This is a genomic window from Mycolicibacterium nivoides (assembly GCF_003855255.1).
In the GTDB taxonomy this organism is placed as follows: Bacteria; Actinomycetota; Actinomycetes; order Mycobacteriales; family Mycobacteriaceae; genus Mycobacterium; species Mycobacterium nivoides.
Window position 1 is genome coordinate 6,476,575 of record NZ_CP034072.1, and the last position, 55,822, is coordinate 6,532,396.

Annotated in this window: 60 protein-coding genes (2 of these 60 running past the window's edge); 22 read left to right on the top strand and 38 right to left on the bottom strand. The window is 66.5% G+C overall.

From position 1 onward, the window contains the following. A protein-coding gene (locus EH231_RS31605; RefSeq protein WP_241177843.1) for a hypothetical protein crosses the window boundary here: on the top strand, positions 1-353 show its 3' portion. 394 nt of this gene lie to the left of the window's left edge; only the last 353 of its 747 coding nucleotides appear in the window; its start codon lies off the left edge, out of view; it ends in the stop codon at positions 351-353. Here EH231_RS31605 and EH231_RS31610 read toward each other — a convergent pair. From EH231_RS31610 to fadD5, 14 genes are all read right to left on the bottom strand, one after another. Continuing rightward, the gene (locus EH231_RS31610) at positions 304-1,002 is read right to left on the bottom strand and encodes a YoaK family protein (RefSeq protein ID WP_090429117.1); all 699 of its coding nucleotides are present in this window, start codon (positions 1,000-1,002) and stop codon (positions 304-306) included. The two genes, EH231_RS31605 and EH231_RS31610, sit on opposite strands and share 50 nt — an antisense overlap. Positions 1,003-1,018: 16 nt before the next feature. After that, on the bottom strand, positions 1,019-1,990 hold the full coding sequence (locus EH231_RS31615) for a mammalian cell entry protein (protein WP_124714016.1): 972 nt from the start codon (positions 1,988-1,990) through the stop codon (positions 1,019-1,021). Beyond that, positions 1,957-2,508: an Rv1363c family protein gene (locus EH231_RS31620; protein WP_044519032.1), complete on the bottom strand. Its 552-nt coding sequence runs from the start codon at positions 2,506-2,508 to the stop codon at positions 1,957-1,959. The genes EH231_RS31615 and EH231_RS31620 overlap by 34 nt, the downstream gene beginning before the upstream one ends. Continuing rightward, complete coding sequence (locus EH231_RS31625; RefSeq protein ID WP_124714017.1) at positions 2,505-3,479, bottom strand: RDD family protein; 975 nt, start codon at positions 3,477-3,479, stop codon at positions 2,505-2,507. The genes EH231_RS31620 and EH231_RS31625 overlap by 4 nt, the downstream gene beginning before the upstream one ends. Next, the gene (locus tag EH231_RS31630) at positions 3,476-4,138 is read right to left on the bottom strand and encodes an Rv1363c family protein (RefSeq protein ID WP_124714018.1); all 663 of its coding nucleotides are present in this window, start codon (positions 4,136-4,138) and stop codon (positions 3,476-3,478) included. The genes EH231_RS31625 and EH231_RS31630 overlap by 4 nt, the downstream gene beginning before the upstream one ends. Then, positions 4,108-5,661 (bottom strand): MCE family protein, encoded by a 1,554-nt coding sequence (locus EH231_RS31635; RefSeq protein ID WP_164481285.1) that lies wholly within the window; start codon positions 5,659-5,661, stop codon positions 4,108-4,110. Before EH231_RS31635 ends, EH231_RS31630 begins: the two co-directional genes overlap by 31 nt. 6 nt (positions 5,662-5,667) lie before the next feature. Further along, positions 5,668-6,822, bottom strand: coding sequence for a virulence factor Mce family protein (locus EH231_RS31640; RefSeq protein ID WP_090429133.1), 1,155 nt, complete (start codon positions 6,820-6,822; stop codon positions 5,668-5,670). A gap of 53 nt (positions 6,823-6,875) precedes the next feature. Continuing rightward, positions 6,876-8,519, bottom strand: coding sequence for a virulence factor Mce family protein (locus EH231_RS31645; RefSeq protein WP_090429137.1), 1,644 nt, complete (start codon positions 8,517-8,519; stop codon positions 6,876-6,878). Positions 8,520-8,528: 9 nt separating this feature from the next. Next, the gene (locus tag EH231_RS31650; RefSeq protein WP_090430663.1) at positions 8,529-10,106 is read right to left on the bottom strand and encodes a virulence factor Mce family protein; all 1,578 of its coding nucleotides are present in this window, start codon (positions 10,104-10,106) and stop codon (positions 8,529-8,531) included. Further along, positions 10,103-11,134, bottom strand: a complete 1,032-nt coding sequence (locus EH231_RS31655) for a virulence factor Mce family protein (protein WP_090429141.1) — start codon at positions 11,132-11,134, stop codon at positions 10,103-10,105. The genes EH231_RS31650 and EH231_RS31655 overlap by 4 nt, the downstream gene beginning before the upstream one ends. After that, complete coding sequence (locus EH231_RS31660) at positions 11,131-12,360, bottom strand: MCE family protein (RefSeq protein ID WP_090429144.1); 1,230 nt, start codon at positions 12,358-12,360, stop codon at positions 11,131-11,133. Before EH231_RS31660 ends, EH231_RS31655 begins: the two co-directional genes overlap by 4 nt. 4 nt (positions 12,361-12,364) lie before the next feature. Beyond that, a complete protein-coding gene (locus EH231_RS31665) occupies positions 12,365-13,234 on the bottom strand; it encodes an MlaE family ABC transporter permease (protein ID WP_090429147.1) in 870 nt (289 codons plus the stop codon). Between the two features lies 1 nt (position 13,235). After that, positions 13,236-13,991 (bottom strand): MlaE family ABC transporter permease, encoded by a 756-nt coding sequence (locus EH231_RS31670; protein WP_164481286.1) that lies wholly within the window; start codon positions 13,989-13,991, stop codon positions 13,236-13,238. A 286-nt stretch (positions 13,992-14,277) separates the two neighbouring features. Further along, positions 14,278-15,867, bottom strand: coding sequence for a fatty-acid--CoA ligase FadD5 (fadD5, locus tag EH231_RS31675; protein WP_124714020.1), 1,590 nt, complete (start codon positions 15,865-15,867; stop codon positions 14,278-14,280). A 126-nt stretch (positions 15,868-15,993) separates the two neighbouring features. On the opposite strand from fadD5, the gene EH231_RS31680 reads away from it, so the two are divergent. Then, positions 15,994-16,686 carry a GntR family transcriptional regulator gene (locus EH231_RS31680; RefSeq protein WP_090429151.1) on the top strand — a complete coding sequence of 231 codons (693 nt, stop codon included), beginning with the start codon at positions 15,994-15,996 and terminating at the stop codon, positions 16,684-16,686. Between the two features lie 98 nt (positions 16,687-16,784). Here EH231_RS31680 and EH231_RS31685 read toward each other — a convergent pair whose 3' ends face one another. Both EH231_RS31685 and EH231_RS31690 read right to left on the bottom strand, forming a co-directional pair. Further along, positions 16,785-17,222 (bottom strand): SRPBCC family protein, encoded by a 438-nt coding sequence (locus tag EH231_RS31685; RefSeq protein WP_164481101.1) that lies wholly within the window; start codon positions 17,220-17,222, stop codon positions 16,785-16,787. Then, positions 17,191-17,655 (bottom strand): acyl-CoA thioesterase, encoded by a 465-nt coding sequence (locus EH231_RS31690; RefSeq protein ID WP_090429158.1) that lies wholly within the window; start codon positions 17,653-17,655, stop codon positions 17,191-17,193. The genes EH231_RS31685 and EH231_RS31690 overlap by 32 nt, the downstream gene beginning before the upstream one ends. 36 nt (positions 17,656-17,691) lie before the next feature. On the opposite strand from EH231_RS31690, the gene EH231_RS31695 reads away from it, so the two are divergent. Continuing rightward, positions 17,692-18,783, top strand: a complete 1,092-nt coding sequence (locus EH231_RS31695; RefSeq protein ID WP_090429161.1) for an alcohol dehydrogenase catalytic domain-containing protein — start codon at positions 17,692-17,694, stop codon at positions 18,781-18,783. Here EH231_RS31695 and EH231_RS31700 read toward each other — a convergent pair. After that, positions 18,780-20,489 carry an acyl-CoA dehydrogenase gene (locus tag EH231_RS31700; protein WP_090429164.1) on the bottom strand — a complete coding sequence of 570 codons (1,710 nt, stop codon included), beginning with the start codon at positions 20,487-20,489 and terminating at the stop codon, positions 18,780-18,782. The two genes, EH231_RS31695 and EH231_RS31700, sit on opposite strands and share 4 nt — an antisense overlap. A 9-nt stretch (positions 20,490-20,498) precedes the next feature. Beyond that, complete coding sequence (locus tag EH231_RS31705; RefSeq protein WP_124714021.1) at positions 20,499-21,383, bottom strand: sigma-70 family RNA polymerase sigma factor; 885 nt, start codon at positions 21,381-21,383, stop codon at positions 20,499-20,501. A 99-nt stretch (positions 21,384-21,482) separates the two neighbouring features. Between EH231_RS31705 and EH231_RS31710 the strand changes: the two genes are divergently transcribed. Next, on the top strand, positions 21,483-21,863 hold the full coding sequence (locus EH231_RS31710) for a DoxX family protein (RefSeq protein WP_124714022.1): 381 nt from the start codon (positions 21,483-21,485) through the stop codon (positions 21,861-21,863). On the opposite strand, the gene EH231_RS31715 is transcribed toward EH231_RS31710, so the two are convergent. Together EH231_RS31715 and EH231_RS31720 are read right to left on the bottom strand one after the other, a co-directional pair. Continuing rightward, positions 21,856-22,629, bottom strand: a complete 774-nt coding sequence (locus EH231_RS31715) for an SDR family oxidoreductase (protein ID WP_124714023.1) — start codon at positions 22,627-22,629, stop codon at positions 21,856-21,858. The genes EH231_RS31710 and EH231_RS31715 overlap by 8 nt on opposite strands. A gap of 3 nt (positions 22,630-22,632) precedes the next feature. Then, complete coding sequence (locus EH231_RS31720) at positions 22,633-23,310, bottom strand: TetR/AcrR family transcriptional regulator (protein WP_044514480.1); 678 nt, start codon at positions 23,308-23,310, stop codon at positions 22,633-22,635. Positions 23,311-23,436: 126 nt separating this feature from the next. Here EH231_RS31720 and EH231_RS31725 point away from each other — a divergent pair, with 126 nt between their 5' ends. Continuing rightward, complete coding sequence (locus tag EH231_RS31725; protein WP_003883225.1) at positions 23,437-23,547, top strand: hypothetical protein; 111 nt, start codon at positions 23,437-23,439, stop codon at positions 23,545-23,547. Here the strand turns inward: EH231_RS31725 and EH231_RS31730 are convergent, their stop codons facing one another. Next, on the bottom strand, positions 23,548-24,075 hold the full coding sequence (locus EH231_RS31730) for a CGNR zinc finger domain-containing protein (RefSeq protein ID WP_124714024.1): 528 nt from the start codon (positions 24,073-24,075) through the stop codon (positions 23,548-23,550). Positions 24,076-24,160: 85 nt separating this feature from the next. On the opposite strand from EH231_RS31730, the gene EH231_RS31735 reads away from it, so the two are divergent. Then, the gene (locus EH231_RS31735; protein ID WP_124714025.1) at positions 24,161-25,021 is read left to right on the top strand and encodes an alpha/beta fold hydrolase; all 861 of its coding nucleotides are present in this window, start codon (positions 24,161-24,163) and stop codon (positions 25,019-25,021) included. A 173-nt stretch (positions 25,022-25,194) separates the two neighbouring features. Here the strand turns inward: EH231_RS31735 and EH231_RS31740 are convergent, their stop codons facing one another. Genes EH231_RS31740 through EH231_RS31750 form a run of 3 tightly spaced genes read right to left on the bottom strand, consistent with a single transcriptional unit; the run spans position 25,195 to position 27,864 of the window. Continuing rightward, on the bottom strand, positions 25,195-25,983 hold the full coding sequence (locus EH231_RS31740) for an ABC transporter ATP-binding protein (RefSeq protein ID WP_090429180.1): 789 nt from the start codon (positions 25,981-25,983) through the stop codon (positions 25,195-25,197). Beyond that, positions 25,967-27,004, bottom strand: a complete 1,038-nt coding sequence (locus EH231_RS31745) for a taurine ABC transporter substrate-binding protein (protein ID WP_090429182.1) — start codon at positions 27,002-27,004, stop codon at positions 25,967-25,969. Before EH231_RS31745 ends, EH231_RS31740 begins: the two co-directional genes overlap by 17 nt. Continuing rightward, positions 27,001-27,864 carry an ABC transporter permease gene (locus EH231_RS31750; protein ID WP_124714026.1) on the bottom strand — a complete coding sequence of 288 codons (864 nt, stop codon included), beginning with the start codon at positions 27,862-27,864 and terminating at the stop codon, positions 27,001-27,003. The genes EH231_RS31745 and EH231_RS31750 overlap by 4 nt, the downstream gene beginning before the upstream one ends. Before the next feature lie 189 nt (positions 27,865-28,053). Here EH231_RS31750 and EH231_RS31755 point away from each other — a divergent pair, with 189 nt between their 5' ends. The 3 genes from EH231_RS31755 to EH231_RS31765 are packed head-to-tail and all read left to right on the top strand — an operon-like array spanning position 28,054 to position 31,401. Further along, positions 28,054-28,761 (top strand): TetR/AcrR family transcriptional regulator, encoded by a 708-nt coding sequence (locus EH231_RS31755; protein WP_234927348.1) that lies wholly within the window; start codon positions 28,054-28,056, stop codon positions 28,759-28,761. After that, positions 28,758-29,615, top strand: coding sequence for a 3-hydroxyacyl-CoA dehydrogenase (locus EH231_RS31760; RefSeq protein ID WP_090429186.1), 858 nt, complete (start codon positions 28,758-28,760; stop codon positions 29,613-29,615). The genes EH231_RS31755 and EH231_RS31760 overlap by 4 nt, the downstream gene beginning before the upstream one ends. Positions 29,616-29,631: 16 nt before the next feature. Then, entirely contained in the window at positions 29,632-31,401 is a 1,770-nt protein-coding gene (locus EH231_RS31765) for an oleate hydratase (protein WP_124714027.1), read from the top strand. 13 nt (positions 31,402-31,414) lie between these two features. Here EH231_RS31765 and EH231_RS31770 read toward each other — a convergent pair whose 3' ends face one another. After that, positions 31,415-32,029: a DUF3159 domain-containing protein gene (locus EH231_RS31770; RefSeq protein WP_164481102.1), complete on the bottom strand. Its 615-nt coding sequence runs from the start codon at positions 32,027-32,029 to the stop codon at positions 31,415-31,417. Between the two features lie 56 nt (positions 32,030-32,085). Continuing rightward, complete coding sequence (locus EH231_RS31775) at positions 32,086-33,399, bottom strand: cytochrome P450 (protein WP_124714028.1); 1,314 nt, start codon at positions 33,397-33,399, stop codon at positions 32,086-32,088. A 123-nt stretch (positions 33,400-33,522) separates the two neighbouring features. Between EH231_RS31775 and EH231_RS31780 the strand changes: the two genes are divergently transcribed. The 6 genes from EH231_RS31780 to EH231_RS31805 all read left to right on the top strand — a co-directional run bounded on the left by EH231_RS31780 (position 33,523) and on the right by EH231_RS31805 (position 40,248). Further along, positions 33,523-34,185, top strand: coding sequence for a TetR/AcrR family transcriptional regulator (locus EH231_RS31780; protein WP_090429192.1), 663 nt, complete (start codon positions 33,523-33,525; stop codon positions 34,183-34,185). Next, positions 34,182-35,198, top strand: coding sequence for a magnesium transporter CorA family protein (locus tag EH231_RS31785; RefSeq protein WP_090429195.1), 1,017 nt, complete (start codon positions 34,182-34,184; stop codon positions 35,196-35,198). Before EH231_RS31780 ends, EH231_RS31785 begins: the two co-directional genes overlap by 4 nt. 201 nt (positions 35,199-35,399) lie before the next feature. Then, positions 35,400-36,926, top strand: a complete 1,527-nt coding sequence (locus EH231_RS31790) for a Re/Si-specific NAD(P)(+) transhydrogenase subunit alpha (protein WP_124714029.1) — start codon at positions 35,400-35,402, stop codon at positions 36,924-36,926. A gap of 35 nt (positions 36,927-36,961) precedes the next feature. Then, positions 36,962-38,401, top strand: a complete 1,440-nt coding sequence (gene pntB, locus EH231_RS31795) for a Re/Si-specific NAD(P)(+) transhydrogenase subunit beta (protein WP_090429201.1) — start codon at positions 36,962-36,964, stop codon at positions 38,399-38,401. Positions 38,402-38,502: 101 nt separating this feature from the next. Further along, positions 38,503-38,886: a RidA family protein gene (locus EH231_RS31800; RefSeq protein WP_090429204.1), complete on the top strand. Its 384-nt coding sequence runs from the start codon at positions 38,503-38,505 to the stop codon at positions 38,884-38,886. Between the two features lie 222 nt (positions 38,887-39,108). Further along, the gene (locus EH231_RS31805) at positions 39,109-40,248 is read left to right on the top strand and encodes an acyl-CoA dehydrogenase family protein (protein WP_090429207.1); all 1,140 of its coding nucleotides are present in this window, start codon (positions 39,109-39,111) and stop codon (positions 40,246-40,248) included. Here EH231_RS31805 and EH231_RS31810 read toward each other — a convergent pair. Further along, positions 40,223-41,137, bottom strand: coding sequence for an alpha/beta fold hydrolase (locus EH231_RS31810; protein ID WP_090429210.1), 915 nt, complete (start codon positions 41,135-41,137; stop codon positions 40,223-40,225). The genes EH231_RS31805 and EH231_RS31810 overlap by 26 nt on opposite strands. A 92-nt stretch (positions 41,138-41,229) precedes the next feature. Here EH231_RS31810 and EH231_RS31815 point away from each other — a divergent pair, with 92 nt between their 5' ends. Then, positions 41,230-42,855 (top strand): LCP family protein, encoded by a 1,626-nt coding sequence (locus tag EH231_RS31815; protein ID WP_090429213.1) that lies wholly within the window; start codon positions 41,230-41,232, stop codon positions 42,853-42,855. 6 nt (positions 42,856-42,861) lie between these two features. Here the strand turns inward: EH231_RS31815 and EH231_RS31820 are convergent, their stop codons facing one another. Both EH231_RS31820 and EH231_RS31825 read right to left on the bottom strand, forming a co-directional pair. Beyond that, a complete protein-coding gene (locus tag EH231_RS31820) occupies positions 42,862-44,028 on the bottom strand; it encodes a sensor histidine kinase (protein WP_124714030.1) in 1,167 nt (388 codons plus the stop codon). A gap of 4 nt (positions 44,029-44,032) precedes the next feature. Beyond that, entirely contained in the window at positions 44,033-44,671 is a 639-nt protein-coding gene (locus EH231_RS31825) for a response regulator (protein WP_234927347.1), read from the bottom strand. 55 nt (positions 44,672-44,726) lie between these two features. On the opposite strand from EH231_RS31825, the gene EH231_RS31830 reads away from it, so the two are divergent. Both EH231_RS31830 and EH231_RS31835 read left to right on the top strand, forming a co-directional pair. Continuing rightward, positions 44,727-45,608 carry a LysR family transcriptional regulator gene (locus EH231_RS31830; protein WP_090429222.1) on the top strand — a complete coding sequence of 294 codons (882 nt, stop codon included), beginning with the start codon at positions 44,727-44,729 and terminating at the stop codon, positions 45,606-45,608. A 46-nt stretch (positions 45,609-45,654) separates the two neighbouring features. Continuing rightward, on the top strand, positions 45,655-46,920 hold the full coding sequence (locus EH231_RS31835) for an MFS transporter (protein WP_241177844.1): 1,266 nt from the start codon (positions 45,655-45,657) through the stop codon (positions 46,918-46,920). On the opposite strand, the gene EH231_RS31840 is transcribed toward EH231_RS31835, so the two are convergent. Continuing rightward, positions 46,866-47,351: a nuclear transport factor 2 family protein gene (locus EH231_RS31840; protein WP_090429224.1), complete on the bottom strand. Its 486-nt coding sequence runs from the start codon at positions 47,349-47,351 to the stop codon at positions 46,866-46,868. The two genes, EH231_RS31835 and EH231_RS31840, sit on opposite strands and share 55 nt — an antisense overlap. A 43-nt stretch (positions 47,352-47,394) precedes the next feature. Here EH231_RS31840 and EH231_RS31845 point away from each other — a divergent pair, with 43 nt between their 5' ends. Together EH231_RS31845 and EH231_RS31850 are read left to right on the top strand one after the other, a co-directional pair. Next, complete coding sequence (locus tag EH231_RS31845; protein ID WP_205867663.1) at positions 47,395-48,624, top strand: acyl-CoA dehydrogenase family protein; 1,230 nt, start codon at positions 47,395-47,397, stop codon at positions 48,622-48,624. Continuing rightward, a complete protein-coding gene (locus EH231_RS31850; RefSeq protein ID WP_124714031.1) occupies positions 48,624-49,424 on the top strand; it encodes a tyrosine-protein phosphatase in 801 nt (266 codons plus the stop codon). The genes EH231_RS31845 and EH231_RS31850 overlap by 1 nt, the downstream gene beginning before the upstream one ends. 96 nt (positions 49,425-49,520) lie before the next feature. Here EH231_RS31850 and EH231_RS31855 read toward each other — a convergent pair whose 3' ends face one another. The 6 genes from EH231_RS31855 to EH231_RS31880 are packed head-to-tail and all read right to left on the bottom strand — an operon-like array spanning position 49,521 to position 53,821. Beyond that, positions 49,521-50,048, bottom strand: a complete 528-nt coding sequence (locus EH231_RS31855; RefSeq protein WP_124714032.1) for a YceI family protein — start codon at positions 50,046-50,048, stop codon at positions 49,521-49,523. Next, on the bottom strand, positions 50,045-50,551 hold the full coding sequence (locus tag EH231_RS31860; protein WP_090430675.1) for a DUF456 domain-containing protein: 507 nt from the start codon (positions 50,549-50,551) through the stop codon (positions 50,045-50,047). Before EH231_RS31860 ends, EH231_RS31855 begins: the two co-directional genes overlap by 4 nt. Next, positions 50,548-51,270 (bottom strand): methyltransferase domain-containing protein, encoded by a 723-nt coding sequence (locus EH231_RS31865; protein WP_124714033.1) that lies wholly within the window; start codon positions 51,268-51,270, stop codon positions 50,548-50,550. Before EH231_RS31865 ends, EH231_RS31860 begins: the two co-directional genes overlap by 4 nt. A 9-nt stretch (positions 51,271-51,279) precedes the next feature. Next, on the bottom strand, positions 51,280-51,978 hold the full coding sequence (locus tag EH231_RS31870) for a haloacid dehalogenase type II (RefSeq protein ID WP_090429235.1): 699 nt from the start codon (positions 51,976-51,978) through the stop codon (positions 51,280-51,282). Further along, positions 51,975-52,952 carry an NADPH:quinone oxidoreductase family protein gene (locus tag EH231_RS31875; protein ID WP_124714034.1) on the bottom strand — a complete coding sequence of 326 codons (978 nt, stop codon included), beginning with the start codon at positions 52,950-52,952 and terminating at the stop codon, positions 51,975-51,977. The genes EH231_RS31870 and EH231_RS31875 overlap by 4 nt, the downstream gene beginning before the upstream one ends. Positions 52,953-52,957: 5 nt before the next feature. Further along, entirely contained in the window at positions 52,958-53,821 is an 864-nt protein-coding gene (locus tag EH231_RS31880; RefSeq protein WP_090429241.1) for an SDR family oxidoreductase, read from the bottom strand. 218 nt (positions 53,822-54,039) lie between these two features. Here EH231_RS31880 and EH231_RS34045 point away from each other — a divergent pair, with 218 nt between their 5' ends. Then, positions 54,040-54,207, top strand: coding sequence for a hypothetical protein (locus EH231_RS34045; RefSeq protein WP_090429246.1), 168 nt, complete (start codon positions 54,040-54,042; stop codon positions 54,205-54,207). Between the two features lie 159 nt (positions 54,208-54,366). After that, positions 54,367-54,564: a hypothetical protein gene (locus tag EH231_RS31885; RefSeq protein ID WP_044514431.1), complete on the top strand. Its 198-nt coding sequence runs from the start codon at positions 54,367-54,369 to the stop codon at positions 54,562-54,564. 67 nt (positions 54,565-54,631) lie between these two features. Here EH231_RS31885 and EH231_RS31890 read toward each other — a convergent pair whose 3' ends face one another. Together EH231_RS31890 and EH231_RS31895 are read right to left on the bottom strand one after the other, a co-directional pair. Further along, positions 54,632-55,564, bottom strand: coding sequence for a class I SAM-dependent methyltransferase (locus EH231_RS31890; protein WP_090429248.1), 933 nt, complete (start codon positions 55,562-55,564; stop codon positions 54,632-54,634). Next, positions 55,561-55,822 carry the final stretch of a class I SAM-dependent methyltransferase gene (locus EH231_RS31895; protein WP_090429252.1) on the bottom strand. It continues 701 nt past the right edge of the window, so 262 of the gene's 963 nt are visible here — the last part of the coding sequence; the start codon falls outside the window, past its right edge — the gene reads right to left on this strand; the stop codon is at positions 55,561-55,563. The genes EH231_RS31890 and EH231_RS31895 overlap by 4 nt, the downstream gene beginning before the upstream one ends.

The window sequence follows — 55,822 nt, forward strand, 5'->3', positions numbered from 1 at the left end:
ACGGCGTCACCGACTACGACGAGCAAGTGCAACTGCTCGGCGCTGTCCTGTGCGACCGTCAACTGCCCGATGCAACGGTCGATGCTTCGGCCGACGACGCCGGCGCAACCGCGCAATCGCTGCCCGGAAAGCTCTGGGAGTTCGCCGGCACACTACGTGCTGTGAGCGACGAGTTCACGAAAAGGCCACACCCGCAAAAGCTTTACCGCTATCTGGGGATGCTTCCGGGCGTCGGTGCGGTGGCCGATTACTTCGGTGAATTAACCGCCCTACTGCACGCTGCCAATGAAGGCGCGGCGTGGATCAGCGAGCACTCGCCGCAGCCGCCGGCTCCGGAGCCGGCCCGAACCTGAAGATCAGCGCACTGATCGCCACCACCACAGCAGCCAACGCAATCACGGGCGCAACCGTGAACCGCGACACCGTCGCACCCAGAATCGCACCGCCGCACATCGTCAACACCACTCCGTAACGCAACTTCTCGCGGTCCCCGGTGCCTCCGGCCAGCCTGCTGTCGAACCCGATGCCGACGATCGTCTGCGTCAGCACCGTCGTGCTCAACTCCTGGATGCCGAACTGGCGTGCGGTCGCGTTCTGGATGCCGAAGGTCATCGCCAAGACGATGAGGATGAACTTGCGGTTGTCCTGATAGTCCAGCACTCCCGATCCCGTGAGAATCGAAAGTACAGTCAGCAGAACGACTTCCACACCCAATGCGGTGGTCAACCAGTTCCGGACGTGACTGTCGAGATGGCGTCTCAGCCGTCCACCCACCACGGTGCCCAGCACGAACCCGATGAACGCCACCAGCGCCCCGGTCACGTCCACGCCGGAGTGCGGTACGAACCAGAACCCGAGGAAGATCACGTTGCCCGTCATGTTGGCGACGAAAACGTGTCCCAGCACCAACACACTGACCGCGTCGACGATGCCGGTGGCGGACGTCAACAACAGCAGTGCCACAACGGTCGACCGTTGCGTCACCGGTGAGGCGATGGCCATGCCTACATCCTCGCCGCTACAACTGCGGAGACAGGTCCAATTGGGTCAACGCCGGCATCTGGGTGATCAGCCAATCCCCGTCCGTACGCTGCAATATCAGGCGATATGACATGTACCGCAACGATGGGACGTTCTTGGTGACCGGGCTCGTCGACACCGTGTTGGTGTAGACGATGGCAGTCGCCTCATCGCGACTGATGGTCTCCACCGCGGTACCCATCACCTCGGTGTTGTTGGTGACCTGCGCCTGCTTGTTGGTCGGCACGATGGAGTCGATCAACTGCCGGTACTGGTTGGCGAAGTCGCGGGACAGGTACTTCGCGGCCCGATCCGGTAGCGACTCGATGTTGTCCGGGTTGTAGGTCCACAACGTGGTGATGGCATCGGCCGAGGTCCGCGCCACTTGAAGTTTGGTCGCCACCAATGCCCGGTCGGCCAGGTACGGCTGCAGCATCGCGCCGCCGAACGCCCCGGCCACGACGAACACCGCAGCGGCACCCACAGCGAAGTACGTCAGCCGCTTACCGGCCTCGCGGTGCGGCACGAGGACCTCGTCCTCGGCCGGCTCAGCGTCCGTCGCTTCGGCATCGGCTTCGGCATCGGCATCGTCGACAACTTCGGTGCCGGCGTCGTCTTCCGCTTCTGCCGTCGGTTCCGGTTCAGGTTCCGGCTCAAGTTCCGGTTGCGGTTCGGCGTCTGGCTCAGGTTCGGCATCCGCCTCAGATTCGACGGCCGCTTCGGGCTCGACGGCCGCCTTGCAGCGTGCCTTACCCGACGGGGTCCGACGCTCCGGGGCATCCTCAGATTCCGAGTCAGATTCCGGGCCGGATTCCGAGTCGGATTCCGGGTCACCCTCGCCGTCCGACGCCTCGACCTGCTCCTCGACCACTTCCTCGGCACGGCGACGCCGCCCGAAACGCAATCTGCGGCGCGGCTTGTCAGGCTCGCCGGCGGTCAGATCACCTGAATCAGCTGGCTGATCTTCCACTGCTGTCCTTCCCAAATCGTCGTCGCAATCCAACGGCTGCCGCTTTCAACCACGGACTTACCGTCAGGGGTTCGGGTGCTGATCTTCGTCGCGACCAGAACGTCGGCGCTCCCGTTGTCGTTCCATCGCTGAATGCCGGCATCGAGTACCGACCCCTCGGTCGGCTCGGCCCGGGCCACCTGAACGACGATCTCGTTCTGCTTCTCCTGGAACATCTTTCGGAAATCGCCGGTGGCCTGTGAGGCGATGCGATCGGCGTAGTCGTTGGCGTGGAACGGATCCAGCGTCGTGTACACCGTCATGAACTCACGCACGTAGTCCAGCGCGCCGGCGCTCTTGATCTCCGCACGATGATCCGACTCGTGCCGGATCAGGATCAGCGTGCTACCCGTGATGGCGGCCGCGATCAGCAGGGCTGAGATCATCCCCACGATCGGCAGACCCCAACGGATCGGCTCTTTGGGCTCGACCGCGAAGTAGTCGCGCTCATCGGGCTCGATCCGGCGCCGCGGGCTCACTGTCCGCCCCCGTTCAGCACCGGCCGCTTGAGCACCGTGAGGTTGTCGACGAGCCAGTGGTCGTCCGACTTCTGGAACTCCACCCGAACCGTCGCGGTGATGAACTTCAGCTCCTGCGGATTGGTGCCGCGCTGACCCTGCAACGCCACCAGCATCGAGGCCGTGTCCTTGGTCACCCCGGGCAGCACCGCGCTGCTCACCGCCCAGTAGTCATTGGTGGTCGGCCCGGCCTTGCGCACGGCATCCTGCTGGGCGACCAGCTGCTGCCGGTAGTTTTCGGTGGTCAACGACTGCGCCTTGGTGAAATCGGCGTCGACGGAATCCACCCCGTAGCTCAGCAGCTCCTCGACGATCCGCGGGCCCTGCTCCGCGACCTGCGCGCGAGCCTGGTCCACCGCCCGATCCTGGCGGTACACCGCCAGATATCCCAGCCCGCCCGCGATCCCGCTGAGCACTGCGAGCGTCAGCAGCACCGCACCGGCGCGACGCCGGACATCGGATTCAGGCCGATCGACGCGACGCACCTCGGTGCGGGTCAGCAGATCGGCGAACGTCCGGTTCCGTGAATCCCACAACGGCCACAGCCAGCCCAGGAACACCGCCGCGGTGTCCAGCAGATGCGCCAGCTCACGCAGCAGGAGCCGCAGCAGACCGGCATCTCCGGCCGCCGACACCACCCGGATACCGAACACCGACCGGCCCAGCGACCAACCGGTGTATGCGGGCAAGCCGATCCGGTTGACCAGCATCGCGGCGGCCACCACAGCGGCGGCCACCGTGCACACCCACCAGAACCAGTCGTACAACGGGGCCGCCCACGCCAGCAGCGCCAGCGTCGCGATCAACCCGGTAGGCGCCAGCACATCGATGGCGAAGGCGCCGGCCCGAGCCGGCCACGAAGCCAGCCGGGTCTGATCCGTCCCGGTTCCCCCAGCGGAGACCGTGCCGGCGTTGTCCAGAACAGCGGTCACGACGTGACCTGGTCGAGCCGCGCGACCTTGTAGTTGCCGTCCTCGGCGCGGGCCATCTTCACCCGCAGCCGATAGCCCTGCTCTTCATCGGACTTCTCGGTGTTGGTGACCAGCACGCGCACCGCGACCAACAGGTCCATCGACCCGTCGTCGTTGTGCTTCTCCACCGCGGCCCGCATGTCCGAGACCTTCACCTGCACGTTGGCGGCCTGGTAGGCGTCCAGCAGCATGCCGCTGTACAGGCCGGCCTGCGCCCCGAAGTCACCGGTCGAACATTCGATGATCTTGGTCTGGGCCGCGATCATCGCCTGGGTATCGGGCGCCTGGGTCGCGGTCACGCAGTCCTTTGCCGCAGCCAGGGCCTCGGCCTCGTCACTGGCGATGCGTTCGCTGTCTTGATGCGCACGCAAAGCCAGGTAGCCGCCGACGCCGACGGCCGCCGCGAGGACCAGCAGACCGGCGAGGATCGCCGCCACCCAGCCGCGCCCCAGCCGTGAAGGCCGTGATTCCGACTCCGGAGGAGCCTCCTCAGCGTCCGTGGCGTCCGTGGCTGCGATCGGATCAGAGATCTCGGTGACGGCCTCCGCTTGCGATTCAGGGGTATGGGGGTCCTGCTGGTCGGCGAGGTTCAGCTGGCTGGCGCCAGCATCTCCTTCCATCCGTCATCTCCTGGTTTATTCGAGTTGGTGACGGAGTACTTCACACCGCCGGGACCGACCACCTCGCCGCTGGATGGGCTATAGGTAGCGGTCGAACCTGCTGCCGGAGTGTAGATGCAGGGGTTCGGCTGCTGTCCACTACAACTCACATTGCCACCCCGAGGCGCGGTCAGCGGGTCGCTGCGCATCGCCGTTGATTCCGGGGGTGGGAGCTGACTTGCCGGCAACGGGTTCAACCCATTATTCACCGAAGGCGCGGGAATGACCCGGCCCGGATCGACGGGCTGATCGCAGCGCGCGGCCGGAGCCGGGCAGTTACGGATCTGGTTCGGATCGCCGTACCACGGGTTGGTGCCCAGCGGCTGGTAGGGCTCTTCGCTGCGGCACTCCGCCGGGGAGGCGGCCCGCTTGCCGGGCACGTCGGCACACGGATAGTTACGCGCACCGCGCACCGCGTTGGGCGCATCCTTGGGGATCTTGCAGTACAGGCCCGACGGCAGCGGCGCCGTCGACGTATCCGCAGGCGAACGCCACTCCGACGCGGGCAGGAACCCGGTCAGGCACGGCGGCGGCATGTTGATACCGAGGCCGAAGTGCAGCAGGCCCTTGGGCGCGAAGATCGTCGCGGTCTGGGCAACAGCGCCACCCTGAGGCAACGCCACCAACACCTGCTCGACGTTCTTGTTGTAGCGCTTGAGCATGTCGATGACGATTTCCAGGTTCGCCAACGTCTGCGGCAACGACTCCTGGACATCACCGAACACCGAGTTCAGCTGATCAGCCGTCGGTGCCGCCTGCTGAATGCCACTCCGCAGTGCCGCATCGTTCTGGGCACTCTGAGCCGCCAGCGTGTTCAGGTTCTTGGCCCACCGCGAGATGGCGTCGCCCGAATTCACCTGGCTGTCGATGATCGGCCCGGAGTTCTCGACGATGTCGTTGACCGGACCGATGTTGTCCTTGAAGTCACTGGCGATCGCCTGGGTCGAGTCGACCAGACGCTGCAGTGACGGCCCGAGCCCGCCGACGGCCGTGGCCGTCTCGTCGAGCAGGACCGCGATCTTCTCCTTCGGCAGCGCCGCCAGGCCCTTCTGTGCGGCGTCCAGCGACGGGCCCACCTCGGCGGGGACGCTGCCCTTCTCGATGGTGTCCCCGTCGCGGAAGTACTTCCCGGTACTGCCACCCTCGGACACCAAGTCGATGAACTGCTCACCGACCGCCGACACCGAGTGCACGTTGGCACTGGCGTCGAGCGGGATCCGGTACTGGTCATAGATGTTCATCTCGACCCGGGCGCCCTGTTCGGTGGGCTCGACGGAGGTGACCTTGCCGATCGTGGTTCCGCGATAGGTGACGTTGGCCGTGGCGTACAGGCCGCCCGAGTTCGGGAGGTTGGCGTTCAGGTTGTACATCCCGACCCCGGCCCATGTGGGCAGCCGCAGGTAGACGAGCGCCAGCACGACCAGCGCTATCACCGTCAGCGTCGCGAACAAGATGAGCTGCATCTTGATGAAGCGGGTCAGCAACATGTCTCACTCCCCCCTTTCCACAAGCGGGCCACCAGGTGCATCGTGCGGGTTCGGCGTGAACCGCACGTCCGGGATCATCGTCGCCGGATCGCGGCCCCACGCCTGCTCCAGTGCCCGGAGCATGCCCGAGACACCGGTGCCGGACAGGAACGCGTTGTCCACCGAGCTCAACGTCAGGTCGATCGTCAGCGACACGTTGATGTAGTCGCCGCGCACCGCCTTCGGGATGTTCTCGATGTTGAACGGCACCGTGAGGATCAGCTTGAGGGCTTCCACCAGGTACGGGGCAGAGCGCGCCAGCTGCTTGAGCGGACGCTGCAGGTTCTGCAGGTTGGTGTGCAGATTGGCGTTGCTGTTCGACAACGTGTCGTCGGCAGCCTTGGACAACCGGCCCAGCGAGGTCACCGCATCGGCGAACAAGTCGCGCGTGTCGGCGAAATGCTGGATCAGCGGCGGGAACTCGGTGAGCACCCGGTCCAACGTGTCATTGCGCGCCGCAACGATGTTCAACAGCCGGTTGGTCGAATCGATCGCCCGGGTGATGTCGTTGCGCTGCTGATTTAGCTCGTCGGTGAAGGTGTCGAGCCGGCCCAGGAAGTCGCGGATCTGATCGGCGCGACCGTTGAGGATGTTGAACACCTCGGTCTGGATGGTCTCGATGTTCGGGATGCCACCGCCGGTCAGGATGCCGGAGATACCGGCCAGCGTCCGCTCGATCGTCGGATAGGCCGAGGACTGTGCCAACGGGATTGTGTCCCCGCTGCGCAGCATCTCCTTGGACGGATCCTTGTCCGGCGGGTTGAGCTCGACATGCTGCGAACCCAGCAGGCTGGTCTGGCCGATCTTGGCCAGGGTGTTCTTCGGCAGTTCGATGCCCGGCTCAAGATCGACGGTCAACGTGGGCACCCAGTTGATCAGTTCGATCTTGCGGACCCGGCCGACGAACACGTCGCGCACCCGCACCCGGCTGTTGGCGTTGAGCGCCAACGTCTCCGGCATCTGCACGTACAGCGTGGTGCGGCCGGACTCGGTGCCCGGCCCACCCGGCAGTGGCACGTTGGCCACACCGCGCCACTGCCCACACGAGGTGAGGATCAGCGCGGACGCCGACAACACCGCGACGCGTCGACCGACGCGGCCCCAGTTACGTGTCTTCATCCGGCCTGCCTGATCTTCGCGCAAGCGGCTCATCAACCCTGTCTTTGTCGTCATCAGCCCTGGCCTCCAGCCTCGGCGGGCAACGCCGGTCCGGCGGGAGCCGGGCCCGGTGCAGGAGCTGCTGCCGGTGCGGGACCCGACATCGGATCACCCGGGATCACACCCGGCGCAGGCACCGGCGGCGGTCCGGGCTGCGGGTACCACGGCGGCGGCAACGGATTGCGCTCGTCGTACGAGTTCGGCGGTCCGGGCAGGTTGCCTCCCGGAGGAGCACCGAACGCCGGCGGGGCCGGCGGCGCCACGATGTCCGGGCCACCCATCAACTCGGACAACGACTCCGGCGTCAGCATCTGCTGAGTGGCAGGCTGCACCTGCACACCCTGCATACCCGGTGCCACGGTCCAGCCCGGCTCGTGGTTGCCGTGCGAGAACAAGGTGTCCCGCGACCAGATACCCGGCACGGTGGTGTCCTTGTATCCCCCTGGCGGCTGCAGGCGCGGATCCGAGTAGGAGATCTGCTTGGGCAGTGTCATCGCGGTGTTGGCCAGGTTCTGGCCGAACGGCAGGAAGTTGAACTTGATCGCGTCCAGGATCGGCGCGAGGTACTGCGCACACAACTCAGCCGAGTCCTGGTACCCCAACCGGCTGCCCGCCTGAATGGAACTGCAGACGAACTGCAGCGGGTTGGAGAAGTTGGTCAGACCCGGCAGAACCGGCAGACCCACGATGCCACCCTGGTTGGGCGAGACGATATTGAGCACGTTGGCGGCCAGGTTCGGGTAAGCGTGCAGACCCGTCTCCAGACCATTGCGCGGCTCGGGCTGCAGGATCGCCGTCGTCGCCTCCGACAAGTTGTTGACGTCGTGCGCGAGCACGCCGCCGTTCTTGTCCAGGAACTCACGGGTGGTCTTGAGCACCCGGTCGAGATCCTGCAGGGCCGTCGCCAGCTCCTGGTCGGTGTTGGTGAACGAGTTGGTGAACTGGGCCAGGTCGTTGTTGAGCGCCACGAACTGCTGATCGCTCTTGTGCAGCGCATTGACGAACAACGCCAGGCTCTTGACCACCTGGAAGAAGTCACCGCGGCCCTGGTTGAGCGTGGTCAGCGCCTCCGACAGCCCATTGAGGGTGCGGTTGAGCTGATCGCCCTTGCCCTGGAAACCGTCGGCGAAGGACTCGATGATGTCGCCGAACGGGCCCTTGGGCTGTTCGGCGGTCGGGCCCAGATCGTCGAGCAGGCGGGTGATCTGGTTGCGCAACTCGTCGTACTCGACCGGGATCTGGGTGTTCTCGATCGGGATCACCGCGTTGTTCTGCAACCGCGGCCCACCGGTGTAGGGCGGGGACAGCTGGATGACGCGCGAGGCCACCAGGCTCGGGTTCAGCACAGACGCCGTGACGTTCTCGGGCACCTTGTACTTGTTGTTGACGTGGAAGACGACCTTCATCTTGTCGCCGTCGGTCTCGATGCTGTCGATCGCACCGACCTTGACGCCCATGATGAGGACCTTGTCACCGGGGTACAGCGCGAGCACCTCGGGGAAGTACGCGGTGACCGTGGTGTTGGTCATCTTCTTGTACAGGCTGATGCCGAAGTAACCCAGCACCAGGGCAGCCGCCACCGCCAGCGCACTGACGATGACAGTCGCCCGGGAAGCCGTGGGCAACTTGATGTTTCGAACGTTGAAGACAGTTGACATAGCTGCGGCCTATCCCTGCGACCCGGGCGGAAGGAACGGCGGATTACCCGGGAGCGGGGGCGTACCCACCGGCCCGGCATCCGGCCCTGGTCCCGGCGGTGCCGGGGGAGCATTCAGCGGCCCCGGGTGCGGTGCGTAACCCGGGATGGGCCCCGGCGCCACCGGCAACGGTGCGATCGGAACGGTGCGGGCTCCGGGCGGACCGGGTGCCAATTCGACCGGGGCACCCGGCTGGTCCGGCGGCATGTCGCCGGGGATGGCCGCGCTGGGCACACCTGGCGAATGCGCGATGCCGTCAGGATTCGGCGCCGAGGTCGCCACGTCCGGCGGGCCGTAGTTGGGTCCGTACGGGTTGTCACCGTAGGGCCCAACGGTTGCCCCTGCGCACGGCAGCGGGTTGCCCGGGCTGGGGATTCCGGCCGCGGTCGGCGTGTACGAGCACGGCGATCCGGGCGGCACGGCAGGCCCCGGGTGCTCCGGAGTGCCTTCCAGCGGTGTCGGGGCCGGTGCGGGCGCACCGTTCTCGAAGCGCTTGCCATTGGGATCGGGGAAGCGGAACGCGGGCAGGCCGGCGTTACGCCAGAACTCCTCGGGATCGATGCCGCGCTTCTTGAACGCGGAGTCGACGAACGGCTGCAGGATCTGCGGCGGGATCAGGTTGACCAGCATCACCTTGAAGTACGGGCCCGAGGCCAGCGCCTCGGCCAGTGAGGTGATGAACTTGCCGGCCACGGTGAGCGTGTCGGCCAGGTCCTGCTTGCGCTCGACGAGCAGGTCGCTGACGGTACGCAGCTGCTCGAGCACGTGGTTCAGGTTCGGGTTGTCGTTGATCAGGCCTTCGACCTGATGCGACACCGACGACACCCGCTCCAGCAACATGCTGACGGCCTGGCCACGCTCGTTGACCGCGGCCAGCAGGGTCTGGGCGTTCACCAGCAGCTGGTTGACCTGCGTGCTGCGGTCACCGAGCACCGTGGCGATCTTGTTGGCGTTGGCCAGCAGCTTCTTGACGTCCTCGTCGCGCTTGCCGATGGTCTCGGAGAACTTGGCCACGCCGTCCAGCGCGGCGCTCAGGTGCGGAGACGTCTGATCGACCGTCTCCGACAACACGTTCAGCGATTCCTTGACCGACTTCGTGTCCCAGCCCGACGCGTTGCGCGTGACATCGAGGAACGCGTCGTAGATCTGGTACGGCGTGGTCGTCTGACCCAGCGGCAGCATCCCGCGCGGGGGCAGCGTCTGGCTGCCACGCGGCTGGATCTCGATGTTCTTGCGACCCAGGATCGTGTCGGTACGGATCGCCGCACGGCTCTCGGTGCCGATCGTCTTCCCCCCCAGGGTGTAGCCGATCTCGACCTTGTCGCCGTTGATGTCCATGCTCTTGACCGTGCCGACATCCATACCGGCGATGCGCACCTTGTCGCCCACGTTCAGGCCACCGGTGTCGGAGAACTGGCCGTAGTACGTGGGGACCGCGAACAGCATCGGCACGCTCGTCAGCGTCGAGCCGACGCCGATGACCAGCGCCACCACCGCAACGCCCATGAGGCCTTTGCGGAAGCGGTCGGAACCTTGCAGTGTCCTCATCTCGGCGTGCACCTACCCGACGGCTGTGAACTGAGTTTGACGGTTCGGACAGGGCCACCTGGCTGCAACCCGTTGAGCTTCAGCGAGAGGTCGCAGGCATAGAAGTTGAAGAAGTCACCGTAGATGCCACCGGCACGTCCGATGATCTTCAACGCCTGGGGGAACTGCACCAGGATGTCGTTGAGCTGCTGCTTCTGGTCGATCAGCGGCTGCTGGATGACCTCGAGGTAGCCGATGGTGTCCTTGAGCAGCGGACGGTTGTCGGACAGCAGATCTGCCAGCGAGCCGGCCGCGTTGCTGATGTTGGCCACCGAGGATCCGATCGGATCGGCCCGGTTCTTCAGCCCGGTGATCAGCGTCTCGAAGTTCTTGAGGGTGTCGTCGAACTGCTGCTGATGCGCGACCGTGGTGTCCAGGACGATGTTCAGGTTCTTGATCACCTCGCCGATGGCCTGGTCGCGATCGGCGATGCTCTGTGTCAGCTGCGCCGTCTGATCCAGGATGTCGTTGATGGTGCCGCCCTGGCCCTGGAAGATCGTGATGATCGACTTGGAGATGGTGTTGACCTTCTCCGGGCTCAACGACTGGAACAGCGGACGGAAGCCGCCGACGAGTGCGTCGAGGTCGAGCGCGGGCTCGGTGCGTTCCAGCGGAATGGTGCTGCCCGGCTGGATCTTCGTGTTGCTCTCGCCGCGCTTGAGCTCGAGGTAGCGGTTACCGATCAGGTCCTGGTAGCGGATCGCGGCCGTGGTCTGGTCGAACAACGGCAACGACTTCTCGACGTTGAACGTGACCTCGGCCTGCTGGCCACCGTTGATCAGCTTGACGCCCGAGACCTTGCCGACCTCGACACCGGAGGCACGGACGAACTGTCCCGTGCGCAGACCGCTGACGTTCTTGAAGATCGCCGAGTACTCGGCGGTCCGGTTGAACCGGATCTGACCGAAGACCACGAAGATGATCGCAGTGAAGGTGAGCAGCACCAGTGAGAAGATGCCGAGCTTGATAATCGTGCCCTTGATGCTCATGGGTTGATCGTGTTCTCCCCCACTTGGCGGCCCCACACATACTCGGCCACGAGCGGTTGACCCATCTCGAGGTGGTTGTACGGGGCGATCGATGCACCGGTATCCATCACCAGGTACGGCATGGGCCACAGGTCCTTGGTGATCGGCTGCCAGCAGCCGGGCCGACCCTCGGGCCCGCCCTTGGCGTTGACCCGCGGCAGGTTGTCGGGATAGACGTACGGGTTGCCCACGCCGATCACCAACGAATGGGTCTGCAGCGAGTAACCGTTACCACCAAGTGCACCGGCGAGTTTCGGGCCGGCATCGTGGTAGTTGCGGATCGTGCAGAACAGCGCCGGGCTGTACTTGTCGAGCAGAGCCGAGGTCGGCAGCAGGTCCTGGGCGCCGCGGACCAGATAGGGGCCGCCGCGCTCGAAGATGTCGCCGCCGGTGTTGCCGAAGCCGACCGCCGCCACCAATGCCTGGTCCAGATTGCCACGCTGCTCGTTGAGCGTGCGGGCGGTGGTGACCGCGTTGGTCAGACCGTCGAACAGGTCCGGGCCGGCATTCGCGTAGACCTCGCCCAGGTCGGCCAGACCCGCGATGTCGCGGCGGATCTGGGGCATGCGCGGGTTGAGGTCGGCCAGGATGTCGTTGCCGTTGACGATCGACTGGCCGAACTTGTCACCCAGGCCGTCGAGGGCTTGGGCGGTGGCCGTCAGCGTCTGGTTCAGCTTGATCGGGTCGATCTGCTCGGAGATCGCGGTGATCGTCTCGAACAGCGTGTTGAACTCCGTCGTCACGCCCTGGGCGCGGATCGGCGTGCCGGGCGACAGCCGCGCTGCCGACGGGTTGGCCGGCGACAGGAACGAGATGTACTTGTTGCCGAACACCGTCGTGGCCCGCAGTTCGGCGGTCACGTTCTCCGGGATCAGGTTCAGGTACTGAGGCTTGACGTCCAGGGTCAGCTTGGCCTCGGGGTTGTCGTCGACGGTGACGACGTCGACGGAAGCCAGGCGACCGATCGGCACACCGTTGAAGGTGACCTTCGAGCCCGGGTCCATCGACAGGCCGGCCCGTCCGGACAACACGGTCAGCTGCGTCTTCTTCTCGAAGGATCCGCGGAACTGCATCCACGTCAGCGCGAGGACCATGGTGGTGACGAGCACGAGCACCAATCCGGCCAGCTTGTACGGCGGGATCTTGGGCTTGTTGAGGGGCGCGTGCGGGGCTGAGGGCGTGGCCATGCCGCTACACCGTGAGGTTGAAGTTGGGGTCGGTGCCGTAGAGCGCCAACGATGCCAACAGGACGACCATCACGATTGCGATCAACGAGGTTCGCATCGACCTCCCTACTGCCTCACCCACACCGACAGCACCGCCACTGGCGTAATAGCCGAAGTAGCAGTGGTTCAACATGACCACGATCGACATGACGATGACCTGGAGGAAGGACCACATCACGTCGTCGACGCGCAGGAACGTATGGAAGTAGTGCTCATACGTACCCACCGACTGCGAGTAGAAGACCGTCGTGACGAACTGTGCGGACAGGAAGGACAGCAGGACCGCGCCGGCGTACAACGGGATGATCACGATCGACCCGGCGATGAGGCGCGTGGAGACCAGATACGAAATCGACCTGATCCCCATGACTTCCAGCGCGTCGACCTCTTCGCTGATGCGCATGGCGCCGAGTTCGGCGGTGGCGCCGGCACCGACCGTGGAGGCCAGGGCCTGCCCGGTGACGACCGGGGCAACGACACGGATGTTTGCCAGGGCGGCGAAGAAGCCGGTGAAGGCCTCGACGCCGATATTGCCGAGGGACGCGAAGCCCTGGATGGCGATCAGGGAGCCTGCCGACAGCGTGACGAAACCGATGATGGCCACGGTGCCGCCGATGACGGCCATGGCGCCGGTGCCCATGCCGATCTCGGCGACGAGTCGCAGAGCCTCACGACGGTAGTGCCGGAACGCGTGCGGGATGGAGCCGATGGCCTGGACGACGAACCACGCGACGTGGCCCATGCTGTCGAGGAACCGGGCCGGAGTGCCCGCGATGTCTGAGGTGCGCGAGAACGCCCGGGGGAACCGGGACCGAAGGACTGTTGCGGTACTCATGTCAGTGCCCTGTTCCGAACCGCACACCGATGGTGGTGAGCACGACGTTGACTGCGAACAATGCCACCACGCACAACACCAGGGTCTCGTTCACCGCGGTGCCGACGCCCTTGGAGCCACCGGCCACCGTCAGGCCGCGGTAGCAGCCGACGAGTCCGGCGATCAGGCCGAACAGCGTGGCCTTGATGACCGAGATCATCACCTCGGGGAATCCGGTCAGCAGGGTCAGCGTGGATACATAGGCACCGGCGGAGACGTTCTGGACATAGACGCCGAAGAAGAAGCCGCCGACCAGACCGATGGTGATGACCGCGCCGTTGAGCATGAAGGCCACAAAGGTGGAGGCGACCACGCGGGGAACGACGAGGCGCTCGATCGGATCGATGCCCAGCACCTCGAGCGCGTCGATCTCCTCACGCACGGTGCGGGCACCCAGGTCCGCGCAAATCGCGGTCGAACCGGCGCCGGCAACCACGAGCACCGTCACCAGAGGACCGAGCTGCGTGACCGCACCCAGCGCCGCACCGGCGCCCGAGACGTCAGCCGCGCCGAACTCAGCCAACAGGATGTTGAGCGTGAAGATGATGAGCACCGTCAGCGGGATCGATACCGCGAGCGTGGGCAGGAATGCCACCCGGATCAGGAACCAGCTCTGCAGCACGAACTCTTTCCACTGGAAAGGCCGTGTGAGAAAGGCCTTTCCGGTGAGCACAGTCATCTTGAAGAAGCCACCGACCATAGCCAGCGGCTTCTCCATTTGACCACGTACGTAGCCGACGAGCCCGTCGGCAGGCGCCGTCACCGGTGCGCCCCCTGGACGTGTCGCACGCCCCCTCCTCGTCGCCTGTCAACTTGTGTGATCCGTCTCTCCCTACTCGCGAGTAGTAATTGAGACCACCGGACTGTACCCGATAGAAACCGGGCCGTGCACTGCATCGGGTGGATTGTGCCATCAACCGTTAACAAGGGCGTGCAAAGACAGCAAACTTTCGCCGCGACCTGCAGAAACCGTTGACGCTGAGTTACTTTCGCAAACGTCAGCGCTATTGGGCGTTGATGGGCGACCCGAACCGCTCCCTGAGTTCAGTCTTGAGCACCTTGCCCGAGGGGTTGCGGGGCAGCGCGTCAACGATTTCGAGTGCCTTCGGATGCTTGTAGCGAGCCAGACGTTCGGTGAGGAACCCGTCGAGATCCCCGAGATTCAGTACGTCGCCTCTGGTGAGAGCGACCACCGCAACCGGAACCTCGCCCCATCTCTCGTCATGCCGGCCGATCACGGCGACCTCGGTGATGGCGGGGTGCCCGGCGAGGACGTTCTCGACTTCGGCGCAGTAGATGTTCTCGCCGCCGGAGATGATCATGTCCTTCTTGCGGTCGACGACCCAGATGTAGCCCTCCTCGTCCTGACGGACCAGATCGCCGGAGTGGAACCAGCCGCCGGCGAACGCCTCGGCCGTGGCCTTGGGGTTGTTCCAGTAGCCGGCCATCAAAGTTGGGGCGCGGTAGACGATCTCGCCGACATCGCCGACGGGGACGTCGTTCATGTTCTCGTCCACGATGCGGGCCGAGACGGTGGGGATGACCTGGCCGACCGAACCGAGCTTGCGAATTGCGTCGTCCGCCAACAGCATGCAGGTAACCGGGGACATCTCGGTCTGACCGAACGCAGCAAGGATCTGGCTGCCGGGGAAGGTCTCGGCCATTGCACGTAGCAAGGTGTCCGAGGCCGGCGCAGCGCCCCACGACAGGGCCCGCAGGCAAAGATCGCGCGGATTGGCCTTCTGCTCAGCGCAAACCGCCTGCCACTGCGCGGGCACCAGGAAGATCGCCGTCACCTTCTCGGCCGCCAGCACGTCGAGCAGTGCACCCGGATCGAACGCCCCGAGCGGATAGATCACCGTGGGCAGGCCCAGTGTCAGACCCGTGTTCACGTTTCCCGCGACGCCGGCGATGTGGAACAGCGGGACGCCGATGAAGCCGACGTCGTTGTTGATGTCGACGCCGGTGGTGAACAGGTTGGTCATGCCCTGCCCGGCGAGGTTGGCATGGGTCAGCACCGCGCCCTTGGGCCGGCCGGTCGTGCCCGAGGTGTACATGATCAGGGCGGGGGCATCGCTGGGGATGTCGACCGGTTGCGCGGGGTCGCCGTCTTCGGTGATCAGGTCCTCATAGCCGAGGACGTCATCTTCCGTCGGTGCGTCGGCCACGATGACCGTCGACAGCGTGGCATCGAGATCGCGTACCGCCGTGGCGACTCCGGCGAGTACGGGCTCGGTGACGATGACGCGGGCCGCGCAGTCGCCGACCAGGAAGGCCACCTCGGGTGGGGTCATCCGGAAGTTCACCGGCACCGCGATGGCGCCGAGCTTGTTGGCCGCCAGCATCGCCTCGATGAACTCGGGCCGGTTCAGCATGAGGATCAGCACCCGGTCACCGAAGCCGACCCCACGCCGGTTCAGGGCGCCGGCCAGCTTGGTCACCCGGTGGTCGAGCTCGCGCCATGTGGTGGTGTGCCCCAGGTACCGCAGGGCGGTCTTGTCGGGCTGCATGAGGGCATGCCGGGTCAGTTGATTGGCCCAGTTCTGACGACGGGCCAGGTATGGCTGCTCAGTGGGGAACGGCTCGGCAGTCAACGGATCTGCACTCCATCGGTATCGAGTTGCACGAATTTTATATTTGATCAAACATGGGGTTGCCCCGGTCACACTATGGCCTCGGCGCCTCGGCGACAAGCCCACCAGAAAGGCGACCGGATTCCCGTGAATGCACCTGCCAGAGTGGCCGTGCAACGTCGTCGCGGGGGTCGGCGCGAGCAACTTTCCGACGAGGTCGCCGCCCAGCTCCGGGCCGAGATCATGACCGGTGTCCTGCGGCCCGGGACCTTCATCCGTCTCGACGAGACCGCCGCGGCGCTCGGGGTGAGCATCACCCCCGTGCGGGAGGCACTGCGCACACTGCGCGGCGAGGGCATGGTGCAGCTGGAGCCCAACCGCGGACACGTCGTGGTGCCCCTCACGCGCGCCGACGTCGAAGACATCTTCTGGTTGCAGGCCACCATCGCGCGAGAGCTCGCCGCCACCGCCACAACCCGCATCACCGCCGCCGAGATCGACGAGCTGGAACAGCTCAATGCCGAGCTCGCGGCCGCGGTCAAGGCTCACGATCCCGTGGCGATCTCGTCCGCCGAGTTCACCTTCCACCGGGCGTTCAACCATGCCAGCGGACGCATCAAGCTGGCTTGGTTCCTGCTGCACGTCGCGCGGTACCTGCCCGCCCTCATCTATTCGACCGATCCGAAGTGGGGCACCGAGGCCGTGGAGAACCACCGGCTGCTGATCGACGCGCTGCGCCGTCGGGATGCGACGGCAGCAGTGGAGCTCAACGCGAACCAGTTCACCGATGCAGCCCAACGGCTCATCGCGCGGCTCGACGACATCGGGATGTGGGACTGACGCGCGAGTGGGCCGCCTCTACCTCGTCGAGTGCGACGTAAGCGTCCTAACGCAGCGTCGTCAGCGACGTTTGCGTCGCATTCGGTGAGAAAGGGACCTCAGGTCAGCTGCTGCACCCTGGTGATGAGGGCGTTGGCCAGGTGGTCCAGGGTGTCCCCGATGAGCTTCTTGACCATCATGGCCGGGATCGGCAGCTTGACCTCCACCTCGAGGTCAACCTGAAGCAGCGTGCTGTCGGGCCCGAGGGGCACGACCGAGAACCTCTGCTCCTGCTTGGTGAAGTGGTCGCCCTGCTGCAACACGGTGAAGATCTGGTTCTCCGCCGGGTAGTAGACGGCGTTGATGAAGATGCCGGACTGACCCTGGATCTCGACGTCGAGCCGCAACTGGCTGGGCCGGCCGTCGTCGTAGCGGGCCAGGATCCAGCAGCCCTTGATCTCGGGGTTCCACTGCGGATAGGCCTCGAAATCACCGACGATCGCCATGATCTTGTCGGCAGGGGCATCAACCTCGACGGTCTTGCTCACGAGTGGCATCCGGCGATGATATCGACCGCAGCAGATCGCGGATCACGTCGGGAATCGGTACCGGACGGCGCGTGGTCCGGTCCACGTAGACATGCACCCAGTGGCCGACCGCCGCCACCGGCCCGTCCGGCTCGAACAATCCCAGCCGGTAGGTGACGCTGCTGTTCCCCAACCGGGCCACCGCCAGACCGACCACCAACGGGTCGGGGAACTTCAACTCCGCGAAGTAGCGGCACCCGGACTCGGCGACCACACCGAGCCAGGGCGCGGTGACCGGATCGATGTCGCAGTTGGTGTTGATCCAGCCGTTGATCGCCGTGTCGAACAGTTCGTAATACACCGCGTTGTTGAGGTGGCCGAACATGTCGTTGTCGGTCCATCGGGTCAGCACCGGCCAGTGCAGCGGAAAATCCTCGCGGGTCAGGTCGGCAGCGTCGGTCATGGCTGAAGTCTGACAGCAGGTGACAGGCTGGTGGGTATGAAGATCCGCGGAGCCGTCCTTGAGCACATCGGCCTCTCCCGCCCGTACGCCACGTCGCAGCCGATCCGGGTGAGCGACCTTGACCTCGCCGAACCCGGCCCGGGCGAACTACTGGTGCGCATCGAGGCCGCGGGGCTGTGCCACTCCGATCTGTCCGTCGTCGACGGCAACCGGGTACGCCCGGTCCCGATGCTGCTGGGGCATGAGGCCGCCGGGATCGTCGAAGCGGGTGACACCGATCTGCCGGTGGGCCAACGAGTGGTGATGACGTTCCTGCCGCGCTGCGGGGATTGCCCCGCGTGTGCCACCGACGGCCTGACACCCTGCGGTCCCGGATCGGCCGCCAACGGCGCGGGCACGTTGATGAACGGCGACATCCGGCTGACCCGCGACGGCCAACCGGTGTTCCACCACCTCGGGGTATCCGGTTTCGCCACCTATGCCGTCGTCGACCGCCGGTCGGTGGTGCCCGTCCCGAATGATGTCCCCGCCACGGTGGCCTCACTGTTGGGTTGTGCGGTGCTCACCGGCGGCGGTGCCGTGCTGAACGTCGGCACGCCGCGGGCCGGCCAGACCGTGGCAGTGGTCGGCCTGGGCGGTGTCGGCATGGCGGCGGCCCTGACCGCGCTCGCCCACGACGGCGTCCGCGTCATCGGCGTGGACCAGCTGCCGGACAAGCTGGCCCGGGCGCGTGAACTCGGCGTGCACGAGACCTACACCCCCGAGCAGGCCGCCGACCTCAAGGCCGACGTGGTGATCGAAGCCGCGGGCCACCCCGCCGCGTTGGAAACCTCAATCGCGCTCACCGGGCCGGGCGGTCGCACGATCACCGTCGGCCTGCCCCGTCCGGACGCCCGAATCTCGGTGTCACCGTTGGGTTTCGTGGCCGAGGGCCGATCGCTGATCGGCAGCTACCTGGGTTCGGCGGTACCGGCCCGCGACATCCCTCGGTTCGTCGAACTCTGGCGCGCCGGACGGCTACCCGTCGAGCAGCTGGTGTCCTCGAGTATCACCCTCGATCAGATCAACGCCGGCATGGACGAGCTGGCCGAGGGGCGGGCCGTGCGCCAGATCATCGAGTTCGGTTAGAACCAGTTGTCCCGCATCTCCAGCGTGGTGCGGTCCAGACTCTCCAGCAGGTCCAATTGCGGTGCGGTCTTGGGCAGTTCGTAACGGAAGAAGTACCGGGCGGCCTGACGCTTGCCGTCATAGAAGTCGCCCGTGCGTCCTTCCGCCGCCAGGTACTGCTCCAGCCAGATCCACGCCACCACGATGTGCCCGAACGCCTCGAGGTACACGGCGCTGTTGGCCATCGCGGCCTCGACGTCACCGGAGGCGAACATCGCGCCGGTGACCGCGACCAGCCGCTGCCAGGACGCGTCCAGTTGCGCGGCCAACTCGGGAGCCGCACCTGTGGCCCGCGAGACGGTTGCGGCGATCCGCTCCCCCAGCGCCGCGAGACCAGCTCCGCCGTTCTGGGTCACCTTGCGACCCAACAGGTCCAGGCTCTGGATACCGTGGGTGCCCTCGTGGATCGGGTTGAGCCGATTGTCGCGGTAGTGCTGCTCGACGTCGTACTCGCGGGTGTAGCCGTAGCCGCCGTGAACCTGGATCGCCAGGCTGTTGGCCTCCACGCACCATTGCGACGGCCAGCTCTTGGCCACCGGGGTGAGAATGTCGAGCACCGCGGTGTCATCGGTATCGACCAGCTTGGCGCAGTAGAGCGCGAGCGCCAGCCCACCTTCGACATAGGCCTTCTGCGCCAACAGCATTCGCTTGACGTCCGCGTGCTCGATGATCGGCACCTGCGGGGTCGACGGATCTTTGACGCCCAACGGTCGGCCCTGCGGACGCTCGCGCGCATACTCCAGCGACTTGAGGTAGCCGGTGTAGCCGAGCGCGACAGCGCCCATCCCGACACCCAGGCGGGCTTCGTTCATCATGTGGAACATGTAGACGATGCCGCGGTGCGGCTCCCCGACCAGGTAACCGACCGCGCCGTCGAAGTTGAGCACGGTGTTGGTGATACCGCGTTGTCCCATCTTGTGATTCAGCCCGGAGATGGCCACCCCGTTGCGGGTACCGTCGGCCAGGAACTTCGGCACGATGAACAGCGAGATGCCCTTGGTGCCGGCCGGGCCACCCGGAATCTTGGCCAGCACCAGATTGACGATGTTCTCGGTGAGCTCATGTTCGGCGCCGGATATCCACATCTTCGAGCCGAACAACCGGTAACTGCCGTCGGCCTGCGGTTCGGCGCGGGTGGTGATGTCGGCCAGCGACGATCCGGCCTGGGTCTCCGACAGCGCCATGGTGCCCGAGAACCGGCCCGCCAGCATGGGTTTGACGAAGGTCTCGATCTGCTCGGCCGAACCGAAACGGGCCAGCAGGTTGGCATTGGCGATGGTCAGCATCAGATAGCCCGAGGTCGACACGTTCGCCGCGGAGATCCATGCGAACGCGGCCTGCGCGACGGTGGCGGGCAGCTGCGCGCCGCCGATCTCGGCGTCCATCCCCATGGCGATCAGGTCGGCCGCCGCGAATGCGTCCCACGCCTCTTTCACGTCAGGGATCAGAGTGACGGCCTGTCCGTCGAACGTCGGCTCGTTGGCATCGCTGAGCTTGTTGTGCGGCGCGAAGTAGCGGGTCGCGAGTTGCTCGCACAGATCCAGTACACCGTCGAAGGTTTCGCGCGAGTGTTCGGTGAATCGGTCCAGCGTCGTGAGCTTTTCGACGTCCAACCACTCGTAGAGCAGGAAGTCCAGGTCGCGCCGCGAGAGGATCGTCGACTTCATGCCGCCAGGTTAATCGTCAGCAGGCGGCTCGGGCAGCGACATCCGGGCCAGCCTTCGTGGATCGACGATCGACACGATCCCGACCAGCCGGCCCCCGTCGACGGAGCACGCCATCACGCCGAGCGGACGACCCTTCGGCCCCCATGCCAGGATCCCCGGCTCGCCGTTCACCGACACCCTCCGGGCGACGACGCGGGTTCCCTGGCCGCGTCGGACCGCGGCGACGACGGACTCCGACCCGGTCCCGACGGTCACTCCGGCGGCCGTATACCGCTGCCAGCTGACGTCGGGGTCGAGCACGCGCAACAACGCGTCGAAGTCGCCGTCACGAGCGGCGGCCAGGAAGGCGTCGACGACCTCACGCTGCTCCTGCTTCCGGCGGCGGTCGCCGGTGGGCGGCGGCACGTCCTGCACCTTCCGGCGCGCGCGGCTGGCCATCATCTTGACGGCGTCGCTCGACTTGTCGAGGATCTGCCCGATGTCGGCGAACGGCACGGCGAACATGTCGTGCAGGACGAACGCCAGGCGTTCGTCCGGGCGCAGTGATCCCAGCACGACGAGCATCGCCAGCCCGACCGAGTCCGCGAGCACCGCGGCGTCCTCCGGCGAGTCGACGTCTTCGGTGACGACGAGTTCAGGAAGGTCGGCGGTGGGCGTCAGCTCGGCGCGGCTGGAGCGCGACCGCAACATGTCGATACAGATGCGGCCCAACACAGTTGTCAGCCAGCCGACGACATTCTCGATCGAGTCCGCGTCTTGACGCGATAGGCGTAGCCAGGCTTCCTGCACGGCGTCCTCGGCGTCCGCTCGTGAGCCGAGGACGCGGTGGGCCACCGCGAGCAGGCGCGGGCGCTGTTGCTCGAATGTCTCCGCCAGTGATGCCTCGGGCGTCATCGGTTACCTCTCCTCGCACGGATCCGTCATAAGGGTGACGAGTCGGCAGGGCCCGACGTAACTACGAAGCCCAGACGTAACCACGAAACGGAGCGAAGAATGCACACCACCCTGTGGATCATCACCATCGTCGCGGCAGCGGCCTACGTGGCCGGCGGGGCCAGCCTGTTGTTCATGTCCCGGCAGAAGTACCGGTCGCTGGGAAGAAATCAGCATTGGGTCGATGATTTCGGCGACGGCCACCTCACGGCGATCGCGACGATCAAACTCGTCGGTGGAATCGGCCTGGTGCTGCCCGTCGCGGTGGGTATCGCGCCCGTGCTGACCCCGGTGGCGGCCTGCGGCCTGGCCCTGTTCATGGCTGGTGCGGCCACGACCAGATTTCGTCGCAGCGAGTGGCCCTACATGGCCGGCGACATCGTCTTTATCGGTGTGTTCGCCTTCTTGGCGTGGGGCTGGTTCACCCTGCCCGTCACCTGATGGTGCTCACGCCGCCATCGACCGGGATGACCGCGCCCGTGATGTACGCGCTGGCCCGGCTGGCCAGGAACACCGAGATCCCGGCGATGTCGTCGGGCTGACCGATCCGGCCCAAGGGGAGACCGCCACCTACCTCATCGACGCCGCCGCGCAGCATCTCCTTGGTCATCCGGGATTCGAACAGGCCCGGTGCGATCGCGTTGACCAGGATCCGCGGGGCCAGTTCCCCGGCGAGGTGCCGCGTCAGCATGTGCACGGCAGCCTTGCTGGCGCTGTAGGAGAAGTTGTCGCGGCCCTTGCCGGGCGCGACGATGCCGTCGATGCTGCCGGTGTTGATCACGCGCGCCGGATCTTCTTCGGTGGCAGCGGCATTCAGCAGCGGCGTGAGCGCCCGGGTCAGCAGGAACACGCCTTTGACGTTGACGTCGTAGACCTTGTCGAACCCCGACTCCGGGAACTGGTCGTACGGTGCGCCCCAGGCCGCGCCCGCGTTGTTGAACAGCGCGTGTATCGCGTCCTCGCGCCCCGTCACCGCCGCGGTGAGCGCCGCGACCCCTTCGGCGGTCCCCAGGTCGGCAGGAACCGCGGAGATCCGGCCGAGCGGGGACAACGCGTCCACCGCCGCGGACAGCTCGGCCTCCTTGCGGCTCGAGACGTACACCGACGCCCCCGCCTGCAGCAGGCCACGGGCCATCATCAGGCCGATGCCACGGCCGCCTCCGGTGACGACGGCGACCTTGCCGTCCAGTCGGAACAGATCAGTCACGTTCTAGGCCTTTTCCTCGATGTCGACACCGAGCGGAGACTCGTTGCGGGTCACCTCGTCGCGGATCAGCCCACGCAGCAGCGCGGTGCTGAACTCGACGGCGATCTCCTGGGCGCTCCGTCTGCCGTGCGGTCGCAGCCAGCGGTAGGAGCCCAGCGTCATCCCGATGTAGCCGAGGGCCAGGACATGCGAATCGCAGTCGTAGAACTCGCCGCTGGCGATGCCGCGGTCGATCACGTCGCGGACATGCTCGTAGACCTGGGTCTCAGCGCGCCGGATGTAGGCCACCTGCTCCTCGGTGAACCATTCCGCGATGTAGGGGCCTTCCTGGAAATAGACCGCGGCGCGCTCCAGGTCGCCGGCGATCCCGACCAGCAGTCGCCGGGTGAAGTTGTAGATGGTCTCCCGTGCCGAGGCGGTGGGGTCGTCGTGGAGGGCCTCGACGGTGAAGTCCGCGGTGCTCTTGTAGATGTCGTAGAGGATCAGCGACTTGCTCGAGTAGTAGTGGTAGACCGTGGCCTTGTTCAGGCCGACAGCCTCGGCGACATCGTCCATCCGGGTGCCGTGATAGCCGCGGGCGGCGAACAGCTTGGCCGCGACGGTCAGGAGCTCGTCGCGGCGGGACGTCCCGTTGGCAGCCGCGCCTCCGCGGCCCCGGCCGCCCTCTGCATCGGATGACATAGCACACTCACTATCAGCATCGCCCGGACCTTGCCCAGGAAATCAATCAACTAGATGGTTGAAGAGTGTAGGCAATTCTCTTCGCGGCCCTGTTCCGGCCTTGCCCAGTGCGTCTAGACTCCGGGCATGGATCCGAATCCTGACTACGACCTCAGCGACGAGAGCGACTTCTTCTTTCCGTGGCTGGCCTGGGGTCTGCGCGGCGTCTACCCGCCGCCGGCCTACCCCCCGGTGTAATCAGGACTGTTCGTCAGTCTTCGCAGTCCTGGCGCGCTGGTGATGCCGGCGCGCCTTCATGCGGTTTCCGCAGGTAGCCATCGAACACCAGCGAGCGGTGTTCGGCTTGCTGCGATCGATCAGGAACAGCCGGCAGTCCGGATTACCGCACGCGCGTAGCCGCCCCGGACTCACGACCCGCAGCGCGTCCCAGGCCAGGATGGCCCGCACGGCACTGCGCCTCGTGTCATCGGTATCGAGTTCCCACCTCACGCCGCCCGTTGTGGCGCGGACCCGCAGTCCCACCTCATTGAGATGCGGCTCCAACGCGGCTGCCGACTCGGCCCCGCGGACTACCGCCTGGAGCACGTTCCTGGCCTCGACCAGCTCCGCCAGTTCGGCCTCGGTCGCCCCGTGCTCGCGCAGCCAGGTCGACGCCTGCGCGCCATCCGCGAGTATGTCGCGCTGCCTTCCCTCGACCACCGGCGTGGTGTTGAGCAGATCCAGCAGCAGGGCCGCGTCCCGCAGGCCCACCTCAACGAGCTCCATTTCTAACCTCCAAACAACTATTGACAGGTTATGGCGTCCGGCGTTAGATGTCACTAACCACTAAAACTAGTTAAAGGAGTTAGCCATGACGGTTCACCATCGCTACGCCACCGTCGACGGTCAGCGGCTGTTCTACCGCGAGGCAGGTGCGCCGGACGCACCGGCGATCGTGCTACTGCACGGCTTCCCGACGAGCTCGTACATGTTCCGCGACCTCATCCCCCGGTTGGCCGAGCGCTACCACGTCATCGCACCCGATCACCTGGGCTACGGACACTCCGATGCACCGGCGACCGACGAGTTCGACTACACCTTCGACGCGCTGGCCGACCTGACCGACGGCCTGCTGAACCAACTCGGGGTGTCGCGTTACGCGATCTACGTCCAGGACTACGGCGCCCCGATCGGCTGGCGACTGGCACTGCGGCATCCGGAAGCCATCACCGCGATCGTTAGCCAGAACGGCAACGGCTATGACGAGGGCTTCGTCGAGAGCTTCTGGACCGGGGTGTGGGCCTACCAGCGCGAGCAGACCCCCGAGACCGAGGCGGGAGTTCGGACCGCATTGAGCGTCGACGGCATCAAATGGCAGTACCTGACCGGGGTTTCCGACGAGAGCCTGGTCAACCCCGACACCTGGGTGCACGACGCGGCGATGGTGGCCCGGCCCGGTAATGATCTGGTGCAGCTCAAGCTGTTCCGGGACTACGCGACCAATGCCCCGTTGTACCCGGCGCTGCACGAGTACCTGCGCACCAGTGCGGTTCCCGTACTTGCCGTCTGGGGCAAGGGCGATCCCATCTTCGGCCCCGACGGTGCCCGGGCCTTCGGCAAGGACGCGGTCGACGCCGAGATCCACCTGCTCGACGGCGGGCACTTCCTGCTGGAGACCCATCTCGACGAGGTCGCGAGCCTGATCGACGGGTTCCTGCAACGACGAGCCTGACGCGAAAGTGACGCCATGGTCGTTGCCCGTGAGGGTTTACGACCATGGCGTCACTTTGGGCGCGTAGGGCTACGCCGCTGCAGTCCAACTCGCGGCTACGCCGCTCCAGTCCAACTCGCGGCTACGCCACTCCAGTCCAACTCGCGGCTACGCCACTCCAGTCCAACTCGCGGCTACGCCGCGGCGAGCTTCACGGCCTCACTCACATCCGTCCGCAACTTCAAGTACTCCGGCGAGCGGCGCAGTTCGTGCGCGTCGACACCGGCACGCGGCAGTTCCACCGGCAGGTCCAGGGCGATCTTCCCGGGCCGCCGGGTCAGCACCACGATCCGTGACCCCAGGAACGCGGCCTCGTCGGCACTGTGCGTCACGAAAACCGTTGTGCGGCCGGACTCCGCACTCACCTGGCGGACATCCTCCTGCAGCCGTTCACGGGTGAGCGCATCCAACGCCGCGAACGGCTCGTCCAACAGGAACAGCGGGGTCTCGGCGGCCAGCGCCCGCGCGATCGCGACGCGCTGCTGCTGCCCGCCGCTGATCTCCCAGATCCTGCGTTTGGCAGTGCCTTCCAGGCCCACGCGCTCCAGCAGTTCCTCGCGCCTCTCGGCCCGCCGCTCACGAGGCACGTTGGCGTACTTGAGCGCCAGGTCCACGTTGCCGCCGACGGTGCGCCAGGGAAACAGCCGCGGCTGCTGGAAGACCACGCCCGAGGTGACCCCGGGCGTCGGGCGGGAACCGGACACCTCGACCTCGCCCTCGGACGGGGTCTCGAAGCCGGCGATCAGACGCAGCAGTGTGCTCTTGCCGCACCCCGATGCCCCCACCAGGACCAGGAACGAGCCGGGTTCGACGTCGAGATCCACCGGGCCGAGCGCGGTCACCTCCTCAGAGCCGCGCCCATAACGATGGGCGACGTTGCGGATCTTCAGCGCGCCGGAGGCGTCACTACTTGACGATGACATCCGGCAACCCCTTCGTATAGATCGCGTCCTTGAAGGTCTGCAGCGGCGCGGCCTCGGGGATCTGCTTCTGATCGGCCAGGAACTGCGACGCGCTCTGCAGATTGGCGGCGATGTTGCCCGGTGCGCCGTCACTACCCAGCCACTCGGGGGAGGCCACCTCAGCAGGCGTCAGGTAGACACCCTGCTTCAGTTGCCCGGCAACATCTTCCGGGCTGAGCCCGACCTCGGCCGCGATCGCCTTGGCCGCGGCCTGCGGGTCATCTTTGATGACGTTCAGCGCGCGGGCCTGCTGCTTGCGCCAGATGTCGACCACCTCTGGATGCGCGGTGGAGAACTCGTCGGACACCGCGGCAAGATCCAGCGTGGGCTTGCCGTCCTTGGCCAACTGCCGGCTGGTGATCAGATCCTTGCCGGTCTTACGGAGTTGGTCCAGCGTGGGCAGCCAGCTGTAGGCCGCGGCGATGTCGCCGCGCTCCCAGGCCGCGAGAATGGCCTGCGGCTGCAGGTCGATCAGCTGAACATCACTGGGAGACAGCCCATTCTGAGCCAGCGCGGCCAGCAGGCTGTAGTGCGCGGTGGACGCGAACGGGGTGGCGATCCGCTTGCCCCGCAGGTCGGCGATCGAGTTGACGCCGGCGCCGTCACGGGCCACCAGGGCCTCGTTGTCACCGGCCACGTCGAGCACGAACGCCACCTTGTACGGAATGTTCAGCGGGGCCGACAAACCGCGGGCCACCGGACTCGAGCCCAGCGCACCGAAGTCCAGTTCCTTGGCGATGAACGCGGTGTTGACGTCGGCCCCGGAATCGAACTTGGTCCACTTGATGTTGTAGTCGGGCAGCGCCTCTTCGAGCCACTTGTTGTTCTTGACGATCAGGTCCCCACTCGGAAAGGACTGGTAGCCAAGGCGAATGGTGGGCTTCTCGGAGCTTCCCCCGGAGTGGTCGACCGCGCAGGCCGACAGCCCGAACGTCGCGGCGGCCACTGCCACCGACGCGGCGAACAGCGCCTTGATTCTCATATTTTTCCTCTCCAGGGAACAGCGCGCCGCTCCACGGCACGCAAGCCTCCATCGATCACCAGGCCGGAGATCCCGATGGCGAAGATCCCCACCAATACGACCGGTGTGTTGTTGTAATTGCTTGCGTCCTTGACCAATCCGCCGATGCCGGGGATGCCGTTGAACAGTTCGGCGGCCACCACCGACGAATACGCCATGCCGACCGCCAGCCGGATTCCGGTGAAGGTCTCCGGCAGCGCCGAGGGCACCACGACGTCACGGATGACCTGCGCCCGACTGGCCCCCAGCGCCCGGGCCGCCTCCTGCAGTCCGACGGGTGCGGCGACGACGGCCGCGGTGGTGGCCACGGCGGCCGGCGGCAGGGCCGCCAGCGCAAGCAGCGTGATCTTGGGCGCCTCGTCGATGCCCAGCCAGATCACCAGCAGGAAGAAGTACGCCAGCGGCGGCAGGGCACGCAGGAACGTCAGCCACGGCTCGAGCACGCTGCGCAGCCATCCGACCGAACCCATGAGCAGGCCGAGTGCGACGCCGACGACCACGCCGATGACCACACCGGCCAGGACACGGCGCAGCGTCATGTAGAGGTGTTCGTAGAGCAGATACCCCGCGTAGCCGCGGGCCCCGTCATGCGTGGTGGATACGTCGACGAACGCGCGCCAGACCGTCGACGGATAGGGAACGAACGTCTGATTCCAAATCTCGGCCCAGGCAACGGCCTGCCATACCGCGAAGAACACCACGACCGACAGCAGCGGCAATGCGGACCTGGTCAGCAGGGTGCGCCAGCGGTTCGACGGCGCAACGGGACGTGGCGGGCCGGCTTCGGCCTCGCTGGGAACGATGTCGACGAACACAGACACTGTGGGCAGCTTTCTGTTGCTGAAGGCAGGAGGTGGCGATTGGCTTCAGCGACAACAGCAACCGGGCAGCGTTCCGTTCACCCGGGTATTGCTACCGGCGGGCGCGGCCGCGGTGAAGGTCTGAAATCGAGGTGAGTTTATTTGCCACCCGAAGTTGACGCTCTGAAGCGTTAGTGAGTACGCTCATTAATGAGCACACTCATTAGCGAGGTGAACACGATGCCCGAGGCGACCCGACAGCGGACCGGGCGGTCGACAGGCCGACGGACCCGCAACATGCACGACAAGCAACAGCGGATCTTCGCCGCAGCGCGTTCACTCTTCGAGGCGCACGGGTTCGAGGCGGTCACCGTGGCTCAGATCGCCGACACCGCCGATGTCGCCGCCGGCACCTTGTTCAGGTACGCGTCATCGAAAGCCGAGCTCCTGCTGATGGTCTACAACGACCAGTTCCGGCAGGCGATCGAGACCGGTATGCGCAACGCGGCCGATATCGACGATCCGAGCGCCGCTGTGTTCGCGATGGTGGCACCCGTCATCACCGAGGCCGCACGTCAGCCGGACAACGCGACGGCTTACCAACGCGAATTGCTGTTCGGCGCCCCCACCGAGCGTTTCCGCGCCGAAGGCCTCGCGCACGTCAAAAGGCTCGAAGATGCGATCGCCGCCCGCCTGACGCACTGCCGTGCAGCGGATCCGGCCACCGACACCGAGTTGCAGGCCAACGCCGACCGCGCCGCCAGAAGCGTCTTCGCGGCCCTGCATCTGCTGGTGGTCCAGCCGTCGACCGGCATGAAGTGGGGCGCCGACGGTGCTCACGAACTGCTCCAGCAGATCAACCAGATCGTGCTGGGGTTCCTGGCATCCACAACACCACGAGAAGGAGAAACATCGTGACCGACTCCATCAAGACGGTGACCGTGCTCGGCACCGGAGTGCTCGGTTCCCAGATCGCGTTCCAGTCCGCGTTCAAGGGCTTCACCGTCACGGCCTACGACATCAACGACAAGGTTCTCGAGACGGCCAAGGACCGCTTCCAGAAGCTGGCCGAAACCTACGCCAACGAGGTACCCGATGCCCGTGACGGCAAGGCCCAGGAAGCACTGAACCGGCTCACACTCACCTCCGATCTCGCCGCGGCCGTGGCCGACGCCGACCTGGTCATCGAGGCGATCCCCGAGATCCTCGATCTCAAGCGGGAGACCTACCAGAAGCTCGGTGAACTCGCGCCGGCCAAGACGATCTTCGCCACCAATTCCTCGACACTGCTGCCCAGTGACCTCAAGGATTCCACCGGCCGGCCCGACAAGTTTCTGGCGCTGCACTTCGCAAACCGTGTGTGGCAGTTCAACACCGCCGAGATCATGGGGACCACCGACACCGACCCGGCTGTTTTCGCCGAGGTGGTCGAGTTCGCCAAGGCCATCGGCATGGTGCCCATCGAACTGCACAAGGAGAAGGCCGGCTACGTCCTCAACTCCCTCCTGGTGCCGTTCCTCAACGCCGCCGCCGAACTGGCCGCCGGCGGCTACGCCGACCCCAGCGCCGTCGACGACACCTGGCGGATCGCCACCGGCGCACCCGTCGGCCCGTTCCAGATCTACGACATCATCGGCCTGACCACGCCGTACAACATCATGGCCAACGGCGATGCCGAGGATCAGAAGCTCGCCGCATGGCTCAAAGAGAACTACATCGACAAAGGCAAGCTGGGCCTCGCCACCGGCGAGGGCTTCTACAAGTACAACTGAGGAGAAAGTGGGCGAGATGTATTACAGCAGTGGTAATTACGAAGCATTTGCACGTCCCCGCAAACCCGAGGGCGTAGAAGACAAGACCGCCTGGTTCGTGGGCGCCGGCCTGGCGTCGATGTCGTCGGCGGTGTTCATGATCCGCGACGGTCAACTCCCCGGCGACAAGATCACCATCCTGGAGCGGCTGAAGCTGCCCGGCGGCGCGCTGGACGGCATCAAGGAACCCGAGAAGGGCTTCGTGATCCGCGGCGGGCGTGAGATGGAAGACCACATGGAATGCCTGTGGGACCTGTTCCGGACCATTCCCTCGCTCGAGATCGAGGGCGCCAGCGTGCTCGACGAGTTCTACTGGCTCAACAAGGACGACCCCAACTACAGCCTGTGCCGGGCCACCGAGAACCGCGGCCAGGACACCCACACCGACAACAAGTTCGGGCTCAACGCCAAGGCGCAGAAGGACATCGTCAAGGTGTTCCTCGCGACACGCGAAGAGCTGGAGAACAAGCGCATCAACGAGGTCTTCGGGAAAGACTTCCTGGACAGCAACTTCTGGCTGTACTGGCGCACCATGTTCGCGTTCGAAGAGTGGCACAGCGCGCTGGAGATGAAGCTGTACATCCACCGCTTCATCCACCACATCAAGGGCCTGCCGGATCTGTCGGCGCTGAAGTTCACGAAATACAACCAGTACGAGTCGCTCGTGCTGCCGATGTACAGATGGCTCCTGGATCAGGGGGTGACCTTCCACTTCGACACCGAGGTCACCGACATCGACTTCGACATCACCGCGGATCGCAAGCAGGCCACCAGGATCCACTGGATCAAGGACGGTGAGCCGGGTGGTGTCGACCTCGGCCCGAACGACCTGGTGCTCACCACCATCGGCTCACTGACCGAGAACTCCGACGACGGCAACCACCACACTGCCGCCAAGCTCAACACCGGTCCCGCGCCCGCCTGGGATCTGTGGCGCCGCATCGCGGCGAAGGATCCGTCGTTCGGGCGCCCCGACGTCTTCGGCGCCCACATCCCCGAGACGAAGTGGGAATCGGCCACCGTGACCACCCTGGATCACCGCATCCCCGAGTACATCCAGAAGATCTGCAAGCGGGATCCGTTCTCCGGCAAGGTGGTTACCGGTGGCATCGTGACGGCTCGGGACTCGAAGTGGCTGATGAGCTGGACCGTCAACCGGCAGCCGCATTTCAAGCAGCAGCCCTCCGACCAGATCGTGGTCTGGGTGTACGGGTTGTTCGTCGACACCCCGGGCGATTACGTGAAGAAGTCGCTCAGCGAGTGCACCGGCGAGGAGATCACCCAGGAGTGGCTGTACCACCTGGGTGTGCCGGAAGCCGACATCCCCGAACTGGCCGCCGATGCCGCCAAGACCGTGCCCGTGATGATGCCGTACGTGACGGCGTTCTTCATGCCACGGCAAGCAGGCGATCGTCCCGCCGTCGTCCCGGAGGGCGCGGTGAACTTCGCGTTCATCGGTCAATTCGCCGAGACCACCCGCGACTGCATCTTCACCACCGAGTACTCGGTGCGGACCGGGATGGAGGCGGCCTATCAGCTGCTGGGTATCGAGCGCGGGGTGCCCGAGGTGTTCAACTCCACCTACGACGTCCGCAAACTGATCGCCGGAACGGTGCATCTGCGCGACGGCAAAGAGGTCGACCTGCCCGTCCCGGAGATCATCCGCAAGCGCGTGATCGGCAAGGTCACCGACAACGAGATCGGTGAACTGCTGGCCGAGTACGGGTTGATCGCCGGCAACGGCTGACGATGGGCTTCGCTCAGGTCGCTGAGCGGGCCAGCGCCCGGATCGCGTACCGGGCGCTGAGCAGGACCAGCGTGGTGGTGACGACGAACAATGGCCAGCCCATCGCCAGCCGCGCCACCGCGAGCAGGCTGTCCTGACCCGTGTCGTAGAGGTAGTTCTGCACGAGGAACCGCGACCAGGACACGGCTGCCAGGACCGCGGTGACGATGTTGAAGACCCGCCGCACCCCGGGAACCTGTCGCCAGGTGCCGTCGCGGCCCGTCGCCCAGGCCCAGATGACGCCGACGAGCGGGCGCCTGACGAAGATCGAGGCGGTCATGACGATGGCCGAGGCCAGGGACATCCAGATCCCCGGGAGATAGAAGTCCTTGGCCTGGCCGGTCACCAGGGCCAGCAGCGCGCAGCCCGCCACCCCGACGAATCCCCACACCGCGGGCCGGACCGATTCGCGGCGCAGCAGTTGCCAGCCGAGCACGACGGCCGCCGTCGCCAGCGCGGCGATGATCGCGGGCACCCGCCCCGAGAGAGCCGAGACCGTCGCGTACACGGTCACCGGCAGCGCCGAGTAGACCATGCCGCTGACACCGCCGACGCGCGCCATCAGTCCGTCGAGTGGGGAATCCGTCATGGGAAGTGTGGGCCTCGCGTTCAAGATCTGGCAGGTCCCCACCGAGAGTACCCAGATCAGTAGACCAGACCGGCCGGCTCCGTGCGCCTGGTCCCCAGCAGGGCCGGCAGCTTCACATATCCGTGCAGATTGACCAGCCCTCTCGGGCGGGGAGTCTCGGTCAGTCGCAGGTCGGGGTAGGCCTCGAACAGCGCACGCAGGGCGGTGGCGCCTTCGATGCGGGCCAGCGCGGCGCCCAGGCAGACGTGGATGCCCGACGCAAAGGCCAGGTGGTCACGGGCGTTGGGGCGGGTGATGTCGAAGCGCGTCGGCTCGGTGAATACCCGCGGATCCCGGTTGGCGCCGCCCAACAGAACCGCGACCATGGTTCCGGCGGGCAGCAGCTGCCCGGCCATCTCGACGTCGCACCGCGCGGTGCGCGCGGTCATCTGCACCGGGCTTTCGATGCGCAGGATCTCTTCGACCGCGGCGGGCCACAGGTCCGGGTTGTCGCGCAGCAGGGCGAGTTGATCGGGGTGCTGCTGCAGCAGCACGATCCCGTTGCCGATGAGGTTGACGGTGGTTTCGAAGCCGGCGCCGATGAGAAGCGCTGCGTTGGCGGCGAGTTCGTGGTCGGTCAGCGTGTGGTCGGCGGCCATCTTGGTGAACGGGTTGTCCTCCGCGGCTCCGGCGCGGACCTTGTCGAAAAGGTCGGCGAGGAATCCGTCGAGACCACGCATCCCGTCGATGCCACGACGGTAGGTCCGCCACGGGATCCCGACATCGAGCAGCGGCGCCCCGTCGTGACCCCACTCGAGCAGTTGCGCATGGGATTCGCCGGACAGCCCGAGGATCTCGGCGATCATGGCGACCGGAAGGACGGCGGCGAAGTCCGCGATCAGATCGGGGTGGGACGCGCCGGCGAGCCGACCGATGAGTTCCGCGGTCACCTCGGCCACCCTGGCGTCGAGCTTGTCGATCGCGCGCGGGGTGAAACTCTGCGCCACCAGCTGCCGGTATTGCGTGTGCGCCGGCGGGTCGACGATGACCATCGCCGGCGGCTCCACCGGATTGGCCACTTTCGGGTCGGTCCGGTCCAGCAGCTTCTGAACCGGTTTCGGCATCCCCATCCCAGTCGGCGGGGTGACGCCGAACCGCTTGTCCCGCAGGATTTCCCGAGCGACCTCGTGGTCGACGGTGACCCAGACGAACGGGGTCTTCACCAGTGGGCCGCGTCGACGGATCTGCTCCATCAGCGGATACGGGTCGATGCCTTTGCCGTGGCTGGAGATGAGCGCGCCCATCGGATTGCCCGTGCGGCCTTGAAACGACATGAACGCCTTCGGTACGGCATGCAGCGCCATCCAGCGGGTCCACAATCCGATGCTCATAACGCCCTCCCTCGTCGGCACGGACAACTATGGTGAGACGGTGAGACGGTGATACGTTCATTGTCTCGCTAGTCTCGATGGTTAGGCTACGGCCATCGGGACCGACGGGCAAGGAGGGATTCCGTGACTTCCACGCGAACAGCGGACTTCGTGCGGCGCCTCGCCGAACCGGATCCCGCGGTGCTGGCCCGCGTGCGCGAGCCCGACCCGATCAGCACCCGGATCCTGTCCGCGACGCTCCAGCAGGCGGAACTGGTCGGAATCCGGCGTACGACGATGGAGGACGTGGCCCGCCGCAGCGGTGTCGGCCGCGCCACGCTCTACCGGCGGTTTCCGACCAAGGACGCCCTCATCGACGCCCTCGTGCTGTCCGAGGCTCGCCGCTACCTGGAGGGCAGCGCGCAGGCCCGGGCCCACGCCGAAACCCTGGAAGACCGACTCGTCTATGGCACCGTCTTCACGGTGACCTTCCTGCGGGACCACGCCCTGCTCAAGAAGCTCCTGCGCACCGAACCCGAGACGATCCTGCCCAGCCTCACCGTCGATGCCGGGGCCATCATCGATTTCGCCACGGAGTACTCGGCCGCACAGCTGCGCACCGACCTGTACGGGACGACCGAAACCACTCCGGCACAGGAACGCCACATCCGCACCGTCGCCGAGCTGCACACCCGACTTACGTTGTCGTTCATCGTCACTCCGCACACCGGCATCAAACTGACCAGCCTGCAAGACACCCGCGACTACGTGCGCACCTACCTGCTGCCGATGGTGGCCGCCTCGTGAGGCAGGTGCAGGGACGAGTGTGGCGCAACGGACAGCCGGTCGACGGCGGCTTCAAGTTCACGGACATCTCGGACTGCCTGACCGACGAGGACACCCTGGTGTGGGCCGACATCTACGACCCCGACCACGAGGCACTTCGCGAACTGGCCACCGAGCTCGGGCTCAACATGTGGGCGGTCGAGGACGCCGTCGCACCCAAGGAACGCACGAAAACCTCGGTGTACCACACCCATACGTTCTTCACGGTGTACGCCGTGGACACCCGGGAGCCGGAGCCGGACGCCACCCCCGACACGTCACTGTTGATCAAACATCGCATCTCGGCCTTCGTCCTGCCGCGGGGCCTGATCACCGTCCGACTGCCGAGCTACAACGGTGAGGCCACCGAGTTCGACATCAGCAAGGTGTCGCGCCGCTTCGACGACCTCGGCGGCCAGCGGTACGGCGTCGGCTCGCTGGTCCACGCGCTGCTCGATGTCGTGGTCGACGGGCACTTCGAGGCCGTCGAGGCGCTCGACGATGCCATCGAAGGGCTCGAGGACGAGTTGTTCGCCGACGGCGGTCCACGTCGCGGCCTGCAACGGCGCACCTTCCAGCTGCGCAAGGACCTGGTCGAACTGCGCCGCGTGGTGCTGCCCATGCGCGAGGTGGTCAGCACCATCCAGCACCGCAGGATGGACTCGTCCACCTCGCCCGACCTGGACCCGCTCTACGCCGACCTGTACGACCACGTGCTGCGGGCTTCGGAGTGGACCGAATCCCTGCGCGACATGGTCACCACGGTGTTCGAGACCAACCTGTCCCTGCAGGACGCCCGGCTCAACACGGTGATGAAGAAACTCAGCGGCTGGGCCGCCATCATCGCGGTGCCGACCGCCATCACGGGTTTCTACGGCCAGAACGTGCTGTACCCCGGGATCAATACTGCAGTGGGGTTCATCGCCAGCAGCATTTTGATCGTTGTGCTGGTCGTCCTGTTGTACGTGATGTTCAAACGCCGGGACTGGTTGTGAGCGGTTGACCAGGAGGTCCACCGCCGGCCGGTGATATCCCCCGTTTGTGTGATCTTCCTGGTTAGACGCAACGCATCTGCGCAGGTCAAGGGCAAAGCCACACCCTGAGCACACCGCTTATCGACATGGGGGGTCCTCACCTATTCCACATGCAATGCGACACTCTTCCATGCCCAACCAACTAGATCGGACCGAAAATCGATGATCATCGGGATACCGCGCGAGTCCCTGACTGGTGAAACGCGCGTCGCCGCCACGCCGCAGACTGTCGGACAGATTATCAAGCTCGGCTATGAGGTAGTCGTAGAAACCGGCGCCGGCGCTGCCTCGAGTTTCTCCGATGCTGCCTACCTCGACGCCGGTGCCGAGATCGGCCAGGCGTGGGACGCCGACGTCGTGCTGAAGGTCAATGCACCCGATGATGCCGAGATCGGCAAGCTGCGCGACGGCGCGACCCTCGTCAGCCTGATCTCCCCCGGGCTCAAGCCCGAGCTGGTCGAGAAGCTGTCCACCCGCCCGATCACGGTGCTGGCGATGGACGCGGTGCCGCGTATCTCCCGGGCCCAGTCGTTGGACGTGCTGTCATCGATGGCCAACATCGCCGGCTACCGCGCCGTGGTCGAGGCCGCCCACAGCTTCGGCCGGTTCTTCACCGGCCAGGTGACCGCGGCGGGCAAGGTGCCCCCGGCCAAGGTGCTCGTGGTCGGTGCCGGTGTCGCCGGCCTGGCTGCCATCGGCGCGGCAGGCAGCCTCGGCGCGATCGTGCGGGCCACCGACCCGCGGCCCGAGGTGGCCGATCAGGTCGCCTCCCTCGGCGGCGAGTACCTGTCCGTCGCGAACGAGAACGCCGAAGTCTCGGCCACCGGCTACGCCAAAGAGATGGACGACGACTACAAGGCCCGCGAGGCGCAGCTGTACGCCGAGCAGTGCAAGGACGTCGACATCATCGTCACGACCGCGCTGATTCCCGGCAGGCCCGCGCCGCGCATCATCACCGCCGAGATGGTCGCCTCGATGAAGGCCGGCAGCGTCATCGTCGACATGGCCGCGGCCAACGGCGGCAACGTCGAGGGCACGGTCAAGGACCAGGCGATCATCACCGACAACGGTGTGACCATCATCGGCTACACCGACCTGGCCGGCCGCCTGCCCGCCCAGGCCTCCCAGCTGTACGGCACCAACCTGGTCAACCTGCTCAAACTGCTGACCCCGGAGAAGGACGGCAAGGTCGTCCTCGACTGGGACGACGTGGTGCAGCGCTCGATGACCGTGGTGCGCGACGGCGAGACCACCTGGCCCCCGCCGCCGGTACAGGTCTCGGCTGCCCCGGCCGCTCAGCCCGCCGCGGCTGCCCCGGTGGTCAAAGAAGAGAAGAAGCCGATGTCGACCGGACGCCGTCTCGGCGTCACCTTCGCCGCGGCGGCCGCGATCTTCGCCCTGATCGCGATGTCACCGGCAGCGCTGCAGGTCCACCTGACCGTGTTCGCACTGGCGATCGTGATCGGCTACTACGTGATCGGCAATGTGCACCACGCGCTGCACACCCCGCTGATGTCGGTGACCAACGCGATCTCCGGAATCATCGTGGTGGGCGCCCTGCTGCAGATCGGCCACGGCGACATCGCCATCACGTCGCTGGCCTTCGTGGCCATCCTGCTGGCCAGCATCAACGTATTCGGCGGCTTCGCGGTGACGCGTCGCATGCTCGCGATGTTCTCCCGCAGCTAGACGCTGCCCACCCCAGAAACTTTGGAACGGATTCCATGTTCACCCTAGAAAACGTTGCCTCGGCCGCCTACGTCGTCGCGGCCCTGCTGTTCATCCTGGCCCTGGCCGGACTGTCCAAACACGAAACGTCGCGGGCCGGAAACACCTTCGGCATCACCGGCATGGCGGTCGCCCTGATCGCCACCATCGCGCTGGCGTTCGAGCGCAAGATCGAGCCGCTGGGCCTGGCCCTGCTGATCGGCGCGATGATCGTCGGCGCCGCGATCGGCCTGTGGCGCGCCAAGGTCGTCGAGATGACCGGCATGCCCGAACTGATCGCGCTGCTGCACAGCTTCGTCGGTCTGGCCGCGGTACTCGTCGGCTGGAACGGTTACCTGCACGTCGAGAACAACCTCGGCGGCGAGGAAGCCGTGAAGCTGGTCGGCGAGAAGATGCTCGGCATCCACTCGGCCGAGGTGTTCATCGGTGTCTTCATCGGTGCCGTCACCTTCACCGGCTCGATCGTGGCCAACCTCAAGCTGTCGGCACGCATCAAGTCCGCGCCGCTGATGCTGCCCGGCAAGAACTTCCTCAACATCGGTGCGCTGGTCGTGTTCGCCGCGCTGACCGTGTGGTTCGTCATCGAGCCGCACCTGTGGCTGCTCATCGTGGTGACCGTGCTCGCGCTGCTGCTCGGCTGGCACCTGGTGGCCTCGATCGGCGGTGGCGACATGCCCGTCGTGGTGTCGATGCTCAACAGCTACTCGGGCTGGGCCGCGGCCGCCTCCGGCTTCCTGCTCGGCAACGATCTGCTGATCATCACCGGCGCCCTCGTCGGCTCCTCCGGTGCCTACCTGTCCTACATCATGTGCAAGGCGATGAACCGGTCGTTCATCTCCGTGATCGCCGGTGGTTTCGGCATCGAGGCCGGGCCCGCCGAGGACAAGGACTACGGCGAGCACCGCGAGATCAACGCCGAGGGTGCGGCCGAACTGCTCAGCCACGCCGACTCGGTCATCATCACGCCCGGCTACGGCATGGCCGTGGCCCAGGCCCAGTACGGTGTCGCCGACCTGACCCGCAAGCTGCGTGAGCGCGGCGTCAACGTCCGCTTCGGCATCCACCCCGTCGCGGGCCGCCTGCCCGGCCACATGAACGTGCTGCTGGCCGAGGCCAAGGTGCCCTACGACATCGTGCTCGAGATGGACGAGATCAACGACGACTTCGACGGCACCTCCGTCGTGCTCGTCATCGGCGCCAACGACACGGTGAACCCGGCCGCGGCCGAGGATCCGAGCAGCCCGATCGCCGGCATGCCGGTGCTCACGGTGTGGAACGCCGACCACGTCATCGTGTTCAAGCGGTCCATGGCCTCGGGCTACGCCGGCGTGCAGAACCCGCTGTTCTTCCGGGAGAACACCCAGATGCTGTTCGGCGACGCCCGCGACCGCGTCAACGACATCCTCGCGGCGCTGCCCGTCGCGGAGCGCGTCTAGTCCTCCTGTCGAGAGGACGCGACAGCCCCCTGTTCCTTCGGGAAAGGGGGCTTTCGCGTTTTCACGGTAGGCCCGCAACTTCACTGAGCCAGGAGCCCAGTATGAAAATAGTTGTCCCGCAGTGGATGCAGTCGATGTACGACGACCACCACTTCGCACCGGCGGTCGTCGACGGCGATCACCTGCGCTGTTCGGGGATGATCGGGATCCGCCCCGATATGAGCGTCGCCGAGGACCCGCGGGCACAGTTCACGCAGGCCTTCGAGAACCTGCGCGGGCTGCTCGCGGAGGCCGGGCTGACCTTCGCCGACGTCACCGACATCACCAGCTACCACGTCGGCCTGCAACGGCATGTGCAGGTGTTCGGTGAGGTCAAGGACGAGTTCGTGCCCGCACCGTACCCGGCCTGGACCGCGGTCGGCGTCACCGAGCTGGCGGTGCCGGGCGCGCTGGTCGAGATCCAGATCGTCGCGCGGATGCGTTGATCCGGCCGCGCCACACGTCTGTTTGTGGACACTGTGACGAACGTGTAGGAAAACGTTGCCAATCGGCGGATCTCCCGCCACAGGGTGCACATTCGTCACAGTGCGGCACACCGGGGCATATACCGACCGGGCGCCAGAATGCCAACCTCTCAGATACCACCGGGCGTCCTGGATCTGGCGCATCGGTACAGTCCTATAGACCAGAAACTAGGAGATGCAACTATGTCGGTGGACCGCCTACTCCCTTCTGATGAGGCCCGCGAGCTCATCGAGCTCACCCGCGACATCGCCGACAAAGTGCTCGATCCGATCGTCGACCAGCACGAGAAAGCCGAGACGTACCCCGAGGGCGTCTTCGCCCAGCTCGGCGCGGCGGGGCTGCTCAGCCTGCCCCAGCCCGAGGAGTGGGGTGGCGGCGGCCAGCCGTATGAGGTCTACCTGCAGGTCCTGGAGGAGATCGCCGCGCGGTGGGCCGCGGTCGGGGTCGCGGTCAGCGTGCACAGCCTCTCGTCGCACCCGCTGCTCGCCTACGGCAGCGACGAGCAGAAGAAGCGCTGGCTGCCCGGGATGCTCTCGGGCGAGCAGATCGGCGCCTACAGCCTGTCCGAGCCGCAGGCCGGATCCGACGCCGCAGCGCTGAACTGCAAGGCCACCCGCGACGGCGACGCCTACCTGCTCAACGGTTCCAAGGCGTGGATCACCCACGGCGGGAAGGCCGATTTCTACACCCTGTTCGCCCGCACCGGTGAGGGCTCCAAGGGCATCTCCTGCTTCCTGGTCCCCGGCGATCTCGAGGGGCTGAGCTTCGGCAAGCCCGAGGAGAAGATGGGCCTGCACGCGGTGCCCACCACCTCGGCGTTCTACGACAACGCCCGCCTCGACGCCGAACGGCTGATCGGCCAAGAGGGACAAGGCCTTTCGATCGCCTTCTCCGCGCTGGACTCCGGCCGGCTCGGGATCGCCGCCGTCGCGGTCGGCATCGCCCAGGCCGCCCTGGACGAAGCCGTCCGGTACGCCAACGAACGAACCACGTTCGGCCGCAAGATCATCGACCATCAGGGCCTCGGGTTCCTGCTGGCCGACATGGCCGCCGCCGTGGTCAGCGCCCGGGCCACCTATCTGGATGCCGCACGCCGCCGGGATCAAGGCCTGCCCTACTCCACCCAGGCCAGCGTCGCCAAGCTGATCGCCACCGACGCCGCGATGAAGGTCACCACCGACGCCGTGCAGGTGTTCGGCGGTGTCGGTTACACCCGCGACTTCCGGGTGGAGCGCTACATGCGCGAAGCCAAGATCACCCAGATCTTCGAGGGCACCAACCAGATTCAGCGCCTGGTCATCTCGCGGGGGCTGGGGTCCTGACGAAGTCCGTCACCGCCGCGAGGAACTGGTCGGGCCGCTCGACCATGGGCGTGTGTCCGGAGCCCTTGATCACCACGGGCGTCAGCCCGGCCTCCGTATAGCGCTCGACATTGGGGGCCGTCGGGGTCAGTACATCCTGGTCGCCCCACAGCACCAGCACGGGCTTGTGCAGTGCGGCAAGCGTTTCCACGACCGGATGCGGACCCTCGGTGGAGTCGCAGACTCCGGCGTAGGTGAGGCGCTCCAGCGAGCGGTGCGCGTAGTCCGGCACCGGGTAGTCCGCGCCGAATCCGGTCTGCAGCGAGCTCTCGGTGATGGCATCCACGGTCCGGAATCGGTCCAGCGCCGGGCCGATCACCGGCCAGCACACCATCTTTCCGAGCAGCGGCATGGTGACCAGATCGTCGGCAGCCGGGGTATCGGACACCACCACACGCTCCACGAGATCCGGATACTGCCGGGCCAGTTCGGCGGAGACCGCTCCGCCCATCGAATGCCCGATCAGTGCCGCATGACGCACACCGAGTTGAACCAGCGCGGTGTGCACCGCCTTGGCCTGCTCTGCCGCACGGTACGGAGCACCGTCATTGGGCGCCTCCGAGCCGCCGTGGCCGACCAGATCGATCGCGATCACCCGCTGATCGCGGGCCAGTCGCGGCGCCACCTGCTCCCACCACTCGATCGACGCCGAATACCCGTGCAGCAACACCACGGCGCGGTCGCCTGCCGGGCCGTACTCTCGCACGTTGAGATCGGGGCCGTCCAGCTCCAGGACGTGCCCGCCCGCGAAGGGCTCGGCCTTGTGCTTCTCCCTGGTCACCGCCAGCTCGTTCAGCAGCAACGCCACCACGGCCAACAAAAGCACGCTCACGGCGATGCGCAATTTCATGCTGCGCACGCTAATGCCGGGACGTCGCTGTTGACCAGCATTTTTCCCCGGTGGACGAAGCCTCAGCGAACGGCCCCATAATGGCAGGTGCCATGAACGCTCCCAGCCACGCCGCCAGCGCCCCTCGGCACCGCATGCCGCGCCGGGGCGTACGCGCTGCCCGTCGCGCGGCCGTCGGCCTGATGGCGGCAACGGTGCTGGCCGGGACCGGCACCGGCTGGGTGTCATACCACGGCGCATTGGACGGCATCACCACGTCCAACGCGCTCGAAGGCGGCCCGGTCTCGTCCGGGGACACCGAGAACATCCTGATCATGGGGCTGGACAGCAGGCTGGACCAGCACGGCAACCCGCTGCCCCAGGACATCTACGAGGCGCTGCACGCCGGCGACGAGACCGTCGGCGGCTACAACGCCAACGTGCTGATCGTCGTGCACCTGCCCGGCAACGGCGGCCCGCCGACCGCGTTCTCCATCCCCCGCGACGACTACGTCGAGCTCGCCGGCTGCGACGTCGACCCGTGCAAGGGCAAGGTCAAGCAGGCCTACGGTTGGGCCTATCAGCGCGAGATGGAGACGCTGGAGTCCTCTTCCGAGTCCGAGAGTTCGTCGACGAACGAACAGCAGGCCCGCGAGGCCGGCCGCCGGGCCCAGATCGCCACCGTGCGCAATCTCCTCGGGATCCCGATCGACCATTTCGTCGAGGTCACCCTCGGAGCGTTCTTCCAGATCGCCAAGGCTGTGGCGCCGATCACGGTGTGCCTCAACGCCGACACCTCGGATCCATACTCCGGGGCGGATTTCCACCGGGGCGTGCAGCAAATCGACGCTGCGCAGGCGATGGCGTTCGTGCGTCAGCGTCGCGACATCAACGACGAGAACTTCACCGACCTCGACCGCACCCGGCGCCAACAGGCCTTCATCGCCGCGCTGGTGTCGGCCCTGGGCAAGAGCGGCGCCCTGTCCAGCCCCACCATGCTGCGCGATCTGCTCAACGTCACCAAGCAGAACGTCGCGCTGGATTCCGGGTTCGACCTCGCCAGCTTCGCCAGCCGCGCCTCAGCGCTGACCGGTGCGCCACCCACCCTCTACACGCTGCCCATCAAGGAGTTCGGCCAGAACTCGCTGGGCGAGGACATCAACATCGTCGACATCCCCACCATCCGGGCCATCGTCCGGGACCTGGTCGCCGAACCCGGCGGCACCACCGAGGCACCCGCCGCGCCTGCGCACGTCCTCGAAGGTCACGGCGCGGTGCTCGACGTGGTGAACGCCTCCACGTACTCCGGACTGGCTGCGCAGCTCGAAACCACCTTCTCCGCGAACGGATTCACCCCGGGTGCGATCGGCGACGCCGAATCTCTGGCCGCCGTCACCTCGATCGACTATGGGACCGGTGCGGAGGCCGGCGCCCAGTCGCTGGCAGACGAGTTGAAGGTCATCGCCACGCCATCGTCCGAGGTGGCCCCCGGGACCGTACAGCTGACGCTGGGTACCGACTTTCCCGGCGACGACTACCTGACCGGATCGAGCGAGTCGTCCGCCGCGAGTTCCTCGGACGGATCGGATTCGACCTGGGACTCCGCCAGCGAGACGACGGAGGAGACCACCGCGAGTACGCCGGTGACCACCGTTGCCGCAACCGCGTCCGGCACCAAGTCCGCGGCACCGACCGACCTGAGTCAGATGAAGGTCTCCGGCATTCCCTGCGTGAAATAGCCTCCGCTACAGCGTGACCCGGACCTGGGTGCCGTATCCGGGTTCCGAACTGATCGCCATCGAGCCGCCCATGGCCTCGACGCGGACTTGCAGCGAGGCCAGCCCGATGTGCCCCTCGGCCACGGACTGGGCCACCGTCGACGGGTCGAACCCCTTGCCGTCGTCGGCCACGGTCAGCACGACGCGGTCCCCGATCCGGAAGAGGCCGACCGAGACCGTGCTCGCGCCCGCGTGTTTGTTGATGTTGGCCAGCAGCTCGCGCGCAGCGCGGTACAGCAGGGCCTGACCTTCGGGGTGCCCGACGTCCTCCAGGTCCGCCCGCACGGTGATGTCCGGCCGAGTCTCGTACTGGCGCAACAGCTCCTGTATGGCCGGGGTGGGCCCCAGCTGCGCCAGCACCTGCGGGTGCAGCGCGGTCACCGTGGAGCGCAGTCCGACCGCCGTCTCCTGCAGGGCGGCATGCACCCGGTCCAACCCCGGGTCCGGGATGCGTTCGCGGATCTCGTCGAGTTCCAAGCGTGCCGCCAGCAGGACCTGCAAAGGCCCGTCGTGAAGGTGTTCGGCCAGTTCGGCATTGCGCAGGTCGTCTGCCCGGGTTGACTCCGACACCAGCTGGCGCCGCACCTCCATCAGCGTTCGCACCCGCGCCGAACGTCGCGCCAGCACGAAGGACAACGCGGCCGACGCGACCGCCAGCCAGGCCAGGAAGCCCACGTGCATGTACACGATGTCCGGCAGGCCGACGTTGTCGTCGCGCTCGGAATACAGGATCCACACCGCCAGGTAGCCCAGTGCGGTGCTGCCGCCGAGCAGCGCCGTCAGCCACGGACGATCCTGGAACGCAACGGATATGGGCAGCAGGAAGAAGACCGGGAGCAGCGCCGCGGTGGCACCGCCCGACACCGCACACAGCGCGACCAGAACCAGCACATCGACCGCGGTGGAAGCCCACTCGGCCCACGGCGGCATGGGCCCGCGGAACACCACCACCAGCCACAGCACCGCCACGGCGGTGTACACGCTCAGGATCACCGCGTACAGGACCGGCAACCAGTGGTCGACATCCCACACCGAGACCAGCACCACGATGAGGCCGATCAGGGGTAGCCGCAGCAGTGCCGAGACCCGGACCGGTTGAGTGGTGAAGAATTCGACGACGCGCCCGCCTGCCATGTAATCAGTCCAGCAGCCGGCGGCGCATCGCCTCCGCGACCGCCGCGCCCCGGTCACTCACGCCGAGCTTCTCGTACAGACGTTGCACGTGGGTCTTCACCGTCGACGGAGCCAGGAACAGCTCCTTGGCCATTGCCGGGATGGAATGGCCCTTGGAAATCAGGTCGAGCACCTCGCGTTCCCGCGGGCTGAGCACCGGGACATCGGGTTCGTTGCGGCGACGGATCTCGCCGGCCAGCCCGGCTGCCAGGTTCGGGTCGAGCACGTCGCGGCCCTTGGCACACGACAACACGGCGTTCACGAGCTCACTGCGGGTGGACTCCTTGGACAGGAACCCGGCCGCCCCCTGCTGCAACGCGGTGTAGACGATCGCCGACTCGTCGTGGGCGGAGACGAGCAACACCCGGGTGGGCAGCTCGTCGCGGCTCACCGCGGCGGCCACCTGCGCCCCGTCGAGCTGCGGCATCCGATAGTCCAGCAGGGCCACCTGCGGCTGATGGGTCCTGATCAATTCCAGTGCGTCGGCGCCGTTGTCGGCCTCGGCCACCACGTCGATCTCGCCGCTGGAGATCAGGGCGCGCACCACGCCTTCGCGGAACATCGGGTGGTCGTCACCTACCACCACCCGCACCTTTTCGGCCATGCGGCTCAGCATGGCACAGCGCGGGTCGGTGATCAGCGCGTTTAGAGTCGGCGGTATGCATCTGGACGAGCTGCAGTGGTTCGTGGTGCTCGCCGAGACCGAGCACGTCACCGATGCCGCAGCCGAACTCGGCATCAGCCAGCCCACCCTGTCACGCGCGCTGGCCCGGGTCGAGGAGCAGGTGGGGGTGCCGCTGTTCGATCGGGTCCACCGACGGCTTCGGCTCAACGCCTACGGTCGCATCCTGTTGGAGCACGCCCGCCGCAGCATCAGCGAAATCCATACGGCCACTGAGCGAATCGCGGAGCTGCGCGATCCCGATACCGGGACGGTGCGGCTGGCGTTCCTGCATTCGCAGGCCGGCTGGTTCGTCCCTGATCTGTTGCGACGGTTCCGTGCCGAGGCTCCGTTGGTGCGCTTCGAGCTGTTCCAGGGTGCGGCCCACCAGATCGTCGAGCGCCTGGCCAACGGCGGGGCCGACCTGGCGATCACTTCACCACGCCCGGAGGGTTTTCGCTGGCGCGGGATGTACATGGAGCGGTTGTGCCTGGCAGTTCCGCGTGACCATCGCTTCGCCCGACGGTCCCGGATCCGGCTGGCCGACGCCGGCGCCGAACCCTTCGTGGCGCTGGCACCGGACTTCGGGTTGCGCCAGCTCACCGCCGAATTGTGGGCCGAGGCCGGGATCTCACCGCCGGTGGTGTTCGAGGCCATGGAGATCCCAACCATGGAAGGGCTGGTGGCGGCGGGATTCGGGGTGGCCGTCGTGCCGGTGCCACGGCCCGAACGGGCCGAGCCGGGCGCCGCGTACATCCCGCTGTCGGAGAGCTCTGCCAGACGTCAGATCGGCCTGACCTGGAACGCGGACCGCCCATTGCCGCCCGCTGCGGAGCGCCTGGCCGAGTTCGTCATGCACAATGTGCATGATATTGACTAGTCTCATGCATTGGACACATCTTTGCCGGCGCCCTACCGTCGACTGAGTGTCCACCTCCCTGACCTCCGTTGACTGGCAGGGGCATTCACGTGGCTCGAGCGAGTACCGACGCCTGCTGGCCGCATTGTTCTGCGCCGGCGTCGCCACCTTCGCGCAGCTGTACTCGCCCCAGGCCGTCCTCCCGCTGATCGCCCACGACCTGGGCACCGGCGCCGCCCATGCCGCGCTGACGATCTCAGCCGCCACGGTCGGCCTCGCATTGGGCGTGATCCCGTGGTCAGCCCTGGCCGACCGGATCGGCCGAGTCCAGGCCATGACGATTTCCATCACTGCCGCAACGGTTCTCGGGCTGGTCGTACCGCTGGCCCCGAGCGCGGCACTGCTGCTGTCCGGCCGGTTCGTCGAAGGACTGATGCTGGGCGGAGTACCTGCGGTGGCCATCGCCTACCTCACCGAGGAGATCGACGCCGGACATGCCGCCCGTGCGGCGGGCACCTACGTGGCGGGCACCACGATCGGCGGGCTGGCAGGCCGCCTGGTCACCGGGCCCATCGCCGAGTTCGCCGGATGGCGGGTCGGCGTGCTGGTGGTCGCGGTGCTGTGTGGGCTGTCGGCGTTCGCGTTCGTCAGACTCGCCCCACCCGCACGCGGCTTCACCCCCGCCCGCAACCGAGACCTGGCCCGGCGGCTGGCCGAGAACCTGCGTTCACCCCGCCAGCTTGTGCTTTACAGCCAGGGATTCCTGCTGATGGGCGGGTTCGTGGCGATGTACAACTTCCTCGGGTTCCGGCTGATGGCCGCACCGTTCGGCCTGCCCCAGACCGTGGTCAGCCTGGTGTTTTTGGCCTACCTGTCGGGTACCTGGGCCTCGGCCCGGGCCGGCGCCGAGGCCACCCGGTTCGGCCGCAAGACCGTGCTGCTCGGCTCGATCGCCACGATGGTTGCCGGCGTCGCGATCACCCTGGCCGGCAACGTCGTCGTGGTGCTGATCGGTCTGGTGATCGCCACCGCGGGATTCTTCGGAGCGCATGCGATCGCCTCGGGCTGGGTCGGCGCGGCCGCCGGTGACGGCAAGGCGCAGGCGTCCTCGCTGTACAACCTCTTCTACTACGCGGGCTCCAGCTTGATCGGCTGGGTCGGCGGGCTGGCGTTCGACGCCGCGGGGTGGTCGGCCGTGGCCGGCACCGTGATGGGTCTGGCGGTGCTGGCGGGGGTGTTGGCCTGCACGCTCAGGCCGGCGAGCGGCCAACCGCGCAACTACCAGAGTTCGATGTCCCGGCCGTACTCCGACTCCGGACGCGGCCCGAAGTAGCGCCGCTGCGACCCCTCGATGAGGACGTCGTTGATGCTGGCCTCCCGCCGAGACATCAGGCCCTCCGGGGTGAACTGCCACAGTTCATTTCCGTAGCTGCGGTACCACTGGCCCTGGGCGTCGTGCCATTCGTACTGGAACCGCACAGCTATCCGGTCCTCGCTGAAAGACCAGAGCCCCTTCCGTAATACGTAATCCAGCTCGCGCTCCCATTTGGCGGTCAGGAACTCCACGATCTGTTCGCGTCCGACGATGTGCAGGTCGCGATTGCGCCACTGGGAATCCGGCGTATAGGCCAGGCTGACCCGCTGCGGGTCGCGGGTGTTCCAGGCGTCCTCGGCGGCCTGAACCTTCTGGAGGGCTGTTTCCAGAGTGAAGGGCGGGAACGGCGGGCGGGCTTCGGAGGGGACGGGCGGGAGACTTCCGGTCATGCCACCTTTCTACCTGTCTAACCATGTGGCTATCGTGGCTGGCATGGACTTCGCGATGTCGGCCAAAGCGGCTGATTACCACTCCCGGTTGACCGACTTCATGGTGGAGCACGTGCTCCCTGCCGAAGCCTCCTACCACGCCTATCGCGAGGAGAAGGGCCCCAAGGACCACACAGTGCCGCCGGTGGTCGAGGAGCTCAAGGTCAAGGCGCGTGAGCAGGGCCTGTGGAACCTCTTCCTGCCCTCGGAGTCCGGCCTGACCAACCTGGAGTACGCGCCGCTGGCCGAACTGTCCGGGTGGAGCCTGGAGATCGCCCCCGAGGCGCTCAACTGTGCGGCCCCGGACACCGGGAACATGGAGACCCTGCACCTGTTCGCCGACGAGCAGCAGCGTAAGCAGTGGCTCGAGCCGCTGCTGGCCGGTGAGATCCGCAGCGCGTTCGCGATGACCGAACCCGCCGTGGCGTCCTCGGATGCCCGCAACATCGAGACGACGATGCTGCGCGACGGTGCCGACTATGTGATCAACGGCCGCAAGTGGTGGATCACCGGGGCAGCCGATCCGCGCTGCAAGCTCCTGATCGTGATGGGCCGCACCAACCCTGACGCCGCCTCGCACGCGCAGCAGTCGATGATCCTGGTGCCCGTCGACACCCCCGGGGTGGACATCCAGCGCTCGCTGCCGGTGTTCGGCTGGCAGGACCAGCACGGGCACTGCGAGATCGTGTTCGACAACGTACGGGTGCCGGCCGAGAACCTGCTCCACGAAGAAGGCAGCGGTTTCGCGATCGCCCAGGCCCGGCTGGGCCCGGGCCGGATCCACCACTGCATGCGCGCGCTCGGTGCGGCCGAACGGGCCTTGGCGCTGATGATCGACCGTGTGCAGAAGCGCGTCGCGTTCGGCAAGCCGTTGGCCGAGCAGGGTGTGGTGCGCGAGTCCATCGCCAAGTCCCGCAACGAGATCGACCAGGCCCGGCTGCTGTGCGAGAAGGCCGCCTGGATGATCGACCAGGAAGGCAACAAGGCCGCGCACGTGCTGGTCTCCCAGATCAAGTCGGTAGCCCCGCAGATCGCCTGCAACGTCATCGACCGGGCCATCCAGGTGCACGGCGCGGCCGGGGTCAGCGATGACTTCCCGCTGGCCCGGCTCTACAGCTGGCACCGCGCGATGCGGCTGTTCGACGGCCCCGACGAGGTCCACATGCGGACCATCGCCCGCGCCGAACTCGGCCGCGAGAAGTCACCTCTGGCAGCGGCGGCGGTGACTGCGTAGTGACCACCCAGCTCGGAGAACTGTCGGGGGCATGGAATTTTCGGGACGTCGCGGCCGAGACCGCGATCCGGCCGGGGCTGCTCTACCGCTCCAGTCAACTCAGCCAGCTCTCCGATGACGGCCGGGCAGTGTTCCGCCGGCTCGGCATCACCGACGTCGCGGATCTGCGATCACACCAGGAGGTGCAGCGGCAGGGCACCGGGCAGGTACCGGACGGCGTTGCCGTCCATCTGCTGCCGTTCCACCCCGATAACGGGTCGAATCAAGATGCGCCGCATGAGAACACCTTCCAGCGGGTGATGTCGGAGACCGCCGAGGGCGAGGACATCACCGCCGCGGCCCGCCGGTACATGACAGAGGTGTACGAGGAGTTCCCGACACTGCCGGGTGCGCGAGGTGCGGTGCGTGAGGTGATTTCTCTTCTGGGACAGGAACGTCCGGTGATCGCCCACTGCTTCGCAGGCAAGGACCGCACCGGTTTCACCGTCGCCACGGTGCTGGAGGCCGTTGGCGTCGATCGGGACCGCATCATCGCCGACTTCCTGGCCAGCAACGGCGCCATCCCGGCTCTGCGGAACCGGATCATGGAGTCGGTGCGGGCGCGGTCGCAGGAAGCGCCGGAGATGGTCACGTATGCCGAAGCCCGGCTGACCGACGAGGTTCTCGGAGTGCGCGAGGAATACCTCGCCGCGGCGTGGAAGAAGCTCGAAGGGGCCTATGGCTCGGTGGGCGGCTTCCTCGACGCGGCCGGGGTGTCGGCTGAGGATCTCGCCGCGCTGCGGTCCGGCCTGCTCGGCTGACGCCGCGAGGGTTCTTGTTGACTTTGAGCTGACGCTGCATTTTTGCGGGTAGCAGTGTGCGTGGTGTCGAAGTCAACGGGCACCGCCGCGCGCCGGTCAGACCGGTCGGGTCACCACCAGACTCACCTCGACCTCGTCGGCTACTTTCATCGCACCCATCAGCATCGAGTACGGCTTGAGCCCGAAATCGCTGTGCCGCACCGCAGCCGCGCCGCGCAAGGAGTCGTCGGAGACCTCAACCTCGACGGTCTGCTCGCCTGATCGGCCGGCGAGTTCGAGGACCCCTACGAGCCGTACTGCCGAACCAGAGCGCTCGATCGATGTGGACCGGAAAACCGCCTGCGGGAACTTTTTCGCCCGCAGTGTCTTCAACGCATTGGATCGGATCAGCACCTTCTCGGCACCGGACAACGGCGTCATGCCGCCCTCACCCCGCAGCACGTCGAGGGAGTCGAGGTCGACCGTCACCTCCACCGCCGACGGCGCCTCGCCTTCCCATTCCACGGTCGCGTGCCACGAGCGCATCACGATGGTCAACCGATGGCCCATCCGCGACGCACTACCCGTCACACCGGTACGCAGCAGCAACTCGCCCGAGTCGGGGCCCAGGTTCCACTGCGTCACGACGCGATCACCAGACCCGCCACCCACGTGATCGTCGCCAGCAGCGCACCCGTCAGCTCCACCCCGACCGACAGCGCAACCCCCTTGAGCGCGTGCACAGTTGACGTCCAAGCCCGCCGGTAGTCATGCCGTGCGGCCAACTCCGCCAGGTACACACCGGCGACGAAACCGATCACCAAACCGATCACCGGGATGACGAAGAAGCCGATCAGGCCGAGCACCCCACCGACGACCAGGCTCGAGATCCCCACATCGGCGGCCCGCATGCGCCGGACCGGCCACGCGTACTTGATCACCTCGGCCGTCACGAAGAACACGGCCGCGACGCCGAGCGTCACCCAAGCAACGGTGGCGTTCGCCGTACTGGCCTTGGCCTCCCAGATCGCCCACACCGCGATCGCGGCGAACACCAGAAACCCGCCACCGGGTAGGACGGGCAGCACGATGCCGACCAGTCCGACGGCGATCACCAACGCAACAAGAACAACGCCAAGAGTGCTCACGGTTTCTGCCCGCGCACCCACTGCATGGTGCCCATGGTCTTGGAACGTACCCGCTCCAGCCCCAGCCCCTCGAACCGATCGGCGAGCTCATCCTCGGCGAAGAAGCGGGCACCGCCCTTCGACAGCAGCCGCGCCGGCCCACGGGTCGTCGCCGTCGGCACCATGATCGCCATACGCCCGCCGGGACGCAGCACCCGCACCATCTCCGCCAGCGCTGCCTCGGCGTCGGGGATCAGCTGCACCGCCGCAATCGATGTCACCGCATCGAAGACGTCGTCCCGGAACGGGAGCTTCTGGGCGTCGGCGCGCACGAATCCCACCTGCCGACCCGCCTCGGCCGCTACCGCGCGGACCAGCATCGGCTCCGAGATGTCCACGCCTAACGCAAACCCGTCCAGCCCGGCCGCCCGGGCCAGCGCGGCCGTCACGTTCCCTGGACCGCTACCGACATCGAGGGCGATTCCGCCGGGCGGAATGTCGAGCCATTCGGCGGGCTCCTGCCACGCCGTCATCACCTTGCGGGCGAGGGCCTGGGCGTTGTCGTAGAGCATCGACCCGACCGGTGACGCCCACACCTTCTGGATCAATCCCGCATTCTTGGGGGAGTCACTGCCTTCCCCCAGCAGATCGAGATATCCCTTGCTGACGTCCGGCTCGGCAGGCGGATCGATCAGGAGATCCAGCGCCTTGCGCAATGCCCCACTCGATGCGGTGTCCACGCCTCTACGCTACGCACCGAGCTGGTCGGCAAGGTCGACAAAATCCGTCGCGGTGATGTCGAAGGCGTCGGACGCGACGTCATGTGGAGCCCGGTCCGGCCCGTACTCCAGGGGCCGGGCCACGTACGCGGTCCCGAGCCCGGCCGCGCGGGCGGCCCGCAGGTCAGAAGGATGGGCCGCGACCAGGGTCAACTCCTCGGGCGCGATGTCGAGCAGTTCGGCGCAGCCCTGATAGGCCTCCGGGTCGGGCTTGTAATGCCGGAACAGCTCGGCCGAAATCACGCAATCCCAGGGCAGCCCGGCATGTTTGGCCATGTTGGTGAGTAATGAGACGTTGCCGTTCGACAACGTCGTGATGAGGTAGCGCTGCTTGAGCCGGGTCAGCCCGACCACCGAATCCGGCCACGGGTCGAGCCGGTGCCAGGCCCGGTTGAGGTGGTCGATCTCAGCGTCCCCGGCCCGGATGCCGGCGGCATCGAGCAGGTCGACCAGGATCGCGCGATGCAGATCGTCGATCCTGGTCCACGGCAGCTCACCGCGGCGCACCCGGTCCATCGCCGGGGCGTAGCCGGCCCGCCAACTGTCGGCGAAGGCCGGCCAATCCCGTTGCAGTCCCTGGCTTTTGCCGAAGACTTCCAGTTCACCGATGATGCTGGACCGCCAGTCCACGACGGTCCCGAAAACATCGAAGGCCAGGGCTCGCACTATGGCTCCAGGACGAGCTTCCCGCGCACCGAACCGTTGGCCAGCGCATCGAGTGCAGCCGCGCCCTCGGACAACGGAAACCGCACCGGTGGCGGCGGGCGCAACCCGGCGGCCACCAACTTCGTCAGTTCGGCTCCGACCTCCGCCTGGGCGGCCGGGTGGCGGCGCACGAACTCTCCCCAGCCGACACCGACCACGCTGACGTTGCGCAGCAACAGCCGGTTCACCTTGACGGTCGGGATCCCACCGCCCGCGGCGAAACCGATGACGAGCAGCCGACCTTCTGGGGCCAGCACCCGGATGGCGTCGTCGAACGCCTCGCCGCCGATCGGGTCGACGACCAGGTCGACGCCCTGACCGCCGGTGGCTGCCATCACGGCTTCGCGCCAGCCATCGGCCAACGGCAACACCACGTCGGCACCGAGCGACGATACGAACTCCTCGGCGCCGGACCGGTGCACCATAGCGATCACCTTGGCGCCCATGGCTTTGGCCAACTGGATCGACGCCGCGCCGATGCCACCTGCCGAACCGAGCACCAGGACGGTCTCACCCGGCAGCAGCCCGCCGCGGCGGGCCAGCGCGAACTGCATCGTGTAGTAGTTGCCCAGCAGCGATGCCGCCTCGCCATCGTCGAGGCCGTCGGCGGTGGGGATGACGTTGGCCGGCACGGCCGCCACCTGCTCGGCGTACCCGCCGATCATCGAGAAAGCCGAAACCCGCTGTCCCGGTGTGAACCCGGAGCCCTCGGGTGCCGAGCGCACCGTTCCGGCGACCTCCATGCCGGGTGTGAACGGTGGTTCCAGCCGCAGCTGGTATTCACCGCGCAACAACAGCAGATCGGGGAAGCAGACGCCGGCGGCGCCGACGTCGATGACGACGGCGCCCGCGTATGCGGGGTCACCGGCCAGATCATCGACGTCGACGTACGCCAGCCCGGATGTACCGGTAAGTTCCTGCGCTACAAGCGCTTTCACCAGTTCTAGCCCAGCTTGAAGCTGGCCTGCTGTGCCGCGGACAGGTCGGTGATCTCGCCCCACTTGGCAGCGATGTCATCGACCGACGGCACATCGGTGAAGGTGATGCCGTCGTTCTGGAACAGTGCGGTGCGCTGCACCTTGCCGCCGCCGACGATGAACACCGAGTCGGTGTCGGGCAGTTCCTCGGTCATGAGGTAGGCCACGACCGGGGCGACGTACTCGGGGGTGAGCTTCTCGAACACCTCCGGGGGCAGGATGTCCTGGGTCATGCGGGTGGCCGCGATCGGGGCCACGGCGTTGGTCTTGATGTTGTACTTGGCGCCTTCCTGGGCCAGCGTGTTGATCAGTCCGACCAGGCCGAGCTTGGCGGCACCGTAGTTGGCCTGGCCGAAGTTGCCGAACAGGCCGCTGGTGGAGGTGGCGACGACGACGCGGCCGAAGCTCTGCTCACGGAAGTGCGGCCAGGCGGCGCGGATGACGTTGTAGCCACCGTAGAGGTGCACCTTGAGCACCGCATCCCACTGCTCGAAGGTCATCTTGTGGAAGGTGCCGTCGCGCAGGATGCCGGCGTTGGACACCACGCCGTCGACCTTGCCGAACTCGTCGATGGCGGTCTTGATGATGTTCTCGGCGCCCTCGGGCTCGGCAACGGAGTCGTAGTTGGCGACCGCGCGTCCGCCGGCGGCCTTGATCTCGTTGACGACCTCGTCGGCCATGTTGTGGCCGGCGCCGGTGCCGTCGCGGGCACCGCCCAGGTCGTTGACGACGACGCTGGCGCCCTCACGGGCGAGCGTCAGGGCGTATTCACGACCCAGACCTCCACCGGCTCCGGTGACGACGACGACGCGGTCCTGCACTCCTGGCATGGGGATTCCTCCTCGTTAACGGGCCGCAAAACGGCTCAGCTCCCCTCCTGTATACGGCGGGCGGATAACTCCCGGTTAACCGGGTCGGTTACCGCCCGGGACGACGCATTTCTGCCACCGAACCGTCAATTGCCGCCAACGGCGCTGATCAGGAATCAACCGGGGCTCCCTTTAGTTGAACCAATCAAGAAAACAAGATTTAGAAAGAGGCAGAGGAAATGAAGAAGTTCGGGTTCACCGCAATGATCGCCAGTGGTTTGGCCGCCGCCGTCCTGGGACTCGCCGGCCCCGCATCTGCCGATGTGTCCCACCACAGCTGGCTGGATCAGATCGGCCCGCACGTGACCGTGCCGCACGTCGACACCACCGTGCACCAGAGCCACTGAGACGTCAGTTGTTTGCGGACACAGCACGCGGAAAGGTCCCGATGACCCGCCGGGTCCAGTGACCACTGTCACGGCACCAGTCAGGGTTTAGCAGGATTAAACCCACAGGTCAGTCGGTTGATCTATGACGGAATGTGTTCCCAAAAAGGATAGAAATAGATGAATAAGTTCGGAGTTCCCGCATTGCTCGTCAGCGGAGTGGCCACAGCGCTTCTGGGCCTGTCCGCGCCCGCCTCGGCCGGGGTCGACCACCACCTCTGGGTGCACCAGATGCATCAGAAGGCGACCGTTCCTCAGGTCGACACCACCGTCAAGCACACCAACGTGAACCGCACCAAGGCGATGTCGAACCGCTGACCGGCAACGAAAACGTAAGGGGCGCCCCACAACCGGGGCGCCCCTTTCGTTATTTGGGAGGTCGGGCTCAGAGCTTTTCAGCCGTGACGAACATGGAGAACGCCCGTGTGTCGTCATGGTCGAGCTCGACGTAACGTCCCAGCCGGCGCATCTCATCGAGTGAATGCACACCGTCGGCACGCCAGCCATGGGTACCCAGCCAGTCGGCGACATCGGCACGGTCGGGATCCTCGTAGATCAGATCCTGGATGTTGAGCGCCTGCTCCATGTTGAACTGGGCCGCGAAACGTTCGAAACGCTCGCGCATCTCTTCCCGCCGCTCGCTCGCCGTGACACCGGCGGTCTCGGCCGCGATCCGGCTACCCGGGGCCGACAGCTCGGTGACGAGCTCGAACAGTCGATCCTGAGCGTCGGCGGGCAGGTACATCAGCAAGCCCTCGGCCAGCCACGCGGTCGGCTGCCCATCGTCAAAGCCCGCCTCCCGCAGCGCCTTCGGCCAATCCTGACGCAGGTCGATCGCCACCTCGTGGCGCTGCGCGGATGGCTGCGCACCGTGGGCGGCCAGGGTTTCGGCCTTGTACTCCAGCACCTTGGGCTGGTCGATCTCATACACCGAGGTGCCGGCCGGCCAGTCCAGCCGGTACGCCCGGGAGTCCAGGCCCGAGGCCAGGATGACGATCTGACGGATCCCCGCCTTGGCGGCCTCGGTGAAGTACTCGTCGAAGAAGTGTGTGCGCACCGCCTGGTAGCTGCCCATGTGCTCGAAGATCTTGGCGGCCTCGCCGTCGACCTCCGCGATCTTGGCGGCGACATCCTGATCGAGCAGCGTCTCCCAGAAGCCCGTTCCGGCACCGGCGACCAGGATCGCCGCATACGGGTCGCGGATCAGCGGGTTCTCGCGTCCGGTCTCCCCGGCCCTGGCGGCAGCGACCATGACGGCCGTCGAGCCCACGCTGGTGGCGATGTCCCAGGTGTCGTCGTGACTACGCAGTGAGCTCATCGGGTTTCTCCGTCCAATCGGGCGCGCAACAGCACGCTGTCCAAGCCGATTTCTGCCAATTCGTCGACGCCGGCCGGCCGACCCAACCGGGCCATCTCGTCGGCGCTGTCGACCGCGTTCACGTCCCAGCCGTGTGCCGCAAGCCATTCGGCAGCGTCAGCCCGCTCGTCACCGGTGTACATCAGCGCGTCAGCGTCGATATCGAGCCCCAACGAGGCACGCATGTGCTCGCCACGGGCTCGACGCGCGGCGCGCTTC

What these genes read in the sequence shown, in the direction of transcription:
- EH231_RS31800 (WP_090429204.1), top strand. Translation starts at nt 38,503, where the DNA reads ATGAAAATAGTTGTCCCGCAGTGGATGCAGTCGATGTACGACGACCAC.
- EH231_RS31880 (WP_090429241.1), bottom strand. Translation starts at nt 53,821, where the DNA reads ATGCCAGGAGTGCAGGACCGCGTCGTCGTCGTCACCGGAGCCGGTGGA.
- EH231_RS31640 (WP_090429133.1), bottom strand. Translation starts at nt 6,822, where the DNA reads ATGAAGACACGTAACTGGGGCCGCGTCGGTCGACGCGTCGCGGTGTTG.
- EH231_RS31770 (WP_164481102.1), bottom strand. Translation starts at nt 32,029, where the DNA reads ATGACGGATTCCCCACTCGACGGACTGATGGCGCGCGTCGGCGGTGTC.
- EH231_RS31830 (WP_090429222.1), top strand. Translation starts at nt 44,727, where the DNA reads ATGCATCTGGACGAGCTGCAGTGGTTCGTGGTGCTCGCCGAGACCGAG.
- EH231_RS31710 (WP_124714022.1), top strand. Translation starts at nt 21,483, where the DNA reads ATGCACACCACCCTGTGGATCATCACCATCGTCGCGGCAGCGGCCTAC.
- EH231_RS31685 (WP_164481101.1), bottom strand. Translation starts at nt 17,222, where the DNA reads ATGCCACTCGTGAGCAAGACCGTCGAGGTTGATGCCCCTGCCGACAAG.
- EH231_RS31885 (WP_044514431.1), top strand. Translation starts at nt 54,367, where the DNA reads ATGAATAAGTTCGGAGTTCCCGCATTGCTCGTCAGCGGAGTGGCCACA.
- EH231_RS31655 (WP_090429141.1), bottom strand. Translation starts at nt 11,134, where the DNA reads ATGAGCATCAAGGGCACGATTATCAAGCTCGGCATCTTCTCACTGGTG.
- EH231_RS31705 (WP_124714021.1), bottom strand. Translation starts at nt 21,383, where the DNA reads ATGACGCCCGAGGCATCACTGGCGGAGACATTCGAGCAACAGCGCCCG.
- EH231_RS31720 (WP_044514480.1), bottom strand. Translation starts at nt 23,310, where the DNA reads ATGTCATCCGATGCAGAGGGCGGCCGGGGCCGCGGAGGCGCGGCTGCC.
- EH231_RS31730 (WP_124714024.1), bottom strand. Translation starts at nt 24,075, where the DNA reads ATGGAGCTCGTTGAGGTGGGCCTGCGGGACGCGGCCCTGCTGCTGGAT.
- EH231_RS31805 (WP_090429207.1), top strand. Translation starts at nt 39,109, where the DNA reads ATGTCGGTGGACCGCCTACTCCCTTCTGATGAGGCCCGCGAGCTCATC.
- EH231_RS31670 (WP_164481286.1), bottom strand. Translation starts at nt 13,991, where the DNA reads ATGGAGAAGCCGCTGGCTATGGTCGGTGGCTTCTTCAAGATGACTGTG.
- EH231_RS31775 (WP_124714028.1), bottom strand. Translation starts at nt 33,399, where the DNA reads ATGAGCATCGGATTGTGGACCCGCTGGATGGCGCTGCATGCCGTACCG.
- EH231_RS31890 (WP_090429248.1), bottom strand. Translation starts at nt 55,564, where the DNA reads ATGAGCTCACTGCGTAGTCACGACGACACCTGGGACATCGCCACCAGC.
- EH231_RS31690 (WP_090429158.1), bottom strand. Translation starts at nt 17,655, where the DNA reads ATGACCGACGCTGCCGACCTGACCCGCGAGGATTTTCCGCTGCACTGG.
- EH231_RS31745 (WP_090429182.1), bottom strand. Translation starts at nt 27,004, where the DNA reads ATGAGAATCAAGGCGCTGTTCGCCGCGTCGGTGGCAGTGGCCGCCGCG.
- EH231_RS31665 (WP_090429147.1), bottom strand. Translation starts at nt 13,234, where the DNA reads ATGAGTACCGCAACAGTCCTTCGGTCCCGGTTCCCCCGGGCGTTCTCG.
- EH231_RS31610 (WP_090429117.1), bottom strand. Translation starts at nt 1,002, where the DNA reads ATGGCCATCGCCTCACCGGTGACGCAACGGTCGACCGTTGTGGCACTG.
- EH231_RS31735 (WP_124714025.1), top strand. Translation starts at nt 24,161, where the DNA reads ATGACGGTTCACCATCGCTACGCCACCGTCGACGGTCAGCGGCTGTTC.
- EH231_RS31825 (WP_234927347.1), bottom strand. Translation starts at nt 44,671, where the DNA reads ATGGCCGAAAAGGTGCGGGTGGTGGTAGGTGACGACCACCCGATGTTC.
- EH231_RS31840 (WP_090429224.1), bottom strand. Translation starts at nt 47,351, where the DNA reads ATGACCGGAAGTCTCCCGCCCGTCCCCTCCGAAGCCCGCCCGCCGTTC.
- pntB (WP_090429201.1), top strand. Translation starts at nt 36,962, where the DNA reads ATGTTCACCCTAGAAAACGTTGCCTCGGCCGCCTACGTCGTCGCGGCC.
- EH231_RS31630 (WP_124714018.1), bottom strand. Translation starts at nt 4,138, where the DNA reads ATGGAAGGAGATGCTGGCGCCAGCCAGCTGAACCTCGCCGACCAGCAG.
- EH231_RS31725 (WP_003883225.1), top strand. Translation starts at nt 23,437, where the DNA reads ATGGATCCGAATCCTGACTACGACCTCAGCGACGAGAGCGACTTCTTC.
- EH231_RS34045 (WP_090429246.1), top strand. Translation starts at nt 54,040, where the DNA reads ATGAAGAAGTTCGGGTTCACCGCAATGATCGCCAGTGGTTTGGCCGCC.
- EH231_RS31810 (WP_090429210.1), bottom strand. Translation starts at nt 41,137, where the DNA reads ATGAAATTGCGCATCGCCGTGAGCGTGCTTTTGTTGGCCGTGGTGGCG.
- EH231_RS31700 (WP_090429164.1), bottom strand. Translation starts at nt 20,489, where the DNA reads ATGAAGTCGACGATCCTCTCGCGGCGCGACCTGGACTTCCTGCTCTAC.
- EH231_RS31740 (WP_090429180.1), bottom strand. Translation starts at nt 25,983, where the DNA reads ATGTCATCGTCAAGTAGTGACGCCTCCGGCGCGCTGAAGATCCGCAAC.
- EH231_RS31790 (WP_124714029.1), top strand. Translation starts at nt 35,400, where the DNA reads ATGATCATCGGGATACCGCGCGAGTCCCTGACTGGTGAAACGCGCGTC.
- EH231_RS31815 (WP_090429213.1), top strand. Translation starts at nt 41,230, where the DNA reads ATGAACGCTCCCAGCCACGCCGCCAGCGCCCCTCGGCACCGCATGCCG.
- EH231_RS31845 (WP_205867663.1), top strand. Translation starts at nt 47,395, where the DNA reads ATGGACTTCGCGATGTCGGCCAAAGCGGCTGATTACCACTCCCGGTTG.
- EH231_RS31650 (WP_090430663.1), bottom strand. Translation starts at nt 10,106, where the DNA reads ATGAGGACACTGCAAGGTTCCGACCGCTTCCGCAAAGGCCTCATGGGC.
- EH231_RS31695 (WP_090429161.1), top strand. Translation starts at nt 17,692, where the DNA reads ATGAAGATCCGCGGAGCCGTCCTTGAGCACATCGGCCTCTCCCGCCCG.
- EH231_RS31765 (WP_124714027.1), top strand. Translation starts at nt 29,632, where the DNA reads ATGTATTACAGCAGTGGTAATTACGAAGCATTTGCACGTCCCCGCAAA.
- EH231_RS31645 (WP_090429137.1), bottom strand. Translation starts at nt 8,519, where the DNA reads ATGTCAACTGTCTTCAACGTTCGAAACATCAAGTTGCCCACGGCTTCC.
- EH231_RS31820 (WP_124714030.1), bottom strand. Translation starts at nt 44,028, where the DNA reads ATGGCAGGCGGGCGCGTCGTCGAATTCTTCACCACTCAACCGGTCCGG.
- EH231_RS31660 (WP_090429144.1), bottom strand. Translation starts at nt 12,360, where the DNA reads ATGGCCACGCCCTCAGCCCCGCACGCGCCCCTCAACAAGCCCAAGATC.
- EH231_RS31755 (WP_234927348.1), top strand. Translation starts at nt 28,054, where the DNA reads ATGAGCACACTCATTAGCGAGGTGAACACGATGCCCGAGGCGACCCGA.